Consider the following 49,239-nt stretch of genomic DNA (forward strand, 5'->3'; position numbering starts at 1 on the left):
GTGCTTCAACCTCGTCAGGGGGTGGGGAGACACCACTGCACCCCCGCTCCCACACCCCCCTCCCCCCCCCCCCCCCCCCCCCCCCCCCCCCCCCCCCCCCCCCCCCGCGCCTCCTGGTTTCCTTTGCGGGTCTAGCGGGTCAGGGCCGGTTCGCGCTCGACCGGCTGCGGGTCGGATTCGGGTTCGACGGTCACGTGCGGGAGGGCCTTGTCGAGCCACTTGGGAATCCACCAGGCGCCGCGTCCCATGACCTTCATGATCGCGGGGACGAGGAGGCTCCGGATCACGAAGGCGTCGATGAAGATGGCGACGGCCATGCTGATGCCGAACTGCTGGAGGAGGCGCGCGTCGTCGAGGATGAACGAGCCGAAGACGGCCATCATGATCGCCGCCGCGGCGGTCACCACGCTGCCGGTGGAGGCGAGCCCGCGGCGGACCGCCTCGGTCGCGTCGCCGGTGCGCCGCCACTCCTCCTGCATGCGGGACATGAGGAACACCTCGTAGTCCATCGAGAGTCCGAAGATGATCGCGAAGGACATGACGGGGACGAACGCCTCGACCGGGCCCGCGGCGATGCCGAACATGCCCTCCTGGAAGATCCAGGCGACCACGCCGAGGCTCGCGCCGATCGTCATCAGGTTGAGGATCGCGGCCTTGACCGGGATCAGGATCGAGCGGAACACGACCATCAGCAGCAGGAGCGAGAGCCCGACGACGAACAGCAGGAACAGCGGGGCCTTCTCGATCATGATGTCGCTGAAGTCGATCGCGGCGGCCGTGGAGCCGCCGACGAGCTGGGTGCCCTCGACCTCGTTCAGGACGTCGTCGCGCAGTTCGTGGACGAGGTCGACGGTGGCCTGGTCGGCCGGACCGGCGGTGCCGACCACCGTGGACAGCCACAGGTCCTCGCCGATCGCGAACGGCGGGGAGGCCGTCTCGACCGAGTCGAGCCCGGACATCGCCTCGAACGCGGCGTTCGCCTCGGCCTCGGTGCCGTCGGTGACGACCATGAGCGGGCCGTTGAAGCCCTCGCCGAACCCGCCCGAGAGCAGGTCGTACGCCTCGCGGCTGGTCGTGCCCTCCGTGTCGGTCCCGGCGTCGGCGAACCCGAGGCGCAGGTTCAGCAGCGGCGACGCGAGCGCCACGAGCCCGGCGGTGACCACGACGATCGCGAGCCACGCCTGCTTCTCCACGAACCGCGACCAGCCGATCCAGCGCGAGCCCGGGGCGCGCTTGGCCTTCGCGGCCTTCTTGCGTACCGACTTCTCGATCCGCTTGCCGAACAGGGCCAGCAGCGCGGGCAGCAGCGTCACGGAGGCGAGCATCGTGACGAGCACGGTGAGCGCCACCGCGATCGCGACCGCCTGGAGCGAGCCCAGGCCGAGTGCGAACAGGCCCATGAGCGCCACGATGACGACCGAACCGGCGAACAGGACCGAGCGCCCGGCGGTGTCGAGCGCCGTCGCGGCGGCGGCCTTGCGGCTCGCACCGCGCTGGAGCTCGGACCGGAAGCGGGCGAAGATGATCAGCGCGTAGTCGACGCCGACGCCGAAGCCGACGAGGAACATGATGGGTGTCAAGAACGTCGGCAGCGTGACTACATGGGACACGAGCATCGACAGGCAGAACGCGGTGCCGACGGCGAACACCGCCGTGATGAGCGGCAGGCTCGCGGCCAGCAGCGACCCGAACATGAGCACGAGGATGACCAGGGCCGCGAGCATGCCGATGCCCTCGGCCGCACCGCCGCCGCCCTCACCGGCCTCGCGGATCACGTCGCCGCCCAGCGCGAACTGGAGCCCGTCGCCGGAGGCCTCCTCGGCCTTCGGGATCAGATCCGCCGCTTCGGCGGTGGTGCCGTCCCAAGTGACCGTGGCGTAGCCGACCGTGCCGTCCTCGCTGATCGCGCCGTACTCGGCGAACGGGTCGCTCACGCCGGTCACACCCGGTTCGTCCGCGAGGTCGGCGAGGAAGGCCGAAACGGCGGCCTGGTCGGCCGCGACATCGTCAGCGCCGAAGACCACCTGCACGGTGGACTCGTTGGCTTCGGGGGCGCGCTCGTCGAGGAGGTCGGAGAGCTCCTGCGACTCGGTGCCGGGCATCGAGTTGTCGTCTTCGAACGCGGAGCCGACCGCGCTCGAGGCGCCTATCGCGGCGCCGAACACGAGGACCCAGAGGAGGAGTGCGATCAGCGGGCGGCGCTGCGTCCAACCGGACAGCCGCGCGAGCGCCGAGGGCTTCGAGGCAAGGTGTTGATCCATATGACCACTGTCGCGGTCAGGACCGCTCCGCCGCATCGGCTCAGCAGCGGTATTCGGTGTACGTCCCAGGGATGAGGGCCCGCGCCGGTCCTACGTCACCAGTCGCACCGGGCCTACGTCACTCGCCGTCGGTCCAGGTCGGGCGCACCAGGCCCGACTCGTACGACATGACCACCAGCTGCGCCCGGTCGCGCGCCGAGAGCTTCGACATGATGCGGCTGACGTGCGTCTTCGCCGTCGCGGGGGACAGGAACAGGGTCCCGGCGATCTCGTCGTTGCTCATGCCCGTCGCCACGAGCTTGAGCACCTCGGTCTCGCGCTCGGTGAGCGCGTTCAGCTTCGAGCTCGGCTCCGGCCGGGCGATCCTGCCCGCGAACTCGCCGATGAGCCGCCGCGTCACCTTCGGCGAGATCAGCGCCTCGCCCGCCGCGACCACCCGGATCGCGTGGATCAGCTCGTCGGGGTCGGTGTCCTTCACGAGGAACCCGCTCGCGCCCGCGCGCAGCGCCCGGTACACGTAGTCGTCCTCGTCGAACGTCGTCAGGATCACGACCTTGACGCCGTCCAGCTTAGGGTCCTTGCCGATCCGCTCCGTCGCCTCCAGACCGTCCATATTGGGCATACGGATGTCCATGAGCGCCACGTCGGGACGGTGCCGCCGCGCCAGCTCCAGGGCCTCGGCCCCGTCGCTCGCCTCCGCGACCAGCTCGAAGTCCTCCTCATCGCTGAGGATCGAGGCGAAACCCGCCCGCACCAGCCGCTGGTCGTCCACCAGCATCACCCGGATCACCTGTCAACCTCCAGCGGCCACGTGGCCTCGACCGAGAAGCCGCCGTCGTCGCGCGGCCCCGCGTCGAAGGTACCGCCGAGGCTCTCGGCCCGCTCGCGCATCCCCGCCAGTCCGTTCCCTGCAACCATGGCGCCCTTGGCATCGCCGAGACCGTCGTCGATGACCGCGACCGCCAGCGTCGACGTCCCCGTGACCACCTTGATCTGCACCCGCTTCGCCTTCGCGTGCCGCAGCACGTTCGTCAGCGACTCCTGCACCACCCGGTACGCCGCCGCGTCCACCGCCACCGGCAGGACCGCGCTGCCGTCCACCCGCAGCTCCACCTCGAGCCCCGACGCCCGCGCCGCCGCCACCAGCGCAGGCAGCTGCTCCAGACTCGGCCCCGGGCCGGTCGGCGAGTCCTCCCCGGGCTCGCGCAGCACCCCGACCATCGCCCGCAGCTCCCGCAGCGACAACTGGCTCGCGTCCGCGATGACCTGCAGCGTCTCCTCGGTCCGGTACAGCGGGTCCTTCCGCAGCTTCCGCAGCGCCGCCGCCGTCTGCACGTTGATGAGCGACAAGTGGTGCCCGACCGCGTCGTGCAGCTCCCGCGCGATCCGCAACCGCTCCTCAGCCACACTCCGCAACTGCGTCTCCGCAAGGGCCACAGCGGTCTCGGCCCGATAGCGCCGGTAGTGGGCCACGATCGCGCCGATCGCCGGGACCGCGATGATCCACCCGCCGAGCATGAACGTCTCGCTCTCGGTCATGTGCGCGAAGCCCGCGAGGACCTCGGAGACCACCACGACCAGGAACGTGGCCGCCGCGATCGCGAACGCCGCGACCAGGTGGTCCAGGGCCGCCAGCGTGTACAGGGCGATCACGAACCCGAGCAGCATCGGCCCGTCCGTCGAGGACGCCGGGTAGTACACGATCGTGCAGGCCAGCGTTACCAGCGCGACCGTGAGCGGGAACCTGCTGCGGAAGAACAGCACCGCGCACGAGACGAACAGCACCGTCCACGCCAGGGACTCGTTGAGGCCCTGCGTGTCCCGCAGCCGCAGCATCCACTGCCCGAGCGTCCAGCCCAGCACGATCACGGCATTGACGACCCCCACGAGCAGGTCCGTCCGGGAGATCGAGAAGCGGTTCAGCACGCCTCCCAGCCTAAAGAGGAGCGCCCGGCCGCGGCCGGGCGCTCCTCGAAACCGCTGCTACTTCCCGAGCCCGGCGCGGCGCAGCGCCTCGGCCATCGCGCTCTGCGGCGCCGCCTGCTGCCGACCGCCCCCCTGACGCGGCTGCTGGCGGCCGTTCCCCCTGCCGCCCTTGGTACCCCCGCCTTGACCGCCCTGGCCGCCCTGGCCGCGGCGCTGGCCCTGCTGGCCGCCCTGCTCCGGTTCGTCGTCCAGGCGCATGGTCAGCGCGATGCGCTGGCGCTGCAGGTCGACCGAGATCACCTTCACCTTGACGACGTCGCCGGGCTTGACGATCTCCCGCGGGTCCTCCACGAACCGGTTGGCGAGCGCCGAGATGTGCACCAGGCCGTCCTGGTGGACGCCGATGTCGACGAACGCGCCGAAGGCCGCGACGTTCGTCACGGCCCCTTCCAGGAGCATCCCGGGCTGGAGGTCCGAGACCTTCTCCACGCCTTCCTTGAACGTGGCGGCCTTGAACTCCGGCCGCGGGTCGCGGCCGGGCTTCTCCAGCTCGGCGAGGATGTCCGAGACCGTGGGCACGCCGAAGCGGTCGTCGGCGAAGTCGCCCGGCTTGAGCCCCCGCAGGGTCTTCGCGTCGCCCACGAGGCCGTCGATCGGGGCTCCCGTGGCGGCGAGGATGCGCTCGACCACCGGGTAGGCCTCGGGGTGCACGGCCGAGGCGTCGAGCGGGTTGGCCCCGCCCGCGACCCGGAGGAACCCGGCGGCCTGCTCGAACGCCTTGGGCCCCAGGCGGGGCACCTTCAGCAGGGCCTTGCGGTCCGCGAAGCGGCCGTGCTCGTCGCGGTGGGCCACGATGTTCGCGGCCACGCCCTCGGAGAGCCCCGACACCTGCGACAGGAGCGGCACCGAGGCCGTGTTGAGGTCCACGCCGACCGCGTTCACCGCGTCCTCGACCACGGCCTCAAGGGATCTGGTGAGTTTGGACTCAGTCAGGTCGTGCTGGTACTGGCCGACGCCGATGTGCTTCGGCTCGATCTTCACCAGCTCCGCGAGCGGGTCCTGGAGCCGCCTCGCGATCGAGACGGCCCCGCGCAGGGACACGTCCATGCCCGGGAGCTCCTTCGTCGCGTACGCCGAAGCCGAGTAGATCGAGGCCCCGGCCTCGGAGACGACGATCTTCGCCAGCTCCGCGACGCCGCTCATCGCCTTGATGAGGTCGGCGGCGAGCCGGTCGGTCTCGCGCGAGGCGGTGCCGTTGCCGATCGCGATGAGCTGCACGCCGTGCTTCTTGACGAGCGCGCCGAGGGTCGCCAGCGACGCGTCCCACTGGTTCTGCGGCTGGTGCGGCAGGATCGCGGTGGCGTCGAGCACCTTGCCCGTGGGGTCGACCACGGCCACCTTCACGCCGGTGCGGTATCCCGGGTCGAGGCCCATCACGGTCTTCGGCCCGGCCGGGGCCGCGAGCAGGAGGTCCTTCAGGTTCGCGGCGAAGACCTTCACGGCCTCGTCCTCGGCGAGCTGCCACAGCCGCATCCGCAGGTCGACGCCGAGTTTGACGAGGATGCGCGTGCGCCACGCCCACGAGACGGTCTTCGCCAGCCACGCGTCGGCGGGCTTCCCCGAGGCCCGGATGCCGAACTTCGCGGCGATCACGGCCTCGCTGTCGGCCCCGTCCACCTCGGACTCGCCCGGTTCCAGGGCGAGCGACAGCGCCTCCTCCTTCTCGCCGCGCATGAGCGCGAGCACCCGGTGCGAGGGCAACGTGGTGAACGTCTCGGAGAAATCGAAGTAGTCGGCGAACTTCGCGCCCTTCTCCTCGGCCCCGTCGCGGACCTTCGAGACCAGCCGGCCCCGCTTCCACATGCGTTCGCGCAAGGAGCCGATGAGGTCGGCGTCCTCGCTGAACCGCTCGGTGAGGATCGCGCGCGCCCCGGCCAGCGCGGCGGCCGCGTCCGGCACCTCTTTCGCGGCGTCGACGTAGGCCGCGGCGGCGGTCTCGGGGTCCTGTGAGGGATCACTCAGAAGGAGTTCGGCGAGCGGTTCGAGGCCCGCCTCGCGGGCGATCTGGGCCTTGGTCCGGCGCTTCACCTTGAAGGGCGCGTAGAGGTCCTCGAGCCGCGCCTTGGTGTCGGCGGCGTCGATCTGCGCGGCGAGCGCTTCGGTGAGTTTGCCCTGCTCGTTGATGGATTCGAGCACCGCTTTGCGGCGGGCCTCCAGCTCGCGCAGGTATCCCAGGCGCTCTTCGAGAGAGCGCAGCTGCTCGTCCGAGAGGCCCCCGGTGGCCTCCTTGCGGTACCGGGCGATGAACGGAACGGTCGAGCCGTCGTCGAGTAGCGCGACGGCCGAGCGGACTTGATGGGCGCCGACCGAGAGTTCCTCGGCGATGCGCTGATCGATAGCTTGAGCCACGGGAGGATTCTGCCAGAGCGCTGCGACAACGCGGTCCGAAGCCGGAAGGCCCGACCCCCCGGTGGACGCTCGTTCAGGCATTGGGTAAAGTTCTATCCCGTCGCCGGGGGAACGGAAAAGCCCCTGGAAATGACATGCGGACGTAGCGCAGTTGGTAGCGCGACACCTTGCCAAGGTGTAGGTCGCCGGTTCGATCCCGGTCGTCCGCTCGGAGCTCGAAAGAGCGCTATCCCGGACGATTAGCTCAGCGGGAGAGCACTCCCCTGACACGGGAGAGGTCACTGGTTCAATCCCAGTATCGTCCACCGAAGCGGAAGGCCCAGGTTCACAAGGCTTGGGCCTTTCGCGTCAGGGTGGGTTGTCCGAGTGGTTAGGTAACGGCCTGCAAAGCCGTGCACACGGGTTCGAATCCCGTACCCACCTCCACACGATCTTCTGGTCGCTTCGAGCCCGGTTCGCGGGCCTCTGGCGACACCACGGTTCAAACCGTAGGGATTGATGACAAGCGGAATCCAGCACCGGACAGGTGACCTCTCTCCGCATCGATGGACGGCGCGCTCAACACGTGGCGCGGGTTCGCTCATCCGAACGGGTGACTGCGCTGTGGCGTGCCGCTGCGGGTGCGGCTGCGCGGAGGACACTTCCTGGACATGAGCGATGTGTACGGCCCGACTCGTCGGGGCCTTCTGTTCGGCGCGGGCGGGGCGGGTCTGGCGGGGCTGCTCGCGGCCGACGCCTGGACGCCGCCGCACGGCGGCCCTGAGGAGCCGACGGCCGAGGCGGCCTGGGAGTTCCTGATGGCGGGCAATCGCCGCTGGGCGACCGATCATCCGCTGCACCCGCATGACGATGCGGCGCTGCGGCATTCGCTGGTGTGGTCGCAGCATCCGCATGCGACGATCTGCACCTGCGTGGACTCGCGGGTCCCGACCGAGTACGTCTTCGACGCCGGGAACGGTGATCTGATGGACGTGCGCACCGCCGGGCACGTCCTCGATCCCGTAGTGGCCGAGTCGGTCGCGTACGGCCCGGTGGAGCTGGCGGTCCCGCTGGTGGTGGTCTTGGGCCATCAGCATTGCGGGGCGGTCACCTTCGCATTCGAGGTGCTCGCCGAGAACCGAAGCCCGGAGGGCTTCGAGCACCTGGTCGAGGGGCTCCGTCCGGCCTTCGAGGCCAGTGCGGGCGCCCTGGGCGACCCGGTGGAGGCGATGATCCGCGCCAACGTCGAACTCACCGTCGCAGAACTGCGCGCTCACCCGGCCCTCGCGGGTCCGACCGAGGGCGGGATGGCCGTCGTGGGGGCTTACTACTCCTTGGCGACCGGCATTGTCACCAAGGTCTGAGCGGCCGCGTCCTGCTGGACCGGGATGAGCCCGGCCTCGGTGAGGTGGGCGCGGGCGGCCTCGATCGCCTCCGGAGTCCCGCTGAATGACCGGACGGCGTCCAGGACTCCCACGGCCGCAAGGGCCTTTTCGTGTTCGGGACGCAGGCCGGACAGGTAGACGGTGGTGCCGCGGTGTCCGAGTTTGTCGATCGCGTCGCGCAGGACCAGCGCGCCGGTGCCGTCGATCGCGCTGACGCGGGAGAGCCGGATGATGAGGACGCGGATGTCGGCGTTCTGGGAGAGTGTGAGCAGGAAGCGGTGGGCGGCGGCGAAGAACAGCGGCCCCTCGATGCGGTAGGCCACGATGTGCTCGGCGAGCAGGGCGTGCTCGGCCACGTGGTGGTCGGCGTCGAGCGGGACGGTCTCCACCCGGGCGGACTGCGCGATCTTGCGCAGGGCCAGCGCCCCTGCCAGGATGAGGCCGCTGACGACGGCCCAGACCAGGTCGACGGCGATGGTGATTCCTGCGGTGAGGGTCAGGATGAGTGCGTCGGAGCGTGAGGCGCGGGCGAGGACGCGTACCGAGCCGACCTCGACCATGCGGATCGCGGTGGCGAGCAGGACCCCGGCGAGTGCGGCGAGGGGCACATGGGCGACCAGGGGCGCGGCGGCGAGCATGATGAGCGCCAAGACGATCGCGTGGGTGAGCGCTGCCAGGCGGGAGGACGCGCCGGAGCGGACGTTGACGGCGGTGCGGGCGATCGCGGCGGTGGCGGGGACGCCGCCGAACAGGGGCGCGGCGAGGTTGGCCAGGCCCTGGCCGAGGAGCTCGCGGTCAGGGTCGTGGCGGGAGCCGACGGTCATGCCGTCGGCGACGGTGGCCGACAGCAGCGACTCCAACGCAGCGAGCGCCGTGACCGCGATCGCCGCTCCGGCGAGGTGCGGGACGGCGGCGAGGTCGAGGAAGGCGAGCGAGGGGGCGGGCAGGGTCGCGGGCAGCGCGCCGATGAGCGCGGTGTCGAACCCTGCGAGGACGGTCGCAATGGTGGCAGCAACGACTGCGATGAGGGAGAAGGGGACGCGTGGGAGCCAGCGCGCGCCGATGAGCATCACGGCGGCGACGCCGAGTGAGAGTCCGATGGCCGTCCATTGCGGGTCGGTGAGGAATTCGCGCAGTGCCTGCCAGGCGACGAGGGCCGTGTTCTCGCCCTCGGGCGTCGAGATGCCGAGGGCGGCCGGGACCTGCTGGAGGAAGATCACCGCGGCGATGCCGACGGTGAAGCCTTCGATCACCGGCGCAGGGACGAGTTTGATGAAGCGGCCGGCGCGGGCGAGGGCGAGTCCGATGAGGAGGACGCCGGCGATGAAGCCGACGGTGAGGACGCCGCTCGTGCCGTATGCGGCGACGATCGGGACGAGTACGACGGTCATGGCTCCGGTAGGGCCGGAGACCTGGTAGTCGGAGCCGCCGAAGACCGCCGCGAGGGCACCGGCGACGATCGCGGTCGCCAGGCCAGCCGCTGCACCGAGCCCGGAGGCGACGCCGAAGCCGAGGGCTAGCGGCAGGGCGACGACGGCCACGGTGAGTCCGGCGAGGAGGTCGCGTCCAGGTGACCGGCGGGCGGAAGCGAGGTCGGCGCGGCCGGGGAGCAGGGCGGTCCAGGACCGGCGGGTGTTCACGAGGCGGCCGCGGTGGTCTCGCGGAGTTCGTCGAGCAGTTCGGCCTGCCCGGCGAGCATCTCGGTGAGGATGCGCCGGGCCGCGCGCATCAGGTCGGCGACGTCGGGCCCGGCGAGCGCGTAGGTGACGGTCGAGCCTTCGCGGGTGGAGGTGACGATCCCGGCCCGGCGCAGCACCGCGAGCTGCTGGGACAGGCTCGAGGCCTCCACGCCGGTCTCGGCGAGCAGGGCCCGCACCGGCTGCGGGCCTTCGCCGAGGAGCTCCAGGACCCGGATGCGGACCGGGTGGCCCAGCATCCGGAAGAACTCGGCCTTCGCCTGGTACAGCGGCACGCCCAACGCGGACTCCCTCGAATCGTCGACTTGACCAATTGAAGAACATTGCAAACCGTGGTGGCCGTTCGGCCGCCCCACTCGAGACGCACATCATCATTTCGCGATCGTGAGGAGCGCGGCGAACAGGCGTGGCTGGGTCACGGGGGAAGAAGCCAGCTCAGTCGCCGATGGTGAGGCGCAGACCGGTCACGTCCCGTGGGCTGATGGCGATGACCGTGTCGAGAGGCCGGCCGATCCACGACTGGACCCGCTTCCCGAGCTGTTCGGCACCGCGCTCGCCGGTCGCGTCGACGGCGGTGCCCCTGACCAGGACGCTCCAGCCGAGCCTGCTGTGCGGTTTGATCTCATCAGCCTGGTAAGCGACCTCCAGGCCCGGATGCGCCCGGACCGCTGCGGCGAACGCCGAGGTGTGCCGCGTGTGCAGGAGGATGCGGCCTTCGAAGACGACGTGATTGAGCGGCCTGATCATCGGCAGCCCGTCGGTGATGAACGCGACGCGCCCGAACTCGGCATGCGCGAGCAGTCCCAAGGCCAAGTTCGGCTCCAGCTTGACCGGCTTCCGTTCGTTCTCCATGATCACTCCCTGCCGACGGCGGCCGCCTCCACCGACGGTAGCAATCTCCGGGGTTCGAGACGCCGTCCGCGCGGGATCCGGTTGTCGTCCTCCCAGGGATCGAGCGGCACTGCGGCACCCTCGTCGACCGGCTCACCTCGGAACGACTCGGACCGCCGAAGGCTAGGCCCGCACGCGCAGGCTCAGGCCGGCGTTCACCAGGGCCGTGAAGCCTTGGGCGGCGATGGTCCACGCGTACGCGTCCTGGACGCCGAGCTCCGGCTCCAGGTGCAGGAAGACCGCGCCGAGGACGGCCACCCCGGACGCGAGCGCCACCTGCTGGAACGTCGCCATCACGCCGCTGCCGACCCCGGCCCGCTCCGGCGGGACCTCCGCGAGGACCACCCGGAACAGCACCGGGAGCTGCAGGCCCTGGCCGAACCCGACGACGAGCAGCGCCGGGGCCATCGCGAGCGCCGCCGCCCCGGACCACGTCGACGCCACCGTCCACACGAGAGCGGCGAGACCGAGGAGCTGCACAGCGACGCCCCAGGTCACGGCCCGCCCGCCGAGGCGTGGCGCGAGGCGCGGGCCGAGCACCGACCCGGCGAAGAACGCGAGCGCGTACGGCACCAGCGCGAAGCCCGCGGCGACCGGCCCGTAGTCGAGCCCCTGCTGGATCGCGACGGCCGAGGCGAACAGGAACCCGCCGAACCCGGCCATCGACAGCATCATCACCGGCAGGCCCCGCCGCATCCCAGGCAGCGCGAGCAGGCTCGGCGGCAGCAGCGGCACCCTGCCCGCGCGTTCGGTGCGCCGCTGCGCGGACAGGAAGACCGCGGCGGTGATCGGGAACGCGCCCAGGCAGATCCACGACCAGGCCGGCCAGCCCGCCGCGCGGCCTTCGGTGAGCGGCACGAGCAGCAGCACCATCGACGCGCCGAGGAGGCCTGCGCCGAACGGATCGAGCGGTGCCGACTTCGGGGCGTGCGATTCGGGCACGGTCCGCAGGAGCAGCACGACCGCGACCGCGACGACGGGGATGTTGAGGAAGAACACCGAGCGCCAGCCGGTCCCGGCGATGTCCGCGCCGACCATGAACCCGCCGAGGATCTGCCCGAACGTGAACGCCAGGCCCACGACGGCGCCGAACAGGCCCATGGCGCGGGCCCGGCCCGGGCCGGAGGTCGTCGCCTGGATGGTCGCCATCGCCTGCGGCAGGCACAGTGCCGCCGTCGCGCCCTGGAGCATCCGGGCCGCCACCAGCGCACTGCCGTGGGGTGCGAGCCCGCACAGCAGCGAGGTGAGCCCGAACCCGGCGAGGCCCAGCAGCATCATGCGCCTGCGGCCGAAGCCGTCGCCGAGCCGTCCGCCGAGGACGAGCAGCGCGGCGTACGCCGTCGCGTACCCGGCCACGACGAGTTCGAGCGCGGCGGGCCCGGCGCCGAGGTCGGCGCCGATCGTCGGCAGCGCGACGTTGACGATGAACGCGTCCATGGAGGACAGTGAGGCGATGAGGAGGATCGTGAACAGGCCGGTCCCCGACAGGGAGCTCGGCGGGGCTTCGAGGGGCGCCGGTGTCGGCGCGTTCGCGGTTTGCGTCATGCGCCAACCTTGGCGGTGCCCTCAACCCGGTACCTGATCGTCGTTATCCGGGGACCGGGACCACCTGGATGAGCGGCCCGGAACGGGGCATCCTGGTGGGATGGGAACCATGACCGCGACCGTCCCGGCAGCGGACACCGCAAGCGGCGCAGCGGGAACGCCCGGCAAGCCGCCGCACCTGGCCGAACGCCGCCGCGAACTGGCCGACTTCGTCCGCTCCCGCCGTGAACGCCTCACCCCCGAGGCCGTCGGCCTCCCGCCGGGCCGCCGACGCCGCACCCCCGGCCTGCGCCGCGAGGAGGTCGCGCAGCTTGCCTCCGTCGGCGTCTCCTGGTACACGTGGCTCGAACAGGCCCGCGACATCACGGTCTCGCCGCAGGTCCTCGACGCGATCGCGCGGGCGCTGCGCCTCGACCCGTCCGAGCGGTCCCACCTGTTCGGCCTCGCCGGAGCCGTCGACCCCGCCCCGCGAGAAGCGCACGCCGAGGTCCCGCCCACGCTGCGGGCGCTCCTGCACCGGGTCGAGCCCTTCCCCGCCTCGATCCAGAACTGCCGCTACGACCTCCTGCACTACAACCGCACGTTCAGCCGCCTCTTCTCCAACCTCGACGATCTGCCGCCAGGCGACCGCAACTGCATGTGGCTCGCGTTCATGGACCCCGACTGGCGCAAGGCGCTGGTCGAGCGGCAGGAAACCCTCGAACTCATGGTCGCGAACTACCGCAGACTCGGGACCGGCCACTTCGACGAGCCGCACTGGCGCGCGCTCACCGACCGGCTCCTGGCGGCCTCGCCCGAGTTCCGCGAGATCTGGGCGCGGCGGAACGTGGCCGACAAGGTCAAACCGATCAAGGTGTTCCGCAACCGCGACGTCGGCATCGTCCGCCTTCACGCCGACCGGATGTGGCTGCAGCCCGGCGGCGGCATGCGCATGACCGTCTTCAGCCCCGCCGACGACGAGACCGCCGACAGACTCGAAATCCTGCGGCAGATCGCGGCCTGAAGGGAGTACTTGCGGGCACCGGCCTCGCGGAGGACGGTCACCGGTTCATGTCGAGCGGATCTTCACGGCTGCTCCTTTGAGGACGGGTTGAACTTGGAGTACTTCTCGAAGGACCAGCGCATCGGGAACGCGTGCTCGATCTCCACGGCGCGTTCGAGTTCGAAGTCGACCAGGCGCTGGGCGCCGGGGACGGCGGCCGCGCGGTCCCCGTCCCAGTCGACGCGGGCCCGGCCGCTCAGGTGCAGGGCGTGCCCGTGCTCCCAGTCGAGGAACAGCAGGCCGCAGCGAGCGTCGAGTTCGAGGTTGCCGAGCGTCATGTACATCGAGTTGCCGGTGTAGTCGGGCCAGGTGAGCGTGCGGTCGCCGGTCACGGCCACGAACCCCGGGTTGCCGCCCCGGTGGGAGGTGTCGGTCCCCTTGCCGTCGGCGAGCGTGGCGACGAAGAAGGTGTCGGCGCCCTCGATCCACTGCCGCTGCGCGGCGGTGAGGACCGTGCCGTGGCGGGCCGGTCCCGGTGCGCTCTCGGCGAAGGCGCCTTCGGGGAGTCTCGTCTGGAGGTACTTGGGGCAGTTGGCGTAGACCTGGCCGGTGCGGATCAGCAGGCCGTCGCCGACGCGGCGGGCGGTGCCGTTGACGCGCATGCGCCTGCGGGTCGCCGGTTCGATCGCGACCATGCCGAGGTCGTGCTCGGTGTCGAAGCGGCCGGCGAGCGGGTCGGCGCCGCGCGGGGCCCGGTCGGCGACGACGGTGCGGTCGTCGGGCGCCGAGACGAATCCGGGCGGGCCGACGAGCGCGCTCGCCCAGACCAGGCCGTCGTCGTCGGCGGCGCCGATCGCGACGAGGCGCTGCTGGGCGAGGAAACCGGCGGCCACGTCCGGGATCTCGGCGCTGACGCGCGCCGAGCCCCAGTTGCCGGCCCGCACTCCGGCCTTGCGCTGCACGGCCACTTCACCTGGGTGGTACATGGGACGTCCTTTCAAGGGGCGGGACATTGCGGACGGAACCGGGCCGCCTGACGGGCGGCCCGGTCGGGGCGGGCTAGAAGAACCCGCAGGTCGGGGCGTCCTTGACGGGGGCCGGGGCGGTGTCCGCACCGGACGGGGCGTACAGCTCGAGGCGGATGCCGTCGGGGTCGGCGAAGAACACGCCGCCGGAGGAGGCCCCTTCGCCGTGGGGCACGATGCCGTCGTGGAAGCGCTCGGCGCCGATCCGCTTGAGGGTCGCCTCGGTCCGCTGGACGGCCTCGATGTCGGGTGCCTCGAACGAGAGGTGGTGCAGGCCGGGGAGGTCGGTGGCGAACTCGCCCTTGCTCTGCTGCCACAGGGTGACCTGCAGGACCCCGTCAGTACCGAGGAAGGCGTACTTCCGCTCGCCGTCGGTCTGCGAGCCGAACAGCTCGAACTCGAACACCTCCCGGTAGAAGGCGACCGACCGGTCGAGGTCGCTCACGTTCAGTCCGATATGGCCGGTCTTGAGGACGGGGTTGCTCATGTGGACTCCCACTGGTCTCCGGGCTCCGGCGGCGAGCGCCGGAGAAATTCTAACGGTTGTTCCGTTAGATAAGATCCTGGCATGAACTTCTGACGATTGCAACGCCGCCACCCGTTAGAAATCTGTGAGGAACGCGACCGGCTCCCCGCCGGGGTCCGGGGAATACGACAAGGGCCGCAACAGTCGTTGCGGCCCTTCATGAGACATCGGTCAGTGCTTGTGCCGGGCGTAGTGCCGGGCGGCGCGCGCCCGGTTCCCGCAGGCGGCGGAGCACCACTCCCGCCGCGGGTGGTCCTTGGTGAAGTACAGGACGCAGCCGGGTCCGTAGCAGGCCCGCAGCTCGGCGCTCCCGGGCCCGGTCAGCAGCTCGATCGCTTGGGCGGCAACGGAGGACAGGCTCCGTGCGGCAGTGGTCGCGCCGCCGGGCCTGCTCCGGTGCAGCCGTCCGTCGCGGACTTCGAGCACCGGCCAGGTCGGTGCGGCCGCGACCGCGCGGTTGAGGTCGGCGGCCGCTTCGGTCGCGTCGCTTGTCGGCGAGGCGGCCTTCTCTCGGGTGTCCTCGCAGGCGACGGCCGCGAGGCGGCGCAGCGCGTCGCGGAGGGTGCGGAACGCGGCGAGGTCGTCCGCGTCGGCGGGCGGCTCCGGTCCGAGGTCCGGATCGACCGCCGCTAGCCAGGCGCGGAGGTCAGCGACCGTGGCCAGGTCGTCGTGCAGGTCCGAGCGGGAGGCCCAGACCGTGTTCATGAGCCGGACCGGCACGGGTTCGCCGGGATGCAGCAGAGCGGGCATTGTCTAACGATAACACCGCTCACTAATCGTTAGAATCCGTCGATTTGCGGGCGAGGGATTCCCGTGGCAAGATTATCGGAACGAAAGCATTTCGTTTAGATATGGAGGCGGCCTTGGAACGCAAGTCGCGGCTCTCGCCCGAACGCGAGGCGGAGATCTTCGAGGTGGTCGTGCGCCTGGTAAAGGACCACGGCTACGAGAAGGTCACTACGCAGCAGATCGCCGCCGAGGCGCGGACCAGCACCGCCACCTTGTACCGGCACTGGAACGGCAAGCCGCGCCTCGTCGTCGAGGCCGTGCGGCACCGCAAGCCGCACCCGCTCGCCACCGTCGACACCGGGTCGCTCCGCGGCGACCTCCTCGCGGGCGTCGGCCCGATGGCCTCGACCGCACCCGGCGACCACGAGCTCATGGCCGGCATCCACAACGCCGCCCGCTCCGACGAGGAACTGGCCCAGGTCTTGCGCGACGTCCTCGCCGCACCGCTGGAACAGGCCGTCCAGGCCATCATCGACCGCGCCGCCGCCCGCGGCGAGGTCGACCGGGACGCGCCCGGGCGCCGCTTCATCCACGAACTGCTCCTCGCGCCCATCGCCGTGCGCCCGATGATCGCCGGGGTCCACCCCGACGAGGCCTACCTGACCGCTTACATCGACGCCGTTATCCTTCCGGCCCTTGGAGTCCGACGATGACCACCGAAACACTCGAACCGCCCGCGTCCACCGGCGCGAAGCTCCCGTCCCATTTCGGGTGGATCTACGCCGCCCTCATGGTCACGATGCTGCTGTCCGCACTGGACCAGACGATCGTCTCCACGGCGCTGCCGACGATCGTGGGCGAGCTCGACGGGCTGTCCCACATGGCCTGGGTGACCACGGCCTACATCCTCGCCGCGACGATCGGCATGCCCGTCTACGGCAAGCTCGGCGACCTCATCGGACGCCGCCAGCTGTTCCTCGCCGCGCTCGCGGTCTTCGTCCTCGGCTCCGGCCTCGCCGGGTTCGCGCAGGACATGCCGCAGCTCATCGCGTTCCGGGCCCTTCAGGGCCTGGGCGGCGGCGGGCTCATGATCGTCTCCCAGGCGATCATCGCCGACCTCGTCCCGGTCCGCCAGCGGGCGAAGTTCATGGGCCCCATGGGCGCCGTGTTCGGCCTCGCCGCCGTCGCCGGGCCGCTGCTCGGCGGCTGGATCACCGACAACACGGACTGGCGCTGGGCGTTCTGGATCAACCTGCCCCTCGGCATCGCCGCCCTCGCCATCTCGGCGCTCGCGATCAAGCTGCCGCGCAAGCAGGTCAAGGTCAGGTTCGACTACCTCGGCACGGCGCTCATGGCCGTCGCCGTCACGACCCTGATCCTGGTGTGCACCTGGGGCGGCACCGAATACGACTGGACCTCGCCCCAGATCCTCTGGCTCAGTGCGGCCACGATCGTCGCCGCCGTCCTGTTCTGCCTGGTCGAGAGCCGTGCGGCCGAACCGCTCATCCCGCTGCGGATGCTGCGCAATCCGGTCTTCTCCATCGCCACCCTGATCGGCATGATCGCGATCGGACTGGGCATGTTCGCCGTCATCTCCTACATGCCGACCTACCTCCAGATGGTGTACGGGTACTCGGCGACCGAGTCGGGGCTGCTGCTCATCCCGATGGTCGTGGGCATGATGCTCACCGCCACCACCTCCGGCGCCCTGGTGTCGAAACTCGGGCGCTACAAGGGGTTCGTGATCGCGGGCATGCTCGTGATGCCCGTGGGGATCTGGCTGATGTCCACACTCGATCCTTCGACGCCCGTCTGGCAGCTGTGCGCCTACATCGGCATCCTCGGCGCGGGCATGGGCCTGGTCATGCAGAACCTCGTGCTCGCGGTCCAGAACGCGTTCCCGCAGAGCGAGGTCGGCACCGCGACCTCCTCGAACAACTTCTTCCGCGAGATCGGCGCCACCGTCGGCGTCGCGGTCGTGGGCGCGATCTTCACGAACCGGCTCACCGACTCCCTGGCCGGGATCGGCACCGACTTCGGCGGGGCCGGGGCCGAGTCGATCACGCCCGCGATCGTCCGCTCCCTCCCGGAAGCCTTGCGCGACCAGGTGATCAACGCCTACTCCGACGCGCTGACACCGATCTTCCTCGGGCTCGTCCCGGTCATCCTGCTCGGCACCGTCCTCGCGTTCGTCCTGCCCAACCGGAAGCTCCGCGACGACGTCGAGCACGCGCCCTCCCACTAGCAGTCCCCGCCGGGAGAGGCGGCGGTCCCGACGCGACCCGCGTGCGTCGGGACCGCCGCCTTTCCCGGTTCGTGCGAACATGTCCTGAGCACACCGAACCGGGGAGCCCAGATGGCAGACGAGTCGTTTCACAACGAGTTCAACGGCCACACCGAGAACGTCGTGCAAGCCGGGCGGATCGACCACCTGCACCTCCACGAGGCCGCGAAAATCTCGGTGCCGGACTCGCCCGCGGTCCGCGGCGACTTCACCGGCCGCGAACGCGAACTCGACCTCGCCGCAACCGCACTGGAAGCGGGACGGCCCGTCTGTGTGCACGGCCGGGGCGGCAGCGGCAGGACCTCGGCGGCCGCGAAACTGCTGGAACGGGCCCGGCCCGGATACGCCAACGGCGCGGTCTACATCGACCGCGACCACACGAACCGCTCCGAGGCCCTGCGGTCGGCGCTGGCGCAGCTCGACATCGCACCGTCGCTGATCCCCGCGGAAGCGAAAGCGCAAGTCGCCCTTTACCAAGCGGCCATGAAGGACCGGCGGGTGCTCGTCGTCCTCGACGGCGTCACCGATGAGGACGACCTCGAATATTTCAAGCCTTACCGGCCCGAATGCGGATACGCGGTCTTCACCCGCAACCCGACCGGCGACCCCGACTGGACCGACATCGAGCTCGGTCCCCTCGAACCCGGCGAGGCCGCCGCGTTCCTCGCCTCGGCCTGCCCGAACCTGCCCGCCGTGACCGCCGAGGCCCTGGCCGAAGCGTTCGACCGGCACCCGTCCAAACTCCGCGACCTCGCCGGGCTCGTCAGGAACCGCGCCCTCGACAGCCTCTCCGGGGTCCGCGAGGCCGTCGGCGGCGGCACCGTCTTCGACAGCCTCTTCTCCGGCCTCAGCGAACAGGCGCAATGGCTCTACCGTCTCGTCGAATCGCTCCCCGGCACCGAGTTCGAACTGGATCTCACCGGCATCTTCACCGGCGCCCGCGACTGGAAGACCGGCAGCGTCCCGCCCCCGCTCGAGGAACTCGTGAACGCGCAGCTCGTGGCCGAGCACCGGCCCCGCTGGTACCGCATCGACCACACCAGGGACGAGCACACGGCACCCGACGGCGTCGAGTTCCGCCTCATCTCGGCCTGGAAGGACTCGCTGCGCTGGCACATCGGCCGCGCGCAGCTCGCCGACAGGGCCGTCATGCCCGACCGGGCCCGCTTCGCCCCCGACTTCGCGACCCGCACGGGCGCAACGGGATTCGCCGGACGCGAGGACGCCCAGGCGTGGTTCCGCACCCTCCGCAAACCACTCGCCGCCTCGGTGCGGATCGCCGCCGAGCACCGCCTCACCGACGAGGCGTGGGCGCTCGCCGAAGCGCTCTGGGCCGACTTCAACACCGCAGGCGAGCACCGCACCGCCGTCGACTGCTACCGCGCCGCACGCGCCGTCGCCGCCGGTCCCGCCGCCGCAGCGCACCTCTCAGCGCTCCTCGGACTCAGCCTCATCGGCCTCGGCCGGTTCGACGAAGCCGACACCGTGCTCACCGAAGGCCTTGCGGCCGCTGAAGCCGAGCGCGCGGCCGACGCCGAGGGCTCCTCGGAGTGGACCACGCTCATCGGCATCGTGAACGAGCAGCTGGCGCGACTGCGGCTGCGCCAGCAGCGATACCAGGAGGCCACGGCCTTCATCGATGCCGCGCTCGCCTGCGCCGCCGTGATCGACCGGCCCCGCGCGACCGCGATCCGCCTGCGCGTGCTCGCCGAGATCCACCACGCGCAGAACGAACTCGAAGACGCCGAAGCGGAGTGGACCCGGGCCGCCGCGATCTTCGTTGAGCTCGACGACGAGCCGAACGGGTACGGGACCCTGCTCGACCTCGCGCTGCTGCGCCTCCAGATCGCCACCGACCCGGAGGTCACCGCCCCGCCCAGAATCCAGGAATGGGTGCTGAAGACGGTACTGTCCGAAGTGGATGAACTCGTGGGCCGGGTCAAGGAGCGGCGGCTCTGGCAGCTCTCAGCCGAGACCTACGAGCGCATCGCCGACAGGCTCGCACTGGTCGCACCCGGCGGCACGCCGCCGCCCCACGTCATCGCCGACCGCGCCCGCCGCTACGAGACCGCCGCCACCTGGTTCGAGACGGCCGGGGCGTACCTCGCGGCCGAACGCGTGCGCGGCAAGCGCCGGAGCCTACGGGGCGACGCGAACCCTTAGGGCCCCTTCGCCTCCCGAGCCCCTGAGCCGCCACTCATCGCGCTCGGGGCGGCGCTCCGCCAGCCACACCGCGCCCGCCGCGTCCACCGCCTCAGGCGGGCACTCCGCGTCGAGTACCAGGCCGCTTCGCGCCACCCAGACCAGTGTCTCCGGGCCCGTCCGCACGCTCGCGAGCTTCGCCCCCGGATGCTCCTTCAGCAGGTGCCGGGCCTCCTCACGAGCCTCCGCGACCGGCAGCACGTCGCGGTGGCGCACGATCATGTCGGCCTCGTCCCTGACCGCCGTGTCGAGACAGCGGACGTCGGCGGCCAGGAACCCGCGGCCCGGCCCGCCGTCGTCCGAAGGGAAGCGCCGCCAGGACGCGATGCCGTCCGCGACACCGACCTCGCAGCGCCACGCCGAAGTCGGGTGCCAGTGCTCGACCGGCCTCGGGATCGGCAGCATGCGCGGCCCCGGATGCGGCGGCGCATCGAGCCCGAGCACCCGGTAGAGCCCGTCGCGCAGGCGTCCCGCCGGGCCCGGCACCGGCTCGGCCAGCGCCTGCGCGAAGCAGTCGTGCCGCAGCGCCGTCGACTCGCAGAGCCGCTCGACTTGGGCGAGCAGATCGCCCTCCGGGTCGAAGTGCGCCGCGGCGTTCCCGAAGGCCGCCAAGGGCGACTCAGACGGCATCTCGTCGAAACCGAAGGCGGCCAAGGCGGTCGGGACGCCGAGCGCGGCACCGTAGAACGTCACCGAGCCGTGGTCGCCGATGACGGCGTCGGCGGCGATGAGCGCCGCGCGCCAGCCCTCGTCCGGGTCGACCATGAGCAGGCCGTTCTCGAGCTGGCGGCGGAACAGGCTCTCCATGCTGCCGTGCACGGACAGGATGTTCGGGTGCGGGATGAACGCGACCGCGTACTCGTCCATCGGCAGTGCGCCGAAGAGCCGCTCGGGCAGGCGCGGGTGGTGCGCGAACAGGGAGTGGCGCAGCCAGGTCGAGGCGACGACGACGAGCTTCTGCTCCGGGCCGACGCCGAGGGCGCGGCGGTACTCGCGGCGCATGCGGGCGCTGGCGCGCAGGCGTTCGAGGCAGAGGTCGCCGGTGATCTCGGCGGCGGGCAGCGCTTCGGGGCAGTCGACGGCGAGTCGCGCGGCGGCGGCCGGGCCGGGCAGGGCCATGTAGGCGGGGAGTTCGCCGCGCGGGCCGCGGAGCTGGCCGCGGGCGAGTCCGGCGACGCCGGGGAAGTACGGGGTGAGGCGGTTGTGCCCGGCGCCGTGGGGGATGAGGGCGAGCGGGGCGGCGGCCTGGTGGAGGTCGCGGGCGGCGCCGGAGCCGATGACGAGGTCGGGCGGGTCGGCGGCGACGGCGGGCCATTCGAGGAGGTCGAGGTCGTGGCGGCGGGCGAAGCGGCGGGCGCTGTCCTGGCGGTCGCCGTGGAAGAGGGCGTAGCGGACGAGGAGGCGGCGGTCGGCGGCGAGGAGGGGCTCGACGTCGTAGAAGAGCCGGTTGAGGGCTTGGAGGGTGCTGCCCGCCAGGACGACGCGGCGCTGGTAGGGACTGGTCGGGCCGTCAGCCGGCCACGGCATAAGGGTCCGGGGTCCGGGGTCCGGGGTCCGGGGTCCGGGGTCCGGGGTCCGGGGTCCGGGGTCCTATGTGCATTGTAGTCCTGTTATGCGGCCGGGGAATCGAACGTGAACGCGTGTCGTCCGGCGATCGTAGCGTGCGAAAAGGGCCGGAGTCACCTCCGGCCCTTTCACGCTCGGTGCCCTTACTCGGCTGCTTCCTCGGATTCGGATTCCCCGGCCGCGTCCTCCGCCTTGGGCTCGACGCCCTTGACCGGAATGCGCTGCGCCTGCGGGGCCGGCTTGACGGCGCCTGAGATGCGAATCGTCAGGATGCCGTCGGCGACCTCCGCGCTGAGCTGGTCGGCCGCAATGCCCTCGCGGAGCTGGAACTCGCGGCGGAACGAACCGCCCGCGAGGCCGCGCACGAGGTAGCGGTCGCCTTCGGCGGCTTCGCGACGGCGTCGCTCGGCCGTGATCGAAAGGCGGCGGCCTTCGAGCTCGACGGTGACGTCCTCAGGGCTGACGCCCGGGACGGCGGCGGTGACGACGAGGTCCTCGCCTTCGGTGTAGACGTCGGCGCGCAGCGTGTACTGCACCGAGCCCCGGCCGAAGCCGGACCGGACGAGGCGCTCGAACTCGCGGTCGAACTGCTTGAAAGCCGCGTAAGGGTGCTGGTAGCGAACGATCATGGTGGCTGTCTCCTTCCTCAGGATTAGCACTCGGTGGTGGAGAGTGCTAACGACCTATACGACGCCCGCCCCGATCCGAATATTTCTGCCGTGGCTCAGATCACGGCTCGTAGTCGGCCGGTGTCAGGCCTCGGTGTCGCCGAACCGCAGGTCCCAGACCTGGTTGACCAGGTCGTCCTTGCCGAACATCCGCACCGGCTCCTCGCTGGTGAGGGTGAACCCGACGTCCTCGTACAGCCGCCGGGCCGCGTGCAGGAGGCTCATGGTCCACAGCGTCATCGACGCGTACCCGGTCTCGCGCGCGAACCCGACGCACTCGCGCACCAGCATCGCGCCCACCCCGTGCCCGCGCGCCGAGGGCTCGACCCACAGCAGCCGCAGCTTCGCGACCGACCCGCCCGCGTCGACGCACACGATCGAGCCGACCGGCTCGCCGTCCAGCTCGGCGATCCAGCCCGCCTCCCGCACCGGGTCGTGCCGCTCCGCGTAGTCGGCGACGATCCGCGCGACCAGCGCCTCGTACTCCTCGTTCCACCCGAACTGCGAGTGATAGCCCCGGCTGTGGGTGTAGAGGATCCAGCCGAGGTCGCCCGGTCGCAGCCGTCGCAGGTGCGGTGTGTCCATGAATGGCCTCCCTATCCGCTCCACGCTAGGCCCGCGCGTCCCACCAGGCAAGCACCGCACAGATTCCCCGTTGCGCCGAGTGCCGCCCGCGCCCCAGAATGGCGGCATGGAGATCGCCATCCGCCCCAAGCTCGACCTCGCCGCCGTCGAGGCCATCGCCCGCGAGCACCTGCCCGGGCCCATCGAGGTCGTCGGCCACGAGGAGTTCAAGGACGGGTTCTTCAACGCCGCCCACGCGCTCGAGTTCGCCGACGGCCGCCACGTGGTCGTCAAGGTCGCCCCCGACAAGGACCTGAAGCTGCTGCGGTACGAAGTGGACCTCATGGCCACCGAGATCGAGTGCTTCGAGCGCGGCCTCGAAGCGGGCGTGCCGATGCCCGCGCTGCACTACGGCGACCCCGAGGGCGGCGTGATGATCATCGACCGCCTCGAAGGCGTCACGCTCCCCAAGGCCCGCGACGAGATCTCGGACGCGGAGTTCCTGGCCCTGCGCCGCGAGATCGGCGCCCTGAGCGCCCGCTTCGCCACGGTCACCGGTGAGCGGTTCGGCTACCCGCGCAAGAGCGGCCGCACCGTCGCCGACACCTGGTCCGAGTCGTTCCTGGCGATGGTCGACGACGTGCTCGCCGATATCGCCGAGAACGGCTCGCCGCTGCCGCGCCCGGCCGAGGAGATCAGGGCGGTCGTCGCCGCCGAGAAGGACTTGCTCGACGAGGTGAAGCGCCCCGCGCTCGTCCACTTCGACCTGTGGGACGGCAACGTCTTCGTCGTCAAGAACGAGTCCGGTTGGCGCGTAGAGGCGTTCATCGACGGCGAGCGGGCGTTCTACGGCGACCCGATCGCCGAGATCGTGTCGCTCGCGTTCGGCTCCGAGGAGGAGCAGGCCGCGTCGGCCGAGGGCTTCCTGGGCCGGGCCATGACGGCGGGGGAGGAGCGGCGGCTCGCCCTCTACCGGGTCTACCTGATGCTCATCCTCGTCGCCGAGTGCGAAGTGCGCGGCTTCGACGAGGAGCAGACCGCCCACCAGCGCGGCTGGTCGACCGAGGGCCTGGTCAAGAACCTCGCGCTGCTGGAGGCCTGATCGTCCCTAGTGGGCGTGCTCGTGGTCGTCGGGGTCGGTGCGGGTCGCGTCCCGCTCCTTCGTCGCGCGCGCGAGGCCGTACGGCGGCATGTTGATGTACGAGGTGTCGTACGCGCCCGCGGGGACTTTGTAGAGCTCGTGCCACAGGCCGACCTCGCCGTTGCTCTTCACGTTGCGGTTGAACCACTTCCAGAAACCGCGGTGGGCGTGGACCTGCGAGTGCGCGTACCGCTCCAGGTGCTCCTCGCTGCGCCAGTACTGGACGACCATGATGACCCTGCCGCCGACCATGGTCCGCGAGTCGAGCAGCCCGAGCTCCGGGTCCTCCTGGAGCTCGCGGAGCATCCTGGGCATCGAGGTGAACACCGGCACCCACTTGTGGAACTTCCAGAACTTGTTGATGCGCATGCCGACGGTGAAGACCACGAGGTCTTCCTTGTAGTCGACGACGACGCGTCCGGGCCTGACCTTCGCCACGTGGAGTCCTCCCAGGGGGTTGCGAGTTCGCCTCCCCTTAGAGACTAACGAAGCGTGTTCACCTGATGTCAAGCCGTCGGTCGTCATCGCCTGCGCTGCTTCGGCTTCCGTCTAGTGCGGCCACTGCCAGTCGGCGACGGCGGGCAGGTCCTCGCCGTGGGTCCGCGTGTACTCGCGGGCGGCGTGCCGGGCGTCGACCATGCGCTGGCGCAGGCCCGCCGCGTTCTGGCCGAGGCCGGGCACGCGGTCGATGACGTCCATGACGAGGCGGAACCGGTCGAGGTCGTTGAGCATGACCATGTCGAACGGCGTGGTCGTGGTGCCCTCCTCCTTGTAGCCGCGCACGTGGATGTTGTCGTGGTTGGTGCGGCGGTACGTGAGCCGGTGGATGAGCATCGGGTAGCCGTGGAACGCGAACAGCACCGGCTTGTCGGCGGTGAAGATCGTGTCGAACTGGCGGTCGCCGAGGCCGTGCGGGTGCTCGGTGTCGGGCTGGAGCCGCATGAGGTCGACGACGTTGACCACGCGCACCTTCAGCCGGGGCAGGGCCTGGCGCAGCAGGTCGGCGGCGGCCAGGACCTCCAGTGTGGGCGCGTCCCCGGCGCAGGCGAGCACGACGTCGGGCGACTGGCCGTCGTCGGTCGAGGCCCACTCCCAGATGCCCAGGCCCCGTTCGCAGTGGCGCACGGCCTCGTCCATGCTCGTGTACTGCAGCGCCGGCTGCTTCCCGGCGACCACGACGTTCACGTACTGGCGGCTGCGCAGGCAGTGGTCCATCGTGGACAGAAGCGTGTTGGCGTCCGGCGGCAGGTAGACGCGCACGATGTCGGCCTTCTTGTTCATCACATGGTCGATGAACCCGGGGTCCTGGTGCGAGAAGCCGTTGTGGTCCTGGCGCCACACGTGGCTCGACAGGAGGTAGTTGAGTGAGGCGATCGGCTGGCGCCAAGGGATCTCGCTCGTGGAGTCGAGCCACTTCGCGTGCTGGTTGAACATCGAGTCGACGATGTGGATGAACGCCTCGTAGCTGGTGAACAGCCCGTGCCGCCCGGTGAGCAGGTACCCCTCCAGCCAGCCCTCGCACAGGTGCTCCGACAGGGCCTCCATGACCCGCCCGTGCGGGGCCTGGTGCTCGTCGGTCGGGTAGATATCGGCCTGCCACTGGCGATCGGTGACCTCGAAGGCCGCGCCGAGCCGGTTCGACTCGACCTCGTCGGGCCCGAAGAGCCGGAACCGGTCGGGGTTGGCGCTGATGACGTCGCGAATCCACTTGCCGAGGACCTTCGTGGCCTCGCCGGTAGTGCGGCCGTGGCCCTCGATCTCCTGGCCGTACTTGCGGTAGTCGGGCAGCACGAGGTCGCGCAGCAGCAGCCCGCCGTTCGCGTGCGGGTTCGCGCTCATGCGCTGCGCCCCTTGCGGATGCAGGCCGAGCAGTTCGGGCGCGGGCTTGCCCGTCGCGTCGAACAGCTCCTCGGGCCGGTACGAGCGCATCCACGCCTCGAGCATCGCCAGGTGCTCGGGGTTGGACCGCACGGCCGACAGCGGCACCTGGTGGGCCCGCCACGTCCCTTCGACGGGCACGCCGTCCACTTCGTCGGGTCCGGTCCAGCCCTTCGGGGTCCGCAGGACGATCATCGGCCAGCGCGGCCGCACCGGTGCGCCGTTCGCTTTGCCGCGCGCGTCGGCGCGGATCTCGGCGATCCGGTCGAAGCACGCGTCCAGCGTCGCCGCCATCTGCTGGTGGACGCTCGCCGGATCGGAGCCCTCCACCATGAACGGCTCGTAGCCGACCCCGCGGAAGAACGACATGCGGTCCTCGTCGGAGATCCGCGCGAAGATCGTCGGGTTCGCGATCTTGTAGCCGTTGAGGTGCAGGATCGGCAGCACCGTGCCGTCCGAGACGGGGTTGAGGAACACGTTCGAGAACCACGACCCGGCCATCGGCCCGGTCTCGGCCTCGCCGTCGCCCACGACGCACGCGACGGTGAGCTCCGGGTTGTCGAACGCGGCCCCGTACGCATGCGAGAGCGCGTACCCGAGCTCGCCGCCCTCGTGGATCGAGCCGGGCACCTCGGCGGCCACGTGCGAGGGGATGCCGCCGGGGAACGAGAACTGGCGGAACAGCTGCTTCATGCCGTCCTCGGAGTGGTTCACCGATGGGTACAGCTCCGGGTAGGTGCCTTCGAGCCACGTGTTGGCGACGATCGCGGGACCGCCGTGGCCGGGGCCGGTCACGTAGATCATGTCGAGCCCGCGCGCGGTGATGCAGCGGTTCAGGTGCGCGTAGATCAGGCTCAGACCGGGACTGGTGCCCCAGTGGCCGAGCAGGCGCGGCTTGATGTGCTCGGGGCGCAGCGGCTCCCGCAGGAGCGGGTTGTCGAGCAGGTAGATCTGGCCGACGGTGAGGTAGTTCGCCGCCCGCCAGTAGGCGTCGATGCGGGCGAGCTCCTCATCGCTCAGCGGCGCGGCGGCGAGTCCGGATTGCGTCAAGTCCATGCGTCCGAGGGTGCCGTATCGGACGCGCCCTGACCGCGATTCGCGCGAATTCCTCGCTTCTGTCCCGCTCGCTCAGTTGACCTCTTTGAGCATCCGCTCCACGGACGCCAAGCGGCCCTTGATCTCCGCGAGCGAGGCCTTGACCTCGGCCGCGTCCTCGCTGGCCTTGGCGGCCAGCTCGCGGTAGTTCGCCTCGCGGGCGGCCGAGGCCTTGGCCTTCACCGTCGAGGCGTACGAGAACACCGCGGTGATGATGATGGCGGTGATCAGCAGGAAGAATCCGAAGACGAACAGCATCCCGGCTTGTCCCATGGGCATAGAGGCTCTCCTTTCGCCGACCGGTCCAGTCTCGACGACAGCACCCCGGCGAACCCCACCGGGTCGTTAATCGATTGCCCCGCCGCGCCCCGCCCGGAAAAATCGGACCCATGCTTGCCGACCACCTCCCGATCTACCGCCTCCGCCTGCGCACCGAACGGCTCGAACTGCGCCTGCCCGAGAGCTTCGACGAGATCGCCGCCCTGGCCGAGGTCGCGGTGGCGGGCGTCCACGACCCGGACTTCATGCCGTTCGGCATCCCCTGGACCGCGGCCGAGCCCAAGAACGTCGCCCGCGGCGTCGCCCTCTGGTACCACCGCGCGATCGGCCGCTGGAGCGACCAAACCTGGACCCTTCCCTTCTATGTCTTCCACGAAGGCCGACCGATCGGCGTGCAGGACATCAAAGGCGTGGAATTCGACGTCACGCGCGAGGTCGGTACCGGCTCCTGGATCGGCCGTAGCTACCAGGGCAAAGGCCTCGGCAAGGAGATGCGCGCGGCCGTGCTCCACTTCGCCTTCGCCGGGCTCGGCGCCGAATACGCGACCAGCGGCTCGTACGACGGCAACGCCGCCTCCGCCGGCGTCTCGCGCAGCCTCGGCTACCGCGAGGACGGCATCAAGCACCCGGTGGTGCAAGGCGTCCGCCGCACCGAGCAGCGCTGGCGCCTCAACCGCGAAGACTGGGCGGCCCACCGCAAGCACGAGGTCGAAGTCGAAGGCCTCGACGACGACGTACTGGACATGCTCGGCCTGAAGGAAACGAAATGACGCTCCACGACTACCTGCCGGTCTACCGGCTCCGCCTGCGCACCGAGCGGCTCGAACTGCGCATGCCCGACCTCGACGACCTCGTCGCGCTCGCCGACCGGGCCGCCGAAGGCGTCCACGCCCCGGACTTCATGCCGTTCCTCGTGCCGTGGACCGACTGCGAACCGGTCGAGCGCGGCCGCCGGACCCTGCTGCACCAGATGGGCGTCATCGCCGGGCTCACCCCCGAGAAGTGGATGCTCCCGCTCGTCGCGGTCCACGACGGCCAGGTCGTCGGCATGCAGGAGGTCGCCGGGACGGACTTCAAGACGACCCGCGAGGCCTCGACCGGCTCGTGGCTCGGCCGCGCCCACCACGGCAAGGGCCTCGGCACCGAGATGCGCGCGGCCGTGCTCGAGTTCGTCTTCACCGGCCTCGGCGCCGACTTCGCGCTCAGCGCCTCGTTCGAGGGCAACGGCCCCTCGGAAGGCGTCTCGCGCAAGCTCGGCTACAAAGCCGACGGGATCGACCACCGGGTCCTCGACGGCGTCCGGCGCCAGGACAACCGCTGGCGGCTCACCCGCGAGGACTGGGAGGCCCACCGCAAGCACGAAGTCGCGATCGAAGGCCTGGACACCGAGGTGCTGGCCTCGCTCGGCCTCGGCGGCGACAAAGAATGACCGGTACGGGCGCGGCCCAGGCGTGAGCCGCGCCCCAATCGGTCCCAAGGCCCTATCGAACCCCGATGGACGATGCGCTACAGTAATCAACGTTCGCGGGTCAACCCCGCAGACGACAACAAGTCGCAGCAAATGCGACATGCGGACGTAGCGCAGTTGGTAGCGCGACACCTTGCCAAGGTGTAGGTCGCCGGTTCGATCCCGGTCGTCCGCTCCAGAACGAAAAGGCCCGGTCAGCTGACCGGGCCTTTTCGCTATGCCTTCGCGTCCTTGGGAATCCAGCGGGCGCCCATCTCCTCCTCGGTCGGCCCCTGGTCCGGCAGCGGCCCGAACCCCGGGGCCCGCAGCGCCTGGAGGTAGAGCTCCAGCGCCCGCAGCCGCACCTCCAGGGTCCGTTCCGCGTCACCGCACCGGATCATCGCCAGCGACTCGGTCACCACCTGCAGGTCGCCGTTCTCCACGTCCTCGCGGAGCACCCCGCCCGACTTGAACCGCTCGATCATCGCCCGGTTCACCGCGTCGCCCTCCACCGCCATCCCGAACATGCCCGGGTCCGGCGTGAAGGTCCCGGCCAGCCGGACCGTGATCGACGGCGTGTCCGCCATGACCACCCCTCTCATGAAGGCGCGGAACACCTCCCACAGGTCGTCGTCCGAGTCCAGGGCCTGCTTCGCCAGCTCGATGTACCGGGCGAGGCCGTCGCCCGCGAGCTTCCGCAGCAGGTCCTCCTTGCTCGGGTATCGGCGGTACAGCGCGCTGATGCCCACCCCGGCCCGCTTGGCGACCTCCGCGATCGGCGCCTCCGGGTCCGCGACAAAGACCTCGTGGGCGGCCTCGAGGATCAGCTTGTCGTTGCGGGCGGCCTGCGCCTTGCGCCCGCTGAGCGGCTTGTCGGTCATGACGGCATCCTATCCGGAACAGAGCGGTTCATTCTGTTGCACCTTTCCCTGGTACGCCCGCGACCGGCCGCGCCCCAGAGGGCCCGACCGGTCGCAGTACTCATCGCACTAGTGCTCGGCCTTGGCCTGCTTCGGCAGCCCGAAGGCCACCAGGAACGCCACCACCGTGAGGCCCACCGTCAGGCCGGTGACCCACTGGGCCGCGCCCGTCGCCTCGGCCGCGCCGCTGCCGATCGCGAACTGGCTGAAGAACACCGTCCCGAGCACCGCCACACCCAGCGCCGCCGCGCCCTGCTGGAAGGACTCCAGGAGCCCCGAGGCCGAGCCGACCTCGTGGTCCTCCAGGTCGCCGGTGATGATCCCGAACAGCGGCACGAAGATCATGCCCATCCCGATCCCGTAGACCAGCAGCGCCGGGGACAGCGCCCAGGTGCCCGGCGCCGAGGCCGCGCCGAACTGGAGCCACAGCACGACCAGGCCCGCGGTCATCGTCAGGAGCCCGAGGTGGAGCACCTTGCGTCCGAGCTTCGGGGCGAGGCCCGCGCTGGCGCCGGAGCCGATGAACGCGCCGACCGCCCACGCCGCCATCGCGAGGCTGGCCTTGAGCGGGCCGAAGCCCAGGCCGAGCTGGAGGAACAGGCCGACGGCGAGCGAGAAGCCGGTGACCGAGCCGAAGAAGACGACCACGAACGCGATGCCGGAGGTGTAGGAGCGCTTCTGGAAGACGCTCAGCTCGATGAGCGCGGTCTTGCCGGAGCGGGCGCGCTTGACCTGGCCGCGGACGAACCAGGCGAGGACCGGGACGGAGGCCGCGAGCATCGCGATCGACCAGGCCGGCCAGCCGAGCTCGCGGCCTTCGACGAGCGGGACGAGCAGGAGGCTCATGCCGGCGGCGGCGATGACCGCCCCGCCGAGGTCGAGCTTGAGGCCCTTGGCCATCGGGGCTCCGGCCGGGAGGACCTTGGCGCCGAGGACGAGCGCGGCGATGCCGAGCGGCAGGTTGATGAGGAAGATCGAGCGCCAGCCGGTACCGAAGAGGTCGGCGTCGACGAGGAGCCCGGCCGCGATCGGGCCGCCGATGGAGGCGAGGCCGATGAGCGGGCCGAAGACCGCGTACGCCTTGCCCATGTCGCGGCCGAACAGGTCGCGGATGAGGCCGAAGCACTGCGGCACCATGACGGCCGCGAACGCGCCCTGCACGACCCGGGCGGCGAGCAGCAGCTCGATCGATCCGGCGGCGCCGCACGCGAGCGAGGCGGCGAGGAAGCCGACCAGACCGATCTGGAGGACCTTCTTGCGGCCGAACATGTCGCCGAGGCGGCCGCCGGTGAGCAGGCCGACCGCGAGGGCGAGGGTGTACCCGGCGGCGAGCCACTGGATCGTGGAGGCGGTGCCGCCGAGTTCGGTGCGGATCGCGGGGGCGGCGACGTTGACGATCGACGCGTCGAGCAGGTTGAGGAGGGTCGTCGCGAGGATCGCGATGAGCCCGAGCCAGCGGCGGGGGTGGACGGCGGGCGCTTCGCTTGCGGCCGAAGCGGCTTCGGCGGGCGGGGTTTCGACGATGACGGTCACGGATGCCTCCGGGGCTCTCGAACTAGTGGAACGGAACGCTTGATTCCACTATAGCAGAGCGGAACGATCTATTCCAATAGAGGGGTCGGGAGATTCTGGGGGAACGCGAAAACGCCCGGTCGGTCGCCGACCGGGCGTGGACAATTAAGGCGCTAGCCTTCAAAACGGACATTCAAGGGCCCCGACAACAACCCTGACACAGGGGTACGACAGTTGCGGGAGGTCAGGTCGTCTGGGTGCCCTTGAGGAGCTCGAAGATGATGATCATCGCGACCGCCGCGATCACGAGCCAGAGCGTGGCCTTGCGGAACTTGTGGCGGGCGCCGGGGGAGAACCACATGACCGCCGCGATGATGAGCAGTACCCCGACCACTACGCCCGGAGCGGCGCTGATGCCTTCGTCCACGTTGTTCCCTATCCCGTCGTCGTAGTCGCCTATTCAATCATTCAGGCTGCGGCCCGGCCGGTCAACCCGTTCGCGGTGCCGCTCCACCCGCAGTCCGGCGCCCGCTCACCACGAGCAGCTCGTGCCCTCGGCCGTGCGCTCGTGGAAGTACACCGTGATCTGCGCGGTGTAGTCGGCGGTCTCGCCGGCCGTCGGGCTCTGCTGGATCACCGTGCAGTGCGCGGGCTCAGGGGTGATGTAGTAGTAGCCGACCGCCGCGACGACGTTCGAGAACCCCTCGCCGTTCAGCTGGTCGCGGGCGTCGAACGTGGTCTGGCCCGTCACGTCGGGCACCTGGCCGCTGCCTTCCTTCGCGGTGTCGTCCCCGCCGGAGTCCTCGTCGCCTCCGCCGCCGGTCTCGCCACCGCCCGAGGTGCCGTCGTCCTGCGAGCCGCCGTCGGCCTCGCTGGTCTGCTCGGCCGTGGTCGACTCCGACGAGGGATCGGTGGTCGCCGCGCTGCCCGAGGCCGAAGGCTCTTGTGCCGCAGCCGAACCCGCGTCCTCGGCCGAGGTCGCTGCCGCGGGGGACGTGCCGTCGTCTTCTCCGGCGACCTTGCCGTCGCCCGCGAACGGGTTCAGCGCCAGGACCGCGATCACGGACAGCACCAGCACGGCCGCGATGCCGATGAGCACCATCCGGCGGCGCCTGCGCGGGCCGTCTTCGGGCGCGGCGACGACCGGGTGGGCAGGCGGCGTCACCGGCGGCTCGGCCGCGGGCAGGAACGGCGCCCGCGCGGCCGCCGGGACATCGGCGGTTCGTGCGTCCATAGAGGACATATCTGCCGGGGGCGTCGCGACCGGGTGCTGCCCGGTGGTCGCCGCGCGGGCCGCAGCCGCGAGGACGTCGCCGGACTCCCAGCGCTCCTCAGGGGCTTTCAGGAGCGACCGGGAGACGATCCCGGCCACCTCGGCGGGCACGTCCTCGGGCAGCGCGGGAGGCTCGGAGTACAGGTGCCCGTGGATCACCGCCGCCGGGTCGGCCGCGTCGAACGGCGGCGCCCCGGTCAGGCACTCGTAAGCCACGGCCCCGAGCGAGTACAGGTCGGACGCGCCCGTGACGCCCTTGTCCCGCAACTGCTCCGGCGAGACGTACGGCGCCGTCCCCAGCACCTGGTCGCTCGGCGTGAGCCGCGAGCGGTTCGCGAACAGGGAGATCCCGAAGTCGACCACTTTCACGCGGTCGTCGGCGTCGATGAGGATGTTCCCGGGCTTGATGTCGCGGTGCACGATCCCGCGCCGGTGCGCGGCCGCGAGCGCCTCGGCCGCCTCCGCCATGATCCGCATCGTCCGGGCCGGGTCGAGCCGCTCCTCCCGGTGCAGGAGTTCGGCGAGCGAGACGCCGTCGACGAGCTCCATCACCAGGAACACGACCGTGCGGTCGCCGTCGGTCTCCTCGCCGAAGTCGTAGACCTCCACGCACCCCGGGCCCTTCAGGCTCGCCAGGGTCTTCGCCTCGCGCTCGAAGCGGTCGCGCGGCTGCTGGGAAGTGTCGAGTCCGGCATGGAGGACCTTGACGGCGACCTCGCGTTCCAGGCGTTCGTCCTCGGCCCGCCACACCGCGCCCATGCCGCCGGAGGCGATGATGCGGTCGAGTCGGTAGCGGCCGGCGATGAGCGTTCCGGAGTCCACGGGCAGTCCTCGTTCGGGGTGTCCTGAAGCGCGATCGCCTGCGGGCCATGGGGAGACGGGAACCGGCGGCTCGCGGTGTCGGCGCTGCTGTCGGGCAGGAGGTCCACTCTAAGGCGCGGCTGCAACGGGCCTGCCGCCGCCCGTGCGGTGACGCGAGGCACCGGTCCGACGTTCGGGTCCGCGCGGCCCGAAATCCCGTAGGCTGGCAAGCGAACCGGAGCGGCGATCGCGACAGCAAGCGTCACCAGGCGGCCCACAGGCGTGCCGGACGAGGAGTAGCCAATGACCGAATTCATCGAAGTCCCCAAAGGCCTGGACCGTGTCATCGTCGCCGACACCGAGATCGGCGACGTCCGCGGCGAGGAGGGCTTCTACCACTACCGCCAGTACAACGCCGTCGAGCTCGCGCAGCAGTGCTCGTTCGAGCAGGTCTGGTACCTCATGACCCACGCCGCGCTGCCCACCCGCGCGCAGCTCGCCGAGTTCAAAGCCCAGGTCGCGCCCTACCGCAAGCTCACCCCGCAGCTGCGCGAACTCCTGCCCCACCTCAAGGGCTCCTCGCCGCTGGACGGCCTGCGCACCGCGCTCTCGGCAGCGTGCGCGTTCCGGCCCATGCGGCCGGTGCTCGACATCGGCGAGGCCGCCCGCGCCGACGACGCCCTGTTCGCGTGCGCGGTCACGCCCACGATCCTCACCGCCATGTGGCGCATCGGCCAGGGGCTCGAACCGCTCGACCCGCGCGAAGACCTCGGGTACGCCGCGAACTACCTGTACATGATGACCGGCGAGGTGCCTACCGAGGCGAACGCGCGGGCGGTCGAGCACTACCTCATCCTCACGATCGACCACGGCTTCAACGCCTCGACGTTCACCTCCCGCGTCATCGCCTCCACAGGGGCCGATCTCGGCGCGGCGCTCGTGGGCGCGATCGGCGCGCTCTCCGGGCCGCTGCACGGCGGCGCGCCCGCCCGCGCGCTCGACGCGCTGGACGCGATCGGCGGGCCCGAGAACATCGACGCCTGGATTCGCGGCGAGCTGGAGGCGGGGCGGCGCATCATGGGCTTCGGCCACGCCGTCTACAAGACCGACGACCCGCGCTCGCTCCACCTGCGGGACGTCGCCGACGGCCTCGACGGGGACATCGTGGACTTCGCCAAGACCGTCGAGCGGCGGGTCGTGGAGATCCTCGCCGAGGTCAAGCCCGGCCGCAAGCTCTACACGAACGTCGAGTTCTATGCGGGCGTGGTGATGGAGCTCGCGGGCGTGCCGCGCACGATGTTCACGCCGACGTTCACGACGAGCCGCGTGGTCGGCTGGAGCGCGAACATCCTCGAGCAGGCCCGCGACTCCAAGATCATCCGCCCCAGGGCCAAATACGTCGGCACCCCGCCACCTCAGCCGGTCCCCGAAGACGGCTTCGCCGCCTGACGCGAGAGCCGGTCGCGGCGCCGCACGCCGCGACCGGACTCGAAAGCCCGCAGTACGAGCGCCGCTCGCGGACCCGCGGACGGGGATTGTGAGCGGTGGTGACGATCGCCATGAAACAGCCTCGGAGTGTCGCGTTAGCGTTTGTCGTGCTCGTCTCCTACGGTGGTGGGCGTGCAGTTGCGTTACACCTTCCGGGTCTACCCGACCGCGCCGCAGCGCTCGGCGCTGGCGCGGACGTTCGGGTGCGTGCGAACGGTGTTCAATGACGCTGTCGCAGCCCGCCGCAAGGCGCACGCCGAGGGGCTGCCGTTCCCGTCAACGGCAGCGCTCGACAAGCAGCTCATCACCCGCGCCAAGCAGACTCCCGAACGCGCCTGGCTCGCGGAGGTGTCCACAGTGCCGCTGCAGCAGGCCCTGCGCGACTGCCACCAGGCGTATCAGAACTTCTTCGCCTCGCTCAAGGGCCAGCGGGCCGGGGCGAAGATGGGACCGCCGCGGTTCAAACGCCGCTCGCATCGGCAGGCCGCCCGGTACACGCGCAACGGGTTTCGCCTGCGGGCGAACGGGAAGCTCTACCTCGCGAAGGTCGGTGAGCTGAAAATCGCCTGGTCTCGGGAGCTGGTGGCAGAGCCGTCCTCGGTGACGATCATCAAGACGCCGACGGGGAAGTTCTTCGCCTCGTTCGTGGTCGCGGTCGATGACGATGCCGAAGTGTTGGAGCCGCTTTCTGACCCTGAGGCCGAAACCGGGATCGACCTCGGTTTGAAGGATTTCGCGGTGCTTCGCGGCGGGAAGACGATCGCGAACCCCAGGTTCTTCAAGCGTCTGGAGCGAAAGCTCGCGAAGGCGCAGCGGGCGCTGTCGCGCAAGGCGAGGGGCTCGGCAAACCAGGCCAAGGCGCGGGTGCACGTCGCGAAGGTGCATGAGGGGATCCGTGACCGCCGGGACGACTGGCTGCATAAGCAGGTGCGGACGCTGGTGGGCGAGAACCAAGCCCTCTACGTCGAAGACCTCAATGTGCGGGGCCTTTCCCGGGGTCGGGGCGCAAAGTCGATAGCGGATGCCGCGCTGGGGCGGTTCCTCGCCCTGCTCGAATCGAAGGCGGCCCGAACCGGCCGGACCTTCGTCAAGGTGGACCGGTTCTTCCCCTCGACCCGGCTGTGCTCGTCGTGCGGGGCCTTGACGGGCCCGAAGGGCATCGAGGGCTTGGGTGTCCGCGAGTGGGTGTGCCCTTGCGGCGCGGTGCATGACCGGGACGGCAACGCCGAGATCAACATTCGTTGCGAGGGCACGCGCCTCGCGATGGTGGCCGCCGGGCTGGCGGACACCTAAAACGCCTGCGGAGGGCCGGTAAGACCAGGGGCAACCTCGGCACGGCCCGTCGAAACAGGAACCCACCCGTAGTCGGGCCGCACCCGCGGACCGCGAGCCGGAAATCACCGCCGCCCACGGCTGTGAGGAAGCCAAAGGTGAGCCGCCGCGCAGATCCGCTGCGCGGGTCGCACGGGATGGATAGCGTTGGAGCCGTGGCTCAAAGTCTCTACCTCGCCAGTCTCGACCCCGGCAGCGGCAAGTCCGCAGTAGCCGTGGGCGTCATGGACCTGCTCACCCGGCGGGCCGGCTCCGTCGCCGTGTTCCGCCCCGTCGTCCGCGACGAGCACACGCTCGCAGGCGACCCGATCATCACCCTCCTCCGCGGCCAGTACCGCCTGCCGAGCCCCTACGAGGCCTCGGTCGGCGTCACCTACTCGGACGTCCGCGCCGACGCGGACGCCGCCCTCACCCAGATCGTCGAGCGCTACCACGCCCTCGCCGACGCGCACGACGTCGTCCTCGTCGTCGGCTCCGACTACTCCGATGTGGGCGCCCCCGTCGAGTTCACCTACAACACCCGCATCGCCGTGAACCTCGCCGCGCCGATGCTCCTCGTCGTCGCCGGGTACCGCAAGACCCCCGCCGACATCGCCGCCGCCCTCCGCTTCGGCACCGCCCAAGCGGAAGCCGACCATGCGACCGTGCTCGGCACGGTCGTCAACCGCGTCGACCCCGCCGACGTCGACCTCGTCAAGGCCGCGCACCCCGGCACCGGCGTCATCGCCGAGGACCCGGTCGTCGTGGCGCCCACCGTGGGCGAGCTCATCGAGGCCGCCGACGCGACCCTCATCTCAGGCGACCCGGACGTCTTCACCCGCACCGTCGGGGACGTCGTCGTCGCCGCGATGACCCTCCCGAACCTCCTCACCCGCCTCGCCGACGACAAGGCCGTGATCCTCCCCGGCGACCGCTCCGAAGTCCTCCTCGGACTCCTCGCGGCCCACCAGGCCGAAGGCACGCCGAGCCTCTCGGCCGTGTTCCTCACCGGCGGCATCCGGCCCGAGCCGCAGATCCTCGACATCGTCGCCGGACTCGACTCGCGCCTGCCGATCGCCCTGGTGCAGCACGACACCTTCGACATGGCCAACCTCGTCGGCGACGTCTCCGGCTCGCTCGCCGCGGGCGGCCAGCGCAAGATCACCCGCGCCCTCGAAGACTTCGCGGCCGGTGTGGACGGCGACGACCTGCTCGACCGGCTCGCGCTCGCCAAGCCCACGGTGGTCACGCCGGTCATGTTCGAGCACGCGATGATCGGCCGCGCGAAGGCCCTCGACAAGCACATCGTGCTGCCAGAGGGCGCTGAACCGCGCATCCTCAAGGCCGCCGAGATCCTGATGCGGCGCGACGTGGCCCGCCTGACGCTCCTCGGTGAAGAGTCCGAGATCCGTTCGCAGGCGGCGCAACTGGGCGTCGACATCAACGGCGTCTCGATCCTCAACCCCGGCGACCACGAGATCCGCGAGCGGTTCGCGAAGGAGTACGCGCAGCTGCGGGCCCACAAGGGCGTCACGGTGGAGCAGGCGTACGACACGGTCGCCGACGTCTCCTATTTCGGCACGATGATGGTCCACACGGGCATGGCCGACGGCATGGTGTCGGGCGCGGTGCACACCACGGCCCACACGATCCGGCCGTCGTTCGAGATCATCAAGACCAAACCCGAAGTGGCCGTGGTCTCCTCGGTGTTCTTCATGTGCCTGGAGGACCGGGTGCTCGTCTACGGGGACTGCGCGGTCAACCCGAACCCCGATGCCGAGCAGCTGGCCGACATCGCGCTATCCTCTGCTGACACCGCCATCGAGTTCGGCGTGGAACCGCGCGTGGCGTTGCTCTCCTACTCCACCGGCACTTCGGGCCACGGTGAAGCCGTGGACAAGGTCCGGGCGGCCACCGAGATCGTCCGGTCCCGCAGGCCGGGCCTCCCGGTGGAGGGTCCCATCCAGTACGACGCCGCCGCCGATGCCGGGGTCGCCGGGACGAAGCTTCCTGACTCGCAGGTGGCGGGGAAGGCCACGGTCTTCATCGTCCCCGACCTGAACACCGGCAACAACCTGTACAAGGCCGTGCAGCGCTCCGCCGGGGCGATCGCGGTGGGCCCGGTGCTGCAGGGCCTGCGCAAGCCCGTCAACGACCTGTCGCGGGGCGCGACCGTGCCCGACATCGTCAACACCGTCGCGCTGACCGCCATCCAGGCGAGCCAGCCCGCTTGAGCCCTGGGGGGCCCGCGTCCGCGCGGGCCCGCGCGCGAGAAAGGAACGCCATGAGCGCACCGGTCCTGGTGATCAACTCCGGGTCCTCGTCGATCAAGTACCAGCTGGTCGACGGCGAGACCCTGGAGGCCTCGACCTCGGGCGTGATCGAGCGCATCGGGCAGCCGGAGTCGGTCCTCACGCACAGGCACGAGGGCGAGAAGCACGAGGCGACGGCGCACCTGGCCGACCACGCGGCGGGCCTGGAGGCGATGGTCAAGGCGTTCGAGCAGGCCGGGACCCCGCTGTCGGGGGCCGGGCTGATCGCGGTGGCGCACCGGGTGGTGCACGGCGGCGAGCGGTTCGTGCAGCCGGTGGTCGTGGACGACGAGGTCGAGCAGGCCGTCGAGGAGCTGTCGGCGCTCGCGCCGCTGCACAACCCGGCGAACCTGGAGGGCATCCGGGTGGCGCGCAAGCTCTTCCCGAAGCTGCCGCAGGTCGCGGTGTTCGACACGGCGTTCCACGCGACGGTGCCCGAGCGGGCGCACCTGTACGCGGTGCCCAGCGCCTGGCGCGAGGAGCACGGGGTGCGCCGGTACGGCTTCCACGGCACCTCGCACGCGTACGTCTCCCGCAAGGCCGCCGAGCTGCTCGGCAAGAGCCCCAAGGAGGTCAACGTGATCGTCGCCCACCTGGGCAACGGCGCGTCGGTCTCGGCCGTGGAGCGGGGCCGCTCGATCGACACGTCGATGGGGCTCACGCCGCTCGAAGGCCTGGTCATGGGGACGCGGTCGGGGGATATCGACCCGGCGATCGTGTTCCACATGCACCGCCAGACCGGGGCCTCGTTCGAGGACCTGGACGCGGCGTTGAACAAGGAGTCGGGGATGCTCGCCCTGACCGGCCAGATCGACATGCGCGCGGTCGAGGCCGCCGCCGAGTCGGGCGACCGGTCGGCGCAGGTCGCCATGGAGATCTACTGCTACCGCATCCGCAAGTACATCGGGTCGTACATCGCCGCGCTCGGCGGGGCGGACGCGATCGCGTTCACCGCAGGGGTGGGGGAGAACAGCCCTGAGGTGCGCGCGGGCGCGCTCGGCTCGCTCGTGGCGCTGGGCGTGCACCTGGACGAGGCCGCGAACGCGGCGGGCGGGCCGGTCATCTCGACGCCGCAGTCGCCGATCACGGTCATGGTGATCCCCACGAACGAAGAGGGCGAGATCGCCGCGCAGACGGCGGCGCTGCTGCGCTCCTGACGCCCGCAGGCCTGGGTTTCGAGCCGCGTCCCGGATTCGGGGCGCGGCTCCTGCCTTCCCGGAACCGAAACACCCTCAGTGTGCTTATGATCACTCTCGGGAGTCGATTTCTCGGACCCCGCCAGGAGGGCAGCCGCATGAGAGTCTTCTACCGCATCCTCGCCTACATCATCGCCGCCGACGTCGCGCTGCAGGCCGCGTTCATGGCCTACGCCGTCGCCGGACTCGGCATCTGGGTCCAGGACGGCGGCGTCCTCGACTCGGCCGTCTTGGAGAGCGAGGAGCTGCCGTTCGACGAGGCCATCGGCTTCGGGCTCCACGCGATCAACGGCATGATGGTCGTCCCGGCCCTCGCCCTGATCCTGTTGATCGTCTCGTTCTTCGCGAAGGTCAAGGGCGGCGTGCTCTTCGCCGTGCTCGTGGCCGCGTGGGTCGCCGTCCAGATCTTCCTGGGCATCTTCGGCCACGAGGCCGCGATCTTCGGGTTCCTGCACGGCCTCGTCGCCTTCGCCGTCTACGGCGCCGCGTTCATGGCCGGATTCCGCGCCAAGAAGCCGCAGCCGGAAGCGGCACCGGCGGCCGGGGATGCGCTTTAGCAGACGCGCCAAGGCCCTCGCCGCCGTCGCGGCGGCCGTCGTGGTGCTCGCGCCGATCGCCTGGCTCTGGCAGGCGAGCCTGCTGCCGGAGTCGTACTCGGTCGCGCACATGGACGGCCACGACCACGGCAGCGACTCCGACATCCCCGTCGACGCCCTCACCGTTCCTGACGCGCAGGAAGCGGACGTGCGGGTCGAACTCACCGCCGAGCAGCAGCGGTTGACGCTCGCGAGCGGCCGCGAGGTCGACGGCTACACGATCAACGATGCCTCTCCCGGACCAGAGATCCGCGCCGAGCAGGGCCAGCTCGTCGAAGTGGTCCTCGCCAACGCGAACATCGCCGAAGGCATCACCCTCCACTGGCACGGCGTCGACGTGCCCGGCGCGATGGACGGCGCCGCAGGCGTCACCCAGGACGCCGTCGCCCCCGGCGACACGTTCACCTACCGGTTCTTCGCCGACCAGGCCGGGACCTTCTGGTACCACTCGCACCAGGTCTCCCACGAGCAGGTCGTCGGCGGCCTCCTCGGCCCGCTCGTCGTCACCCCCGCCGAAGGGACCGGCGCGAATGTGGACGCGCTGGCGGTCGTGCACCTCTACGACGGGCAGCACACCGTGAACGGCCGCGACGGTGAGGACGCGGTGGCCGCCGCGCCCGGCGACACGGTCCGCGTCAGGGTCGTCAACACCGACTTCGGCGTCATGCCCGTGTGGGTCGACGGCGCCCCGTTCCGCCTCGCCGCCGTCGACGGCACCGGGCTCAACGAACCCGCCGAGATCACCCGCACCGCAATAGAAGTGCCCGCTGGCGGCCGGGCCGAACTCGTGTTCACGATGCCCGCGAGCGGCGGCGTGCGCGTCAACTTGAGCGGTTCGGCCGCGCTCGTCGTCGGCGACGGCCCTGCCGAGGCCTCCGGCCAGCCCGCCGAAACGCTCGATCTGCTCCACTATGGAATACCCGCCGCGATCGGGTTCGATCCCGCTGACGCCGACCGCGAATTCGAGTACACCATCGGCCGCCGCCCCGGGTTCCTCGACGGCAAGCCCGGGTTCTGGTGGACCGTCAACGGGAAACTGCTTCCCGACGTGCCGATGTTCTCGGTCGCATACGGCGACATCGTCGTCATGCGCATCGCCAACGACAGCGGCGAGGCCCACCCGATGCACCTGCACGGCCACCACGCGGTCGTCCTCTCCCGCAACGGGGTCGAGGCCACCGGCAGCCCCTGGTGGATCGACTCGCTCGAGGTGCGCGACGGCGAGGTCTACGAGATCGCGTTCGAGGCCGACAACCCCGGGATCTGGATGGACCACTGCCACAACCTGCCGCACGCCGCCGAGGGCCTGGTCGCGCACGTCGCCTACGAGGGGATCGGCGCGCCGTTCCTCATCGGCGGGCCCGCCGGGAACCACCCCGAGTGAGCGGACGCGAAAGGGCGGACCGGGAATCCCGGTCCGCCCTGCCGCTCGCTGGTACGGCCTCGAGGCGTCAGACGCCTCCGGCCAGGAGTTTCGTGAGGGTCGAGTCCATGTCGACGTAGCCGGACTCGCGGCCGCGCGGCACCAGGCTGTACGCCCGGCGGAGGAACCGCTGCACGACGCCCCGGTTGATCTCGAACAGGGCGTTCCCGTCGGGCGAGGAGAGCGCCAGTGCGACCGATTCGCCCCGCGGGGTGGTCCAGGGCCACACCCTGACGTCCCCGATCCCCGTGGGCTCTTCCAGGCCCTTCGCGAGCAGCTCCCGCGAGAAGGACCAGGCGACCTGGTCGGCGTCGGTGCCGTCGGGGTGGAACATGACGCAGACGGCGTAAGGGTCGTCCGGGTCGTAGCGCAGGCTCGCGCGCACACTCACCGTCGCGAAATCGGGTGCGACGAGCCGCATGGTGGTGCCGATATCGACTGTCGCCGATCGTGCCATGCTCATAGCGTTACCCCCCAGTGTGCGACCGGCTCCCCCCGAAGCCGGTCGTCATTCCAATCCGCCGCCGCACCGGAGGTCCGGAACTTCGGCCGCGAACAAGTCGTGATTCAGGTCTATCATTCAAGCCGTTGCGCCGTACGACGATCCGCAAGACCGAGACCGGCGCGTTCCCCTGATAAGGGGGCAAATTCTGACAAAAGACCACTGTCAATCATCGCTCTATGTCGTAATTACAACAACGTCCTTCACTCTTTAGCGGTACTATTCCCGACCGCGAGTCCGCCCAGTCGCAAAACGTCGTTACGACTCGGTTGCAAATTATCGGCGTGAATCGGGCGGGTCGGCGGTGATAGCGTTTGACCGACGTTCTCGGACTCCGAAGGGGCGAACCATGGGCCAGGCGCAATGGACCGAAGTCGACGGGTTCCTCTCGTCGCTGCTCGTCGGCGAGGACGAGGTCCTCACCGGGGCCACCGAAGCGGCCCAGCGGGCCGGACTGCCGCCGATCTCCGTATCGGCCGCGCAGGGGAAGCTCCTCTACCTCCTGGCGAAGACGCTCGGCGCGAAGCGGGTCCTGGAGATCGGCACGCTCGGCGGCTACAGCGCGATCTGGATGGCCCGGGCCCTCCCGAAGGACGGCCACCTCGTCTCCCTCGAGTACAGCCCCAGGCACGCCGAGGTCGCCAGCGGCAACATCGCCCGCGCCGGGCTCGTCGGCATCGTCGAGATCCGCGTCGGCGCGGCCATCGACAGCCTCCCGAAGCTCGCGGCCGAGGGCGGCGCGCCGTTCGACATGGTCTTCATCGACGCGGACAAGGGCGGCTACCCCGCCTACCTCGACTGGTCGCTCAAGCTCACCCGGCCCGGCGGGCTCATCGTGGCCGACAACGTGGTCCGCGGCGGCGCCGTCGCCGACGGGCTCAGCCGGGACCCGAACGTGCAGGGCGTCCGGTCCTACCTGGAGAAGGTCGCGGCCGACCCGCGCCTGGACGGCACCGTCATGCAGACCGTGGGCGTCAAAGGCTACGACGGCCTCTCGATCGCCAGGGTCGCAGACTCAGCCGCCGACTAGCTAGCGTCGCTGGTAGTCCGCGAAGCGGCGCAGGACCAGGCCGATCAGGCGGGTCATGAGCCGCCGCGGACGCCTCGGCAGCAGGTGCGCTTCGGGCCAGTTCTTCCAGTCCGGGACGACATACCCCTTGTCGCGGTCGAGCGCTCGCAGCGACTGCCGCACGATCGCCTCGGGGTCAGCCAGGAGCCAGCCCAGGCGCCGCTCGTCGTACTTGATGCCGTTCGCGATAGGGAAGTCCGTGTCCACCGGGCCCGGGCACACCGCGAGGACCCGCACGCCCGTGCCCTTGGTCTCGACCCACAGGCCCAGGCTGTAGTTCACGACGAACGCCTTCGTCGCCGCGTACAGCGCCATGTACGGCTGCGGCTGGAAGCCGGCCATCGACGCCACGTTCACGACCGCGCCCGAGCCGCGCGCGACCATCCCCGGCATGAACCGCTGCACCAGGTCGGCGACCGCCACGACGTTCACCATCGCCACGTCCCGGTTGTAGTCCGCGCCGATCTCCGCGTCCCGGCCGAACGTGCCGATCCCCGCGTTGTTCACCAACACCTCGACCTCGATCCCGGCCGCCGCGACCGCCTCGGCGAGCCGCTCGGCCGCGCCCGGCTGCGCCAGGTCCTGCACCGCGACCCGCGTCTGCACGCCGTACTCGTCCCGCAGCCGGGCCGCCAGCGCCTCCAGCCGCGCTTCCGAGCGGGCCACCAGGACCACGTGGTGCCCGCGCGCGGCCAGCTGCCGCGCGAAGGCCGCGCCGAGCCCCGCGGAAGCGCCCGTGACCAGTGCCCACGTTCCCTCGCCCATACCGGTCCCCCTCAGCGCTAATGCAAAAGCAGGCCCCAGCCTAGCGAGCGGCACACCGCGGGCGGTCGCGCCGCAGGCAGTGGCGTTAGAGCGGGAAATACAGCGGGTACTCTTGCCCCACCATGTCGATACCGGCCAATCCCATCACGCGGCGACTGGCCCTTCCGGGCTGGTCGGTCCTGCGGTTCAGCCTCACGCTCGTCGCGGGGGCGCTTCTGGCCGCGGCGATCGCCACCGGCGTCCTCGTCGTCTTCTGGATCGGCATCCCCGTCGCCGTCGCGGTGCTCCTGGCCATCCGCGTCTGGGCGAACTCCCAGCGGCGCATCATCGGCGAGCAGCTCGGCGTCCACATTCCCGTCCCGTACCGGCCGCGGGTGAAGCGGACCCGGCTCGACCAGCAGGCGCTGCTGCTCGTGCGCGAGGCCGCGACCTGGCGCGACGTCGCCTGGCTCGCGATCGACGCGACCCTCGGGTTCCTCGTGAACCTGCTGTACCTCGTCGTGTTCGGCGTCGCCGTCTACTACCTGGTGCAGCCGCTGCTGCTGGTCACGGTCTTCCACTCCGCGCCGAGCCCGTTCGTCAACGACTTCGGGTTCTACGACTTCGACACGCCTGCGAAGACGCTCATGCTGGTGCCGTTCGCGCTCGCGTGCGGCGTCGCGTGGTGGCGCTGGGGCGAGCTGTTCCTGCGCTGGTACTCGCACCTGGGCGTGCTGCTGCTCGGGCCCACCGCGAAGGCGCTCCTGACCGAGCGGGTCACGGAGCTGCGGCAGGCGCGCGACCAGACGGCCGACCACGCGGCGGCCGAACTGCGCCGGATCGAGCGGGACCTGCACGACGGCGCGCAGGCGCGCATCGCCGCGCTGAGCCTCACGCTCGGGATGGCCGAAGAGCTCCTGTCGCGGAACCGGCCCGACCAGGCGGCCGCGCTCGTCGGGGAGGCCAGGCAGGCCTGCTCGGACGCGCTGGAGGAGATCCGGCAGCTCGTGCGCGGCATCCATCCGCCGGTGCTCGCCGACCGCGGTCTCACTGGCGCGCTCCAGGCGATGGCGCTCGACCACCCGCTCCCGGTGTCCGTTGTGGACCGACTGGTGGACAAGCTGCCCGCGCCGCTGGAGGCCGCCGCGTACTTCGCGACGAACGAGGTCCTCACCAACATCACCAAGCACGCCGAGGCCAGCCAGGTGCAGGTCGTTGTCAACCGGGAGCCGAACCAGGTCGTGATCGAGGTCCGCGACGACGGGATCGGCGGCGCGTCGTTCTCGGCCGGCGGTGGGCTCGACGGCGTGCGCCGCCGCCTGGCCGCGTTCGACGGCACCGTGCAGGTTGACAGCCCCGAGGGCGGACCCACGGTGGTCACCATGACCATCCCCGCCGCGCCGGTCGACCTCGGCAGCGCCCATAATTCGCCCAGGCCGTATCCGAGCTGAACAACAAGGGGTGCAACATGGACGTCGTCCTCGCTGAAGACCACTCGCTCCTGCGCGACGGCCTGACCCGCATGCTCGAGGCCCACGACTTCCACGTGGTCGAAGCGGTCGACAACGGGCCCGCGCTGGCCGCGGCGCTCCTCAACCACCGGCCGGACGTGGCCGTGGTCGACATCCGGCTCCCGCCGACGTTCACCGACGAGGGCCTGCGGGCCGCGATCGAGGCCCGCCGCCACATCCCGGCCCTGCCGATCCTCGTGCTCTCCCAGTACGTCGAGCAGCTGTACGCGCGCGAGCTCCTCGGCGACCGGCGCGGCGGGGTGGGGTACCTGCTGAAGGACCGCGTCTCGAACGTCGCCGAGTTCATCGAGGCGCTGCGGCGCGTCGCCGCCGGGGGTACCGCGATGGACCCGGAGGTCGTGGCGCGCCTGCTCGGCAAGCAGCAGAACCGGCTCGACGCGCTCACCCCGCGCGAGCTGGAGGTCCTGGGGCTCATGGCCGAGGGCCGCACGAACGCCGCTATCGCCGCGAGCCTGTTCATCACCGAGAAGGCCGTGGGCAAGCACTCGGCGAACGTGTTCCGCAAGCTCGGCCTCGGGCAGTCCGAGGACGACAACCGCCGCGTCCTCGCCGTCCTCGCCTACCTCGAAGGCAACTGAACCGGCAGGTCGCGGGCGCGAAGGCGGACCGATCAGGAATCGAGAAGCACGCGTCGGACCCCGCCTTTAGAGTTGCGTTCATGAGCAAAGCCGTGAAGCCCTCCGATCTCCACAACGCCGACCGCCACGACACGATCAGCGTGCAGGGCGCCCGTGAGAACAACCTCAAGGACATCAGCGTCGAGCTGCCGAAGCGGCGCCTGACCGTGTTCACGGGCGTCTCCGGCTCGGGCAAGAGCTCGCTGGTGTTCAGCACGATCGCGGCCGAGTCGCAGCGGCTCATCAACGAGACCTACTCGACGTTTGTGCAGGGCTTCATGCCCACCATGTCCCGGCCCGAGGTCGACCGCCTCGAAGGGCTCACGACGGCCATCATCGTCGACCAGGAGCGGATGGGCGCGAACCCGCGCTCCACGGTGGGGACCGCGACGGACGCGAACGCGATGCTGCGCATCCTGTTCAGCCGCTTGGGCACCCCGCACATCGGCTCGCCGAACGCCTACTCGTTCAACGTCCCGTCGGTGTCGGCCAGCGGCGCGATCACCGTCCAGCGCGGCGGCAAGACCATCGCCGAGAAGGCCAGCTTCAACCAGCTCGGCGGCATGTGCCCGCGCTGCGAGGGCCGCGGCGCGGTCTCGGACTTCGACCTGGCGGCGCTGTACGACGAGACGCTGTCGCTCAGCGAGGGCACGCTGAAGGTGCCGGGCTACAGCATGGACGGCTGGTACGGCCGCGTGTTCGCGGGCGCGGGCCTGCCGATGGACAAGCCGGTCGGGAAGTTCACCAAGAAGCAGCTGCACGACCTCTTGTACAAGGAGCCCACCAAGATCAAGGTCGAGGGCATCAACCTCACCTACGAGGGCCTGATCCCCAAGATCCAGAAGTCGATGCTGTCCAAGGACATCGACGCGCTGCAGCCGCACGTCCGCGCGTTCGTGGAGCGGGCGGTCGTGTTCCAGACCTGCCCCGACTGCGAGGGCACCCGGCTCGCGCCCGAGGCGCGGTCCTCGAAGATCAAGGGCAAGAACATCGCGGACCTGTGCGCGATGCAAATCAGCGACCTGCGCAAATGGGTGAGCGAGCTCGACGAGCCGACCGTCGCGCCGCTCCTCGCCGGGCTGCAGCACCTGCTCGACTCCTTCACCGACATCGGGCTCGGCTACCTCTCGCTGGAGCGGCCCACCGGCACGCTCTCGGGCGGCGAGTCGCAGCGCACCAAGATGATCCGCCACCTCGGCTCCTCGCTGACCGACGTCACGTACGTGTTCGACGAGCCCACGATCGGCCTCCACCCGCACGACATCGAGCGTATGAACGACCTGCTGCTCCAGTTGCGGGACAAGGGCAACACGGTCCTGGTCGTCGAGCACAAGCCCGAGGCGATCGCCATTGCCGACCACGTGGTCGACCTCGGCCCCGGCGCGGGCACCGGCGGCGGCACCATCTGCTACGAGGGCACCGTGGCCGGACTCCGCAAGAGCGACACCGTGACCGGCCGCCACCTCGACGACCGCGTCCACCTCAAGGACGAGATCCGCTCGGGCACCGGGCAGCTCGAAGTGCGCGGGGCCGCCACCCACAACCTGCAGGGCGTGGACGTCGACATCCCCGAAGGCGTGCTCACCGTCGTCACCGGCGTCGCCGGTTCGGGCAAGAGCTCCCTCATCCACGGCTCGGTCTCCCCAAGGGACGGCGTGGTGACCATCGACCAGGGCGCGATCCGCGGCTCGCGGCGCAGCAACCCGGCCACGTACACCGGGCTGCTCGACCCGATCCGCAAGGCGTTCGCGAAGGCCAACGGCGTCAAGCCCGCCCTGTTCAGCGCCAACTCCGAGGGCGCGTGCCCGACGTGCAAGGGCGCGGGCGTCATCTACACCGACCTGGGCATCATGGACACCGTCGAGTCCACTTGCGAGGAATGCGGCGGGAAGCGGTTCCAGGCGGCCGTGCTCGATTACCACTTGGGCGGCAAGGACATCAGCGAAGTGCTCGGGATGTCCGTGGCCGAAGCGGAGGCGTTCTTCAGCGACGGCGAGGCCAAGACCCCTGCCGCGCACAAGATCCTCGACCGCCTCGCCGACGTCGGCCTCGGGTACCTCACCCTCGGGCAGCCGCTCACGACCCTCTCGGGCGGCGAGCGCCAGCGCCTCAAGCTCGCGACCCACATGGGGGACAAGGGCGGCGTGCTCGTCCTGGACGAGCCGACCACCGGCCTCCACCTCGCCGACGTCGACAACCTGCTGGGCCTGCTCGACCGGCTCGTCGACTCCGGCAAGACCGTGATCGTCATCGAGCACCACCAGGCGGTGATGGCCCACGCCGACTGGATCATCGACCTCGGCCCGGGCGCGGGCCACGACGGCGGCCGGATCGTCTTCGAGGGCACGCCTGCCGCGCTCGTCGCCGACCGCTCGACTTTGACGGCGCAGCACCTCGCCGAGTACGTCGGGGCCTGACCTTTCGGAACGCCCGCGGCTCCGGCCGCGGGCGTTTCGGTGTTTGGCCGGGGCGCGCCCGCGGTGGCAGACTGTCCTGGTGACCAGCCGACCGACCTCCGAGCAGCGCCTGCGCGACCTCGCCCTCCTGCGCCGCGTGCGCGACCGCATCGACCGCGAGTACACCGAGCCGCTGAACGTCGAGGCCCTCGCGCACGGCGTCCACATGTCGGCCGGGCACCTCAGCCGCGAGTTCAAGGCCGCGTACGGCGAATCGGTGTACTCGTACCTCATGACGCGGCGCATCGAACGCGCGATGGCGCTGCTGCGCATCGGCGACCTCAGCGTCACCGAGGTGTGCTTCGCGGTCGGCTCGTCCTCGCTGGGCACGTTCAGCACGCGGTTCACCGAACTGGTCGGCATGCCGCCGAGCGTCTACAAGGAGAAGGCCGCCGACGCGACCGAGGGCATCCCCGCGTGCGTCTCGAAGCAGATCTCGCGACCGATCAGGAATCGAGAAGCACCCGGCGGCGCCAGGAAATAGGCTTGCCGGCATGGACATCAACATTTACCAGGCATATCTGCCGCAGAACGACCCTGAAGCGGCCCTTGAGTTCTACCGCGACGTGCTCGGCTTCGAGGTCCGCAACGACGTCGGCTACGAGGGGATGCGCTGGATCACGGTGGGGCCCGTCGGGCAGCCCGACGTCTCGATCGTGCTGCACCCGCCGGCCGCCGACCCGGGCATCACGGACGAGGAGCGCGCCACCATCGCCGAGATGATGGCGAAGGGCACGTACGCCTCCATCAACCTCTCGACCTCCAACCTCGACGAGGTGTTCGCGAAGCTCCAGGAGACCGCCGAGGTCGTCCAGGAGCCCACCGACCAGCCGTACGGCATCCGCGACTGCGCCTTCCGCGACCCGGCGGGCAACATGGTCCGCATCAAGCAGCAGTAACCGAAGCAAGCAGTGGGGGGGGGGGGGGGGGGGGGGGGGGGGGGGGGGGGGGGGGGGGGGGGGGGGGGGGGGGGGGGGGGGGGGGGGGGGGGGGGGGGGAGGGGGGGGG

The 49,239-nt window shown here is 70.6% G+C and carries 43 protein-coding genes and 4 tRNA genes; 24 read left to right on the forward strand and 23 right to left on the reverse strand.

The window, feature by feature from the left end:
* Positions 1 to 131: 131 nt before the first annotated feature.
* From ACZ60M_RS21545 to ACZ60M_RS21560, 4 genes are all read right to left on the reverse strand, one after another.
* On the reverse strand, positions 132 to 2,261 hold the full coding sequence (locus ACZ60M_RS21545) for an MMPL family transporter (RefSeq protein ID WP_465420683.1): 2,130 nt from the start codon (positions 2,259 to 2,261) through the stop codon (positions 132 to 134).
* Positions 2,262 to 2,379: 118 nt separating this feature from the next.
* The gene (locus ACZ60M_RS21550) at positions 2,380 to 3,051 is read right to left on the reverse strand and encodes a response regulator transcription factor (RefSeq protein WP_465420685.1); all 672 of its coding nucleotides are present in this window, start codon (positions 3,049 to 3,051) and stop codon (positions 2,380 to 2,382) included.
* Positions 3,048 to 4,187 (reverse strand): sensor histidine kinase, encoded by a 1,140-nt coding sequence (locus ACZ60M_RS21555; protein ID WP_465420687.1) that lies wholly within the window; start codon positions 4,185 to 4,187, stop codon positions 3,048 to 3,050. The genes ACZ60M_RS21550 and ACZ60M_RS21555 overlap by 4 nt, the downstream gene beginning before the upstream one ends.
* Before the next feature lie 57 nt (positions 4,188 to 4,244).
* Positions 4,245 to 6,596, reverse strand: coding sequence for a Tex family protein (locus ACZ60M_RS21560; RefSeq protein ID WP_465420689.1), 2,352 nt, complete (start codon positions 6,594 to 6,596; stop codon positions 4,245 to 4,247).
* Positions 6,597 to 6,732: 136 nt separating this feature from the next.
* Between ACZ60M_RS21560 and ACZ60M_RS21565 the strand changes: the two genes are divergently transcribed.
* The 4 genes from ACZ60M_RS21565 (at position 6,733) to ACZ60M_RS21580 (ending at position 7,939) form a co-directional block, all read left to right on the forward strand.
* A tRNA-Gly gene (locus ACZ60M_RS21565) sits at positions 6,733 to 6,805 on the forward strand.
* Between the two features lie 24 nt (positions 6,806 to 6,829).
* Positions 6,830 to 6,901 (forward strand) — tRNA-Val (locus ACZ60M_RS21570).
* 47 nt (positions 6,902 to 6,948) lie between these two features.
* Positions 6,949 to 7,022 (forward strand) — tRNA-Cys (locus ACZ60M_RS21575).
* Between the two features lie 224 nt (positions 7,023 to 7,246).
* Positions 7,247 to 7,939, forward strand: a complete 693-nt coding sequence (locus ACZ60M_RS21580) for a carbonic anhydrase (RefSeq protein WP_465420691.1) — start codon at positions 7,247 to 7,249, stop codon at positions 7,937 to 7,939.
* Here the strand turns inward: ACZ60M_RS21580 and ACZ60M_RS21585 are convergent.
* From ACZ60M_RS21585 to ACZ60M_RS21600, 4 genes are all read right to left on the reverse strand, one after another.
* On the reverse strand, positions 7,903 to 9,600 hold the full coding sequence (locus ACZ60M_RS21585; RefSeq protein WP_465420693.1) for a SulP family inorganic anion transporter: 1,698 nt from the start codon (positions 9,598 to 9,600) through the stop codon (positions 7,903 to 7,905). The two genes, ACZ60M_RS21580 and ACZ60M_RS21585, sit on opposite strands and share 37 nt — an antisense overlap.
* On the reverse strand, positions 9,597 to 9,938 hold the full coding sequence (locus ACZ60M_RS21590; protein ID WP_465420695.1) for an ArsR/SmtB family transcription factor: 342 nt from the start codon (positions 9,936 to 9,938) through the stop codon (positions 9,597 to 9,599). Before ACZ60M_RS21590 ends, ACZ60M_RS21585 begins: the two co-directional genes overlap by 4 nt.
* 154 nt (positions 9,939 to 10,092) lie before the next feature.
* On the reverse strand, positions 10,093 to 10,509 hold the full coding sequence (locus ACZ60M_RS21595; protein WP_465420697.1) for a pyridoxamine 5'-phosphate oxidase family protein: 417 nt from the start codon (positions 10,507 to 10,509) through the stop codon (positions 10,093 to 10,095).
* A 162-nt stretch (positions 10,510 to 10,671) separates the two neighbouring features.
* Positions 10,672 to 12,093 (reverse strand): MFS transporter, encoded by a 1,422-nt coding sequence (locus ACZ60M_RS21600; RefSeq protein ID WP_465420699.1) that lies wholly within the window; start codon positions 12,091 to 12,093, stop codon positions 10,672 to 10,674.
* 109 nt (positions 12,094 to 12,202) lie between these two features.
* Between ACZ60M_RS21600 and ACZ60M_RS21605 the strand changes: the two genes are divergently transcribed.
* Entirely contained in the window at positions 12,203 to 13,096 is an 894-nt protein-coding gene (locus ACZ60M_RS21605) for a helix-turn-helix transcriptional regulator (RefSeq protein WP_465420760.1), read from the forward strand.
* A 62-nt stretch (positions 13,097 to 13,158) separates the two neighbouring features.
* Here the strand turns inward: ACZ60M_RS21605 and ACZ60M_RS21610 are convergent, their stop codons facing one another.
* The 3 genes from ACZ60M_RS21610 to ACZ60M_RS21620 form a co-directional block, all read right to left on the reverse strand.
* Positions 13,159 to 14,061, reverse strand: a complete 903-nt coding sequence (locus ACZ60M_RS21610; RefSeq protein WP_465420701.1) for a pyridoxamine 5'-phosphate oxidase family protein — start codon at positions 14,059 to 14,061, stop codon at positions 13,159 to 13,161.
* A gap of 73 nt (positions 14,062 to 14,134) precedes the next feature.
* Positions 14,135 to 14,587 (reverse strand): VOC family protein, encoded by a 453-nt coding sequence (locus tag ACZ60M_RS21615; protein ID WP_465420703.1) that lies wholly within the window; start codon positions 14,585 to 14,587, stop codon positions 14,135 to 14,137.
* Positions 14,588 to 14,797: 210 nt separating this feature from the next.
* A complete protein-coding gene (locus ACZ60M_RS21620; RefSeq protein WP_465420705.1) occupies positions 14,798 to 15,376 on the reverse strand; it encodes a CGNR zinc finger domain-containing protein in 579 nt (192 codons plus the stop codon).
* A 113-nt stretch (positions 15,377 to 15,489) separates the two neighbouring features.
* Here ACZ60M_RS21620 and ACZ60M_RS21625 point away from each other — a divergent pair, with 113 nt between their 5' ends.
* The 3 genes from ACZ60M_RS21625 to ACZ60M_RS21635 all read left to right on the forward strand — a co-directional run bounded on the left by ACZ60M_RS21625 (position 15,490) and on the right by ACZ60M_RS21635 (position 19,802).
* The gene (locus tag ACZ60M_RS21625; protein ID WP_465420707.1) at positions 15,490 to 16,068 is read left to right on the forward strand and encodes a TetR/AcrR family transcriptional regulator; all 579 of its coding nucleotides are present in this window, start codon (positions 15,490 to 15,492) and stop codon (positions 16,066 to 16,068) included.
* Positions 16,065 to 17,600: an MDR family MFS transporter gene (locus ACZ60M_RS21630; protein ID WP_465420709.1), complete on the forward strand. Its 1,536-nt coding sequence runs from the start codon at positions 16,065 to 16,067 to the stop codon at positions 17,598 to 17,600. The genes ACZ60M_RS21625 and ACZ60M_RS21630 overlap by 4 nt, the downstream gene beginning before the upstream one ends.
* Before the next feature lie 111 nt (positions 17,601 to 17,711).
* Entirely contained in the window at positions 17,712 to 19,802 is a 2,091-nt protein-coding gene (locus ACZ60M_RS21635; RefSeq protein ID WP_465420711.1) for a tetratricopeptide repeat protein, read from the forward strand.
* On the opposite strand, the gene ACZ60M_RS21640 is transcribed toward ACZ60M_RS21635, so the two are convergent.
* The 3 genes from ACZ60M_RS21640 to ACZ60M_RS21650 all read right to left on the reverse strand — a co-directional run bounded on the left by ACZ60M_RS21640 (position 19,779) and on the right by ACZ60M_RS21650 (position 22,660).
* Entirely contained in the window at positions 19,779 to 21,368 is a 1,590-nt protein-coding gene (locus tag ACZ60M_RS21640) for a hypothetical protein (RefSeq protein WP_465420713.1), read from the reverse strand. The genes ACZ60M_RS21635 and ACZ60M_RS21640 overlap by 24 nt on opposite strands.
* Before the next feature lie 182 nt (positions 21,369 to 21,550).
* Positions 21,551 to 22,036, reverse strand: a complete 486-nt coding sequence (locus ACZ60M_RS21645; protein ID WP_465420715.1) for an Hsp20/alpha crystallin family protein — start codon at positions 22,034 to 22,036, stop codon at positions 21,551 to 21,553.
* A 123-nt stretch (positions 22,037 to 22,159) separates the two neighbouring features.
* Positions 22,160 to 22,660, reverse strand: coding sequence for a GNAT family N-acetyltransferase (locus ACZ60M_RS21650; protein ID WP_465420717.1), 501 nt, complete (start codon positions 22,658 to 22,660; stop codon positions 22,160 to 22,162).
* Positions 22,661 to 22,766: 106 nt separating this feature from the next.
* Between ACZ60M_RS21650 and ACZ60M_RS21655 the strand changes: the two genes are divergently transcribed.
* Positions 22,767 to 23,741 carry a phosphotransferase family protein gene (locus ACZ60M_RS21655; protein WP_465420719.1) on the forward strand — a complete coding sequence of 325 codons (975 nt, stop codon included), beginning with the start codon at positions 22,767 to 22,769 and terminating at the stop codon, positions 23,739 to 23,741.
* Between the two features lie 6 nt (positions 23,742 to 23,747).
* On the opposite strand, the gene ACZ60M_RS21660 is transcribed toward ACZ60M_RS21655, so the two are convergent.
* The 3 genes from ACZ60M_RS21660 to ACZ60M_RS21670 form a co-directional block, all read right to left on the reverse strand.
* Positions 23,748 to 24,218: a DUF4188 domain-containing protein gene (locus ACZ60M_RS21660; RefSeq protein WP_465420720.1), complete on the reverse strand. Its 471-nt coding sequence runs from the start codon at positions 24,216 to 24,218 to the stop codon at positions 23,748 to 23,750.
* Between the two features lie 111 nt (positions 24,219 to 24,329).
* The gene (locus tag ACZ60M_RS21665; RefSeq protein WP_465420721.1) at positions 24,330 to 26,714 is read right to left on the reverse strand and encodes a phosphoketolase family protein; all 2,385 of its coding nucleotides are present in this window, start codon (positions 26,712 to 26,714) and stop codon (positions 24,330 to 24,332) included.
* A gap of 72 nt (positions 26,715 to 26,786) precedes the next feature.
* Positions 26,787 to 27,032 (reverse strand): hypothetical protein, encoded by a 246-nt coding sequence (locus ACZ60M_RS21670; RefSeq protein ID WP_465420723.1) that lies wholly within the window; start codon positions 27,030 to 27,032, stop codon positions 26,787 to 26,789.
* Between the two features lie 110 nt (positions 27,033 to 27,142).
* Between ACZ60M_RS21670 and ACZ60M_RS21675 the strand changes: the two genes are divergently transcribed.
* The 3 genes from ACZ60M_RS21675 (at position 27,143) to ACZ60M_RS21685 (ending at position 28,678) form a co-directional block, all read left to right on the forward strand.
* On the forward strand, positions 27,143 to 27,802 hold the full coding sequence (locus ACZ60M_RS21675; protein WP_465420725.1) for a GNAT family N-acetyltransferase: 660 nt from the start codon (positions 27,143 to 27,145) through the stop codon (positions 27,800 to 27,802).
* Entirely contained in the window at positions 27,799 to 28,461 is a 663-nt protein-coding gene (locus ACZ60M_RS21680) for a GNAT family N-acetyltransferase (protein WP_465420727.1), read from the forward strand. The genes ACZ60M_RS21675 and ACZ60M_RS21680 overlap by 4 nt, the downstream gene beginning before the upstream one ends.
* Positions 28,462 to 28,602: 141 nt before the next feature.
* A tRNA-Gly gene (locus ACZ60M_RS21685) sits at positions 28,603 to 28,678 on the forward strand.
* 37 nt (positions 28,679 to 28,715) lie between these two features.
* Here ACZ60M_RS21685 and ACZ60M_RS21690 read toward each other — a convergent pair.
* The 4 genes from ACZ60M_RS21690 to ACZ60M_RS21705 all read right to left on the reverse strand — a co-directional run bounded on the left by ACZ60M_RS21690 (position 28,716) and on the right by ACZ60M_RS21705 (position 33,006).
* Positions 28,716 to 29,360: a TetR/AcrR family transcriptional regulator gene (locus ACZ60M_RS21690; protein WP_465420729.1), complete on the reverse strand. Its 645-nt coding sequence runs from the start codon at positions 29,358 to 29,360 to the stop codon at positions 28,716 to 28,718.
* Between the two features lie 108 nt (positions 29,361 to 29,468).
* Positions 29,469 to 30,932, reverse strand: a complete 1,464-nt coding sequence (locus ACZ60M_RS21695; RefSeq protein ID WP_465420730.1) for an MFS transporter — start codon at positions 30,930 to 30,932, stop codon at positions 29,469 to 29,471.
* Between the two features lie 223 nt (positions 30,933 to 31,155).
* The gene (locus tag ACZ60M_RS21700) at positions 31,156 to 31,338 is read right to left on the reverse strand and encodes a hypothetical protein (protein ID WP_465420732.1); all 183 of its coding nucleotides are present in this window, start codon (positions 31,336 to 31,338) and stop codon (positions 31,156 to 31,158) included.
* Positions 31,339 to 31,443: 105 nt separating this feature from the next.
* On the reverse strand, positions 31,444 to 33,006 hold the full coding sequence (locus tag ACZ60M_RS21705; RefSeq protein WP_465420734.1) for a protein kinase domain-containing protein: 1,563 nt from the start codon (positions 33,004 to 33,006) through the stop codon (positions 31,444 to 31,446).
* A 282-nt stretch (positions 33,007 to 33,288) separates the two neighbouring features.
* Here ACZ60M_RS21705 and ACZ60M_RS21710 point away from each other — a divergent pair, with 282 nt between their 5' ends.
* The 6 genes from ACZ60M_RS21710 to ACZ60M_RS21735 all read left to right on the forward strand — a co-directional run bounded on the left by ACZ60M_RS21710 (position 33,289) and on the right by ACZ60M_RS21735 (position 41,272).
* Complete coding sequence (locus ACZ60M_RS21710) at positions 33,289 to 34,434, forward strand: citrate/2-methylcitrate synthase (protein WP_465420736.1); 1,146 nt, start codon at positions 33,289 to 33,291, stop codon at positions 34,432 to 34,434.
* A 171-nt stretch (positions 34,435 to 34,605) separates the two neighbouring features.
* Complete coding sequence (locus ACZ60M_RS21715) at positions 34,606 to 35,766, forward strand: RNA-guided endonuclease InsQ/TnpB family protein (RefSeq protein WP_465420738.1); 1,161 nt, start codon at positions 34,606 to 34,608, stop codon at positions 35,764 to 35,766.
* A gap of 176 nt (positions 35,767 to 35,942) precedes the next feature.
* Entirely contained in the window at positions 35,943 to 38,018 is a 2,076-nt protein-coding gene (gene pta / locus ACZ60M_RS21720) for a phosphate acetyltransferase (RefSeq protein ID WP_465420740.1), read from the forward strand.
* A gap of 50 nt (positions 38,019 to 38,068) precedes the next feature.
* Positions 38,069 to 39,253, forward strand: a complete 1,185-nt coding sequence (locus tag ACZ60M_RS21725; protein WP_465420742.1) for an acetate/propionate family kinase — start codon at positions 38,069 to 38,071, stop codon at positions 39,251 to 39,253.
* 137 nt (positions 39,254 to 39,390) lie between these two features.
* Positions 39,391 to 39,849, forward strand: coding sequence for a hypothetical protein (locus ACZ60M_RS21730; RefSeq protein WP_465420744.1), 459 nt, complete (start codon positions 39,391 to 39,393; stop codon positions 39,847 to 39,849).
* A complete protein-coding gene (locus ACZ60M_RS21735; protein ID WP_465420746.1) occupies positions 39,839 to 41,272 on the forward strand; it encodes a multicopper oxidase family protein in 1,434 nt (477 codons plus the stop codon). The genes ACZ60M_RS21730 and ACZ60M_RS21735 overlap by 11 nt, the downstream gene beginning before the upstream one ends.
* 67 nt (positions 41,273 to 41,339) lie before the next feature.
* Here ACZ60M_RS21735 and ACZ60M_RS21740 read toward each other — a convergent pair whose 3' ends face one another.
* On the reverse strand, positions 41,340 to 41,774 hold the full coding sequence (locus ACZ60M_RS21740) for an SsgA family sporulation/cell division regulator (protein WP_125246281.1): 435 nt from the start codon (positions 41,772 to 41,774) through the stop codon (positions 41,340 to 41,342).
* Positions 41,775 to 42,162: 388 nt separating this feature from the next.
* Here ACZ60M_RS21740 and ACZ60M_RS21745 point away from each other — a divergent pair, with 388 nt between their 5' ends.
* On the forward strand, positions 42,163 to 42,843 hold the full coding sequence (locus ACZ60M_RS21745; RefSeq protein ID WP_465420748.1) for an O-methyltransferase: 681 nt from the start codon (positions 42,163 to 42,165) through the stop codon (positions 42,841 to 42,843).
* Here ACZ60M_RS21745 and ACZ60M_RS21750 read toward each other — a convergent pair whose 3' ends face one another.
* Positions 42,844 to 43,647, reverse strand: a complete 804-nt coding sequence (locus tag ACZ60M_RS21750) for an SDR family NAD(P)-dependent oxidoreductase (protein WP_465420750.1) — start codon at positions 43,645 to 43,647, stop codon at positions 42,844 to 42,846.
* Positions 43,648 to 43,769: 122 nt separating this feature from the next.
* Between ACZ60M_RS21750 and ACZ60M_RS21755 the strand changes: the two genes are divergently transcribed.
* The 5 genes from ACZ60M_RS21755 to ACZ60M_RS21775 all read left to right on the forward strand — a co-directional run bounded on the left by ACZ60M_RS21755 (position 43,770) and on the right by ACZ60M_RS21775 (position 49,130).
* Positions 43,770 to 45,077, forward strand: coding sequence for a sensor histidine kinase (locus tag ACZ60M_RS21755; RefSeq protein WP_465420752.1), 1,308 nt, complete (start codon positions 43,770 to 43,772; stop codon positions 45,075 to 45,077).
* A 17-nt stretch (positions 45,078 to 45,094) separates the two neighbouring features.
* Positions 45,095 to 45,736 carry a LuxR C-terminal-related transcriptional regulator gene (locus ACZ60M_RS21760; protein ID WP_465420754.1) on the forward strand — a complete coding sequence of 214 codons (642 nt, stop codon included), beginning with the start codon at positions 45,095 to 45,097 and terminating at the stop codon, positions 45,734 to 45,736.
* 80 nt (positions 45,737 to 45,816) lie between these two features.
* Complete coding sequence (locus tag ACZ60M_RS21765; RefSeq protein WP_465420755.1) at positions 45,817 to 48,192, forward strand: ATP-binding cassette domain-containing protein; 2,376 nt, start codon at positions 45,817 to 45,819, stop codon at positions 48,190 to 48,192.
* A 79-nt stretch (positions 48,193 to 48,271) separates the two neighbouring features.
* Positions 48,272 to 48,715, forward strand: coding sequence for a helix-turn-helix transcriptional regulator (locus ACZ60M_RS21770; RefSeq protein ID WP_465420757.1), 444 nt, complete (start codon positions 48,272 to 48,274; stop codon positions 48,713 to 48,715).
* Between the two features lie 10 nt (positions 48,716 to 48,725).
* Positions 48,726 to 49,130, forward strand: a complete 405-nt coding sequence (locus tag ACZ60M_RS21775) for a VOC family protein (protein ID WP_465420758.1) — start codon at positions 48,726 to 48,728, stop codon at positions 49,128 to 49,130.
* Positions 49,131 to 49,239: the final 109 nt, after the last annotated feature.

Source organism: Glycomyces sp. NPDC050141 (assembly GCF_055586545.1).

What these genes read in the sequence shown, in the direction of transcription:
- ACZ60M_RS21545 (WP_465420683.1), bottom strand. Translation starts at nt 2,261, where the DNA reads ATGGATCAACACCTTGCCTCGAAGCCCTCGGCGCTCGCGCGGCTGTCC.
- ACZ60M_RS21580 (WP_465420691.1), top strand. Translation starts at nt 7,247, where the DNA reads ATGAGCGATGTGTACGGCCCGACTCGTCGGGGCCTTCTGTTCGGCGCG.
- ACZ60M_RS21595 (WP_465420697.1), bottom strand. Translation starts at nt 10,509, where the DNA reads ATGGAGAACGAACGGAAGCCGGTCAAGCTGGAGCCGAACTTGGCCTTG.
- ACZ60M_RS21600 (WP_465420699.1), bottom strand. Translation starts at nt 12,093, where the DNA reads ATGACGCAAACCGCGAACGCGCCGACACCGGCGCCCCTCGAAGCCCCG.
- ACZ60M_RS21605 (WP_465420760.1), top strand. Translation starts at nt 12,203, where the DNA reads ATGACCGCGACCGTCCCGGCAGCGGACACCGCAAGCGGCGCAGCGGGA.
- ACZ60M_RS21610 (WP_465420701.1), bottom strand. Translation starts at nt 14,061, where the DNA reads ATGTACCACCCAGGTGAAGTGGCCGTGCAGCGCAAGGCCGGAGTGCGG.
- ACZ60M_RS21615 (WP_465420703.1), bottom strand. Translation starts at nt 14,587, where the DNA reads ATGAGCAACCCCGTCCTCAAGACCGGCCATATCGGACTGAACGTGAGC.
- ACZ60M_RS21620 (WP_465420705.1), bottom strand. Translation starts at nt 15,376, where the DNA reads ATGCCCGCTCTGCTGCATCCCGGCGAACCCGTGCCGGTCCGGCTCATG.
- ACZ60M_RS21630 (WP_465420709.1), top strand. Translation starts at nt 16,065, where the DNA reads ATGACCACCGAAACACTCGAACCGCCCGCGTCCACCGGCGCGAAGCTC.
- ACZ60M_RS21635 (WP_465420711.1), top strand. Translation starts at nt 17,712, where the DNA reads ATGGCAGACGAGTCGTTTCACAACGAGTTCAACGGCCACACCGAGAAC.
- ACZ60M_RS21640 (WP_465420713.1), bottom strand. Translation starts at nt 21,368, where the DNA reads ATGCCGTGGCCGGCTGACGGCCCGACCAGTCCCTACCAGCGCCGCGTC.
- ACZ60M_RS21645 (WP_465420715.1), bottom strand. Translation starts at nt 22,036, where the DNA reads ATGATCGTTCGCTACCAGCACCCTTACGCGGCTTTCAAGCAGTTCGAC.
- ACZ60M_RS21650 (WP_465420717.1), bottom strand. Translation starts at nt 22,660, where the DNA reads ATGGACACACCGCACCTGCGACGGCTGCGACCGGGCGACCTCGGCTGG.
- ACZ60M_RS21655 (WP_465420719.1), top strand. Translation starts at nt 22,767, where the DNA reads ATGGAGATCGCCATCCGCCCCAAGCTCGACCTCGCCGCCGTCGAGGCC.
- ACZ60M_RS21665 (WP_465420721.1), bottom strand. Translation starts at nt 26,714, where the DNA reads ATGGACTTGACGCAATCCGGACTCGCCGCCGCGCCGCTGAGCGATGAG.
- ACZ60M_RS21670 (WP_465420723.1), bottom strand. Translation starts at nt 27,032, where the DNA reads ATGCCCATGGGACAAGCCGGGATGCTGTTCGTCTTCGGATTCTTCCTG.
- ACZ60M_RS21675 (WP_465420725.1), top strand. Translation starts at nt 27,143, where the DNA reads ATGCTTGCCGACCACCTCCCGATCTACCGCCTCCGCCTGCGCACCGAA.
- ACZ60M_RS21680 (WP_465420727.1), top strand. Translation starts at nt 27,799, where the DNA reads ATGACGCTCCACGACTACCTGCCGGTCTACCGGCTCCGCCTGCGCACC.
- ACZ60M_RS21690 (WP_465420729.1), bottom strand. Translation starts at nt 29,360, where the DNA reads ATGACCGACAAGCCGCTCAGCGGGCGCAAGGCGCAGGCCGCCCGCAAC.
- ACZ60M_RS21710 (WP_465420736.1), top strand. Translation starts at nt 33,289, where the DNA reads ATGACCGAATTCATCGAAGTCCCCAAAGGCCTGGACCGTGTCATCGTC.
- pta (WP_465420740.1), top strand. Translation starts at nt 35,943, where the DNA reads ATGGATAGCGTTGGAGCCGTGGCTCAAAGTCTCTACCTCGCCAGTCTC.
- ACZ60M_RS21725 (WP_465420742.1), top strand. Translation starts at nt 38,069, where the DNA reads ATGAGCGCACCGGTCCTGGTGATCAACTCCGGGTCCTCGTCGATCAAG.
- ACZ60M_RS21730 (WP_465420744.1), top strand. Translation starts at nt 39,391, where the DNA reads ATGAGAGTCTTCTACCGCATCCTCGCCTACATCATCGCCGCCGACGTC.
- ACZ60M_RS21735 (WP_465420746.1), top strand. Translation starts at nt 39,839, where the DNA reads ATGCGCTTTAGCAGACGCGCCAAGGCCCTCGCCGCCGTCGCGGCGGCC.
- ACZ60M_RS21740 (WP_125246281.1), bottom strand. Translation starts at nt 41,774, where the DNA reads ATGAGCATGGCACGATCGGCGACAGTCGATATCGGCACCACCATGCGG.
- ACZ60M_RS21745 (WP_465420748.1), top strand. Translation starts at nt 42,163, where the DNA reads ATGGGCCAGGCGCAATGGACCGAAGTCGACGGGTTCCTCTCGTCGCTG.
- ACZ60M_RS21750 (WP_465420750.1), bottom strand. Translation starts at nt 43,647, where the DNA reads ATGGGCGAGGGAACGTGGGCACTGGTCACGGGCGCTTCCGCGGGGCTC.
- ACZ60M_RS21755 (WP_465420752.1), top strand. Translation starts at nt 43,770, where the DNA reads ATGTCGATACCGGCCAATCCCATCACGCGGCGACTGGCCCTTCCGGGC.
- ACZ60M_RS21760 (WP_465420754.1), top strand. Translation starts at nt 45,095, where the DNA reads ATGGACGTCGTCCTCGCTGAAGACCACTCGCTCCTGCGCGACGGCCTG.
- ACZ60M_RS21765 (WP_465420755.1), top strand. Translation starts at nt 45,817, where the DNA reads ATGAGCAAAGCCGTGAAGCCCTCCGATCTCCACAACGCCGACCGCCAC.
- ACZ60M_RS21775 (WP_465420758.1), top strand. Translation starts at nt 48,726, where the DNA reads ATGGACATCAACATTTACCAGGCATATCTGCCGCAGAACGACCCTGAA.